At 36.0% G+C, this 57,671-nt stretch carries 50 protein-coding genes (1 of these 50 running past the window's edge); 7 read left to right on the forward strand and 43 right to left on the reverse strand.

Going from position 1 to position 57,671, the window contains the following annotated elements; all coding sequences use genetic code 11:
- Positions 1–36: 36 nt before the first annotated feature.
- The 19 genes from ROSEINA2194_RS10900 to ROSEINA2194_RS10985 all read right to left on the reverse strand — a co-directional run bounded on the left by ROSEINA2194_RS10900 (position 37) and on the right by ROSEINA2194_RS10985 (position 20,468).
- A complete protein-coding gene (locus tag ROSEINA2194_RS10900) occupies positions 37–1,812 on the reverse strand; it encodes a trypsin-like peptidase domain-containing protein (RefSeq protein WP_007886770.1) in 1,776 nt (591 codons plus the stop codon).
- Between the two features lie 198 nt (positions 1,813–2,010).
- Positions 2,011–2,730: a hypothetical protein gene (locus ROSEINA2194_RS22050; protein ID WP_252832598.1), complete on the reverse strand. Its 720-nt coding sequence runs from the start codon at positions 2,728–2,730 to the stop codon at positions 2,011–2,013.
- Complete coding sequence (locus tag ROSEINA2194_RS22055) at positions 2,663–3,544, reverse strand: hypothetical protein (RefSeq protein WP_007886776.1); 882 nt, start codon at positions 3,542–3,544, stop codon at positions 2,663–2,665. Before ROSEINA2194_RS22055 ends, ROSEINA2194_RS22050 begins: the two co-directional genes overlap by 68 nt.
- A 10-nt stretch (positions 3,545–3,554) precedes the next feature.
- Positions 3,555–4,532 (reverse strand): glycosyltransferase family 2 protein, encoded by a 978-nt coding sequence (locus ROSEINA2194_RS10910; protein ID WP_021922427.1) that lies wholly within the window; start codon positions 4,530–4,532, stop codon positions 3,555–3,557.
- Positions 4,525–5,559 (reverse strand): glycosyltransferase family 2 protein, encoded by a 1,035-nt coding sequence (locus tag ROSEINA2194_RS10915; protein ID WP_007886778.1) that lies wholly within the window; start codon positions 5,557–5,559, stop codon positions 4,525–4,527. The genes ROSEINA2194_RS10910 and ROSEINA2194_RS10915 overlap by 8 nt, the downstream gene beginning before the upstream one ends.
- Positions 5,560–6,684 (reverse strand): LCP family protein, encoded by a 1,125-nt coding sequence (locus ROSEINA2194_RS10920; RefSeq protein ID WP_007886779.1) that lies wholly within the window; start codon positions 6,682–6,684, stop codon positions 5,560–5,562.
- 13 nt (positions 6,685–6,697) lie between these two features.
- Positions 6,698–8,116, reverse strand: coding sequence for an undecaprenyl-phosphate glucose phosphotransferase (locus tag ROSEINA2194_RS10925; protein ID WP_007886780.1), 1,419 nt, complete (start codon positions 8,114–8,116; stop codon positions 6,698–6,700).
- Positions 8,117–8,275: 159 nt separating this feature from the next.
- The gene (locus tag ROSEINA2194_RS10930; protein WP_007886782.1) at positions 8,276–9,229 is read right to left on the reverse strand and encodes a glycosyltransferase family 2 protein; all 954 of its coding nucleotides are present in this window, start codon (positions 9,227–9,229) and stop codon (positions 8,276–8,278) included.
- 9 nt (positions 9,230–9,238) lie between these two features.
- Entirely contained in the window at positions 9,239–9,448 is a 210-nt protein-coding gene (locus ROSEINA2194_RS10935) for a hypothetical protein (protein WP_021922426.1), read from the reverse strand.
- Between the two features lie 67 nt (positions 9,449–9,515).
- Positions 9,516–11,033, reverse strand: a complete 1,518-nt coding sequence (locus ROSEINA2194_RS10940) for a glycosyltransferase family 2 protein (protein WP_021922425.1) — start codon at positions 11,031–11,033, stop codon at positions 9,516–9,518.
- A gap of 119 nt (positions 11,034–11,152) precedes the next feature.
- A complete protein-coding gene (locus ROSEINA2194_RS10945; protein ID WP_021922424.1) occupies positions 11,153–12,262 on the reverse strand; it encodes a DUF3048 domain-containing protein in 1,110 nt (369 codons plus the stop codon).
- A gap of 108 nt (positions 12,263–12,370) precedes the next feature.
- Positions 12,371–12,574 carry a 4Fe-4S dicluster domain-containing protein gene (locus ROSEINA2194_RS23570; protein ID WP_007886789.1) on the reverse strand — a complete coding sequence of 68 codons (204 nt, stop codon included), beginning with the start codon at positions 12,572–12,574 and terminating at the stop codon, positions 12,371–12,373.
- Positions 12,575–12,577: 3 nt separating this feature from the next.
- Positions 12,578–13,549, reverse strand: a complete 972-nt coding sequence (locus tag ROSEINA2194_RS10955) for a Coenzyme F420 hydrogenase/dehydrogenase, beta subunit C-terminal domain (protein WP_007886791.1) — start codon at positions 13,547–13,549, stop codon at positions 12,578–12,580.
- Positions 13,546–14,658, reverse strand: coding sequence for a phosphonopyruvate decarboxylase (aepY, locus tag ROSEINA2194_RS10960; protein WP_021922421.1), 1,113 nt, complete (start codon positions 14,656–14,658; stop codon positions 13,546–13,548). Before aepY ends, ROSEINA2194_RS10955 begins: the two co-directional genes overlap by 4 nt.
- 62 nt (positions 14,659–14,720) lie before the next feature.
- A complete protein-coding gene (gene aepX / locus ROSEINA2194_RS10965) occupies positions 14,721–16,016 on the reverse strand; it encodes a phosphoenolpyruvate mutase (RefSeq protein WP_021922420.1) in 1,296 nt (431 codons plus the stop codon).
- A gap of 14 nt (positions 16,017–16,030) precedes the next feature.
- Entirely contained in the window at positions 16,031–17,158 is a 1,128-nt protein-coding gene (locus ROSEINA2194_RS10970; protein ID WP_007886797.1) for a 2-aminoethylphosphonate aminotransferase, read from the reverse strand.
- Between the two features lie 30 nt (positions 17,159–17,188).
- Positions 17,189–17,494, reverse strand: coding sequence for a hypothetical protein (locus tag ROSEINA2194_RS21505; protein WP_007886799.1), 306 nt, complete (start codon positions 17,492–17,494; stop codon positions 17,189–17,191).
- Positions 17,495–17,508: 14 nt separating this feature from the next.
- Positions 17,509–19,605 carry a membrane protein insertase YidC gene (yidC, locus tag ROSEINA2194_RS10980; RefSeq protein WP_227970438.1) on the reverse strand — a complete coding sequence of 699 codons (2,097 nt, stop codon included), beginning with the start codon at positions 19,603–19,605 and terminating at the stop codon, positions 17,509–17,511.
- A gap of 149 nt (positions 19,606–19,754) precedes the next feature.
- On the reverse strand, positions 19,755–20,468 hold the full coding sequence (locus tag ROSEINA2194_RS10985; RefSeq protein WP_007886803.1) for an NERD domain-containing protein: 714 nt from the start codon (positions 20,466–20,468) through the stop codon (positions 19,755–19,757).
- 205 nt (positions 20,469–20,673) lie between these two features.
- Here ROSEINA2194_RS10985 and ROSEINA2194_RS22525 point away from each other — a divergent pair, with 205 nt between their 5' ends.
- Positions 20,674–20,808, forward strand: coding sequence for a hypothetical protein (locus ROSEINA2194_RS22525; protein WP_265336039.1), 135 nt, complete (start codon positions 20,674–20,676; stop codon positions 20,806–20,808).
- Here the strand turns inward: ROSEINA2194_RS22525 and ROSEINA2194_RS10990 are convergent.
- From ROSEINA2194_RS10990 to ROSEINA2194_RS11040, 11 genes are all read right to left on the reverse strand, one after another.
- On the reverse strand, positions 20,805–21,425 hold the full coding sequence (locus ROSEINA2194_RS10990; RefSeq protein WP_007886811.1) for a hypothetical protein: 621 nt from the start codon (positions 21,423–21,425) through the stop codon (positions 20,805–20,807). The two genes, ROSEINA2194_RS22525 and ROSEINA2194_RS10990, sit on opposite strands and share 4 nt — an antisense overlap.
- Positions 21,426–21,437: 12 nt before the next feature.
- A complete protein-coding gene (locus tag ROSEINA2194_RS10995; protein ID WP_007886813.1) occupies positions 21,438–21,719 on the reverse strand; it encodes a helix-turn-helix domain-containing protein in 282 nt (93 codons plus the stop codon).
- Positions 21,720–21,943: 224 nt separating this feature from the next.
- Positions 21,944–23,536 carry an AAA family ATPase gene (locus ROSEINA2194_RS11000; protein ID WP_007886815.1) on the reverse strand — a complete coding sequence of 531 codons (1,593 nt, stop codon included), beginning with the start codon at positions 23,534–23,536 and terminating at the stop codon, positions 21,944–21,946.
- 208 nt (positions 23,537–23,744) lie between these two features.
- A complete protein-coding gene (locus ROSEINA2194_RS11005; RefSeq protein ID WP_007886817.1) occupies positions 23,745–24,206 on the reverse strand; it encodes an amino acid permease in 462 nt (153 codons plus the stop codon).
- Positions 24,194–24,499: an APC family permease gene (locus ROSEINA2194_RS11010; protein WP_007886819.1), complete on the reverse strand. Its 306-nt coding sequence runs from the start codon at positions 24,497–24,499 to the stop codon at positions 24,194–24,196. Before ROSEINA2194_RS11010 ends, ROSEINA2194_RS11005 begins: the two co-directional genes overlap by 13 nt.
- A gap of 87 nt (positions 24,500–24,586) precedes the next feature.
- Positions 24,587–25,480, reverse strand: coding sequence for an NTP transferase domain-containing protein (locus ROSEINA2194_RS11015; RefSeq protein ID WP_044927708.1), 894 nt, complete (start codon positions 25,478–25,480; stop codon positions 24,587–24,589).
- Between the two features lie 158 nt (positions 25,481–25,638).
- A complete protein-coding gene (locus ROSEINA2194_RS11020) occupies positions 25,639–26,571 on the reverse strand; it encodes an SGNH/GDSL hydrolase family protein (protein ID WP_044927711.1) in 933 nt (310 codons plus the stop codon).
- Between the two features lie 76 nt (positions 26,572–26,647).
- A complete protein-coding gene (locus ROSEINA2194_RS11025; protein ID WP_044927714.1) occupies positions 26,648–28,135 on the reverse strand; it encodes an MBOAT family O-acyltransferase in 1,488 nt (495 codons plus the stop codon).
- A 24-nt stretch (positions 28,136–28,159) separates the two neighbouring features.
- The gene (locus ROSEINA2194_RS11030; protein ID WP_044927716.1) at positions 28,160–29,620 is read right to left on the reverse strand and encodes a sulfatase-like hydrolase/transferase; all 1,461 of its coding nucleotides are present in this window, start codon (positions 29,618–29,620) and stop codon (positions 28,160–28,162) included.
- Between the two features lie 30 nt (positions 29,621–29,650).
- Entirely contained in the window at positions 29,651–31,132 is a 1,482-nt protein-coding gene (locus ROSEINA2194_RS11035) for an alkaline phosphatase family protein (protein ID WP_007886830.1), read from the reverse strand.
- A gap of 35 nt (positions 31,133–31,167) precedes the next feature.
- Positions 31,168–32,763 carry an LTA synthase family protein gene (locus ROSEINA2194_RS11040; protein ID WP_172727100.1) on the reverse strand — a complete coding sequence of 532 codons (1,596 nt, stop codon included), beginning with the start codon at positions 32,761–32,763 and terminating at the stop codon, positions 31,168–31,170.
- 275 nt (positions 32,764–33,038) lie between these two features.
- Between ROSEINA2194_RS11040 and ROSEINA2194_RS11045 the strand changes: the two genes are divergently transcribed.
- The 5 genes from ROSEINA2194_RS11045 to ROSEINA2194_RS11065 are packed head-to-tail and all read left to right on the forward strand — an operon-like array spanning position 33,039 to position 40,544.
- Positions 33,039–34,778: a sulfatase-like hydrolase/transferase gene (locus tag ROSEINA2194_RS11045; RefSeq protein WP_007886832.1), complete on the forward strand. Its 1,740-nt coding sequence runs from the start codon at positions 33,039–33,041 to the stop codon at positions 34,776–34,778.
- 21 nt (positions 34,779–34,799) lie between these two features.
- A complete protein-coding gene (locus ROSEINA2194_RS11050) occupies positions 34,800–36,293 on the forward strand; it encodes an MBOAT family O-acyltransferase (protein ID WP_007886833.1) in 1,494 nt (497 codons plus the stop codon).
- Between the two features lie 11 nt (positions 36,294–36,304).
- Positions 36,305–37,237 carry an SGNH/GDSL hydrolase family protein gene (locus ROSEINA2194_RS11055; RefSeq protein ID WP_007886834.1) on the forward strand — a complete coding sequence of 311 codons (933 nt, stop codon included), beginning with the start codon at positions 36,305–36,307 and terminating at the stop codon, positions 37,235–37,237.
- Positions 37,238–37,268: 31 nt separating this feature from the next.
- Positions 37,269–38,993 carry a hypothetical protein gene (locus ROSEINA2194_RS11060; RefSeq protein WP_044927718.1) on the forward strand — a complete coding sequence of 575 codons (1,725 nt, stop codon included), beginning with the start codon at positions 37,269–37,271 and terminating at the stop codon, positions 38,991–38,993.
- A 21-nt stretch (positions 38,994–39,014) separates the two neighbouring features.
- Positions 39,015–40,544, forward strand: coding sequence for a glucosyltransferase domain-containing protein (locus tag ROSEINA2194_RS11065; RefSeq protein ID WP_007886837.1), 1,530 nt, complete (start codon positions 39,015–39,017; stop codon positions 40,542–40,544).
- Positions 40,545–40,637: 93 nt separating this feature from the next.
- Here ROSEINA2194_RS11065 and ROSEINA2194_RS11070 read toward each other — a convergent pair whose 3' ends face one another.
- Positions 40,638–41,591, reverse strand: coding sequence for a glycosyltransferase family 2 protein (locus tag ROSEINA2194_RS11070; protein ID WP_007886839.1), 954 nt, complete (start codon positions 41,589–41,591; stop codon positions 40,638–40,640).
- Positions 41,592–41,776: 185 nt separating this feature from the next.
- On the opposite strand from ROSEINA2194_RS11070, the gene ROSEINA2194_RS11075 reads away from it, so the two are divergent.
- Positions 41,777–42,931, forward strand: a complete 1,155-nt coding sequence (locus ROSEINA2194_RS11075) for a hypothetical protein (protein ID WP_044927720.1) — start codon at positions 41,777–41,779, stop codon at positions 42,929–42,931.
- 120 nt (positions 42,932–43,051) lie between these two features.
- Here ROSEINA2194_RS11075 and ROSEINA2194_RS11080 read toward each other — a convergent pair whose 3' ends face one another.
- From ROSEINA2194_RS11080 to ROSEINA2194_RS11135, 12 genes are all read right to left on the reverse strand, one after another.
- Positions 43,052–43,879, reverse strand: coding sequence for a LicD family protein (locus tag ROSEINA2194_RS11080; RefSeq protein WP_007886842.1), 828 nt, complete (start codon positions 43,877–43,879; stop codon positions 43,052–43,054).
- Positions 43,880–43,898: 19 nt separating this feature from the next.
- Positions 43,899–44,804, reverse strand: a complete 906-nt coding sequence (locus ROSEINA2194_RS11085; protein WP_007886843.1) for a glycosyltransferase — start codon at positions 44,802–44,804, stop codon at positions 43,899–43,901.
- Positions 44,801–45,757, reverse strand: a complete 957-nt coding sequence (locus ROSEINA2194_RS11090; protein ID WP_007886844.1) for a capsular polysaccharide synthesis protein — start codon at positions 45,755–45,757, stop codon at positions 44,801–44,803. The genes ROSEINA2194_RS11085 and ROSEINA2194_RS11090 overlap by 4 nt, the downstream gene beginning before the upstream one ends.
- 95 nt (positions 45,758–45,852) lie before the next feature.
- Positions 45,853–46,965 (reverse strand): hypothetical protein, encoded by a 1,113-nt coding sequence (locus ROSEINA2194_RS11095; protein WP_007886845.1) that lies wholly within the window; start codon positions 46,963–46,965, stop codon positions 45,853–45,855.
- A 127-nt stretch (positions 46,966–47,092) separates the two neighbouring features.
- The gene (locus ROSEINA2194_RS22530; protein ID WP_265336040.1) at positions 47,093–47,227 is read right to left on the reverse strand and encodes a hypothetical protein; all 135 of its coding nucleotides are present in this window, start codon (positions 47,225–47,227) and stop codon (positions 47,093–47,095) included.
- A gap of 135 nt (positions 47,228–47,362) precedes the next feature.
- On the reverse strand, positions 47,363–47,866 hold the full coding sequence (locus tag ROSEINA2194_RS11100; RefSeq protein WP_007886847.1) for a GtrA family protein: 504 nt from the start codon (positions 47,864–47,866) through the stop codon (positions 47,363–47,365).
- Positions 47,867–47,908: 42 nt separating this feature from the next.
- Positions 47,909–51,022: a hypothetical protein gene (locus tag ROSEINA2194_RS11105; RefSeq protein WP_172727101.1), complete on the reverse strand. Its 3,114-nt coding sequence runs from the start codon at positions 51,020–51,022 to the stop codon at positions 47,909–47,911.
- 8 nt (positions 51,023–51,030) lie between these two features.
- Positions 51,031–53,544: a reverse transcriptase domain-containing protein gene (locus ROSEINA2194_RS11110; RefSeq protein WP_007886851.1), complete on the reverse strand. Its 2,514-nt coding sequence runs from the start codon at positions 53,542–53,544 to the stop codon at positions 51,031–51,033.
- A 364-nt stretch (positions 53,545–53,908) separates the two neighbouring features.
- Complete coding sequence (locus ROSEINA2194_RS11115; RefSeq protein WP_172727102.1) at positions 53,909–55,603, reverse strand: hypothetical protein; 1,695 nt, start codon at positions 55,601–55,603, stop codon at positions 53,909–53,911.
- Between the two features lie 111 nt (positions 55,604–55,714).
- Entirely contained in the window at positions 55,715–56,308 is a 594-nt protein-coding gene (locus tag ROSEINA2194_RS11120) for a glycosyltransferase family 39 protein (protein ID WP_081453906.1), read from the reverse strand.
- Positions 56,296–56,574 (reverse strand): putative hexosyltransferase, encoded by a 279-nt coding sequence (locus ROSEINA2194_RS11125; protein ID WP_007886856.1) that lies wholly within the window; start codon positions 56,572–56,574, stop codon positions 56,296–56,298. The genes ROSEINA2194_RS11120 and ROSEINA2194_RS11125 overlap by 13 nt, the downstream gene beginning before the upstream one ends.
- A 265-nt stretch (positions 56,575–56,839) precedes the next feature.
- Positions 56,840–57,671: the 3' portion of a glycosyltransferase 87 family protein gene (locus ROSEINA2194_RS11135; protein WP_172727103.1), read on the reverse strand. 197 nt of this gene lie beyond the right edge of the window; 832 of the gene's 1,029 nt are visible here — the last part of the coding sequence; its start codon lies off the right edge, out of view; the stop codon is at positions 56,840–56,842.

A 57,671-nucleotide genomic window follows, 5' to 3' on the forward strand; every position in this document is an offset into this window, starting at 1 on the left:
ACAGAATCTGCGACACTACGTCCGTCAAACTCCGGTTTAATTCTTCTTGCCAAGAGTGACAGAGATTGTCTGCTCCTCATACTGTCCATTGGATGATCTTTCAATCACCACATCCACCGTAGTACCTGCTGCATAATACTGCATATTGGAAGAAAGCTCCTCCATGGAAGTGACATCTTTTCCATCAAATTTTGTGATAATATCGCCTTTCTGGATACCAGCCTGCTCTGCGGCAGCTCCTTCCATGACCTGTGCGACATAAACACCGGTTGGCATATTATATGTTTTTGCAACATCGCTTGTGACATCTACACCTGCGATACCGAGATATGCACTGTTGGATTCGTCTACTTTTTCTTTTGTGATAAGTTCTTCAATAATTGGTTTTGCTGTATCCACCGGGATTGCATATCCAATACCTTCAACAGAAGTGTCTGAATATTTTACAGAGTTAATTCCGATCACTTCCCCTGCTGTGTTTAATAATGCACCACCACTGTTACCAGGGTTAATTGCTGCATCTGTCTGGATCAGTTCTGCCGTATAATTGGTGCTGCTGGAAGAATCTGAAACAGAAACTTCACGGTTTAATGCACTGATCACACCGGTAGTTACAGACTGTCCGTAACCAAGGGCATTACCGATTGCAATACAGGATTCACCCACTTTTAATGTATCAGAAGAACCAAGTGTTGCAACCTTGATTGCACTCATAGTATCATCTTTAATACTGCTCAGGGCAACTTTTACAACGGCAAGATCTGTAGAAGGATCTGTACCTTTAATCTCTGCACTGACCGTATCATCATTTGCAAAAGTTACAGTAAGACTGTTTGCTCCCTCGACAACATGATTATTGGTTGCCACATAAAGATACTCCTTATCCTGACTTACAATAATACCTGATCCACAGCTTGTGCTCTCATAAGTCTTGGATTGTCCCCAGAAACTCTGATACTCTGTCTGACTTACATTTGTAATTGCTACGATAGAAGGCATTACTTCATCGACGATATCTGAAACATCTGTTGCTACATAGGAAGATGAGATTGCTGTCGGCTGTACGGTAGAATCATCTCCGGTAGTCAATGAAGCCTGTACATTTCCTGCATTGGTTGTTCCAAGAACTTTTCCGGATGCATAATTAACGCCTGTCATGACACCGCCTGCAACCAGTCCGAATACAAGTGCAAGCGCTGCACATTTTGCAAGCTGTTTTCCAAATCCACCCGGTTTTCTTTCCTTCTTTTTCTTCTCCGGTTTTGGATTGCTGCCATAAGCATAACTCTGATAACTGGTATTGCTTCCATATGTTCCATAGTTACCGTTCTGGTTTCCATAGCCTGTACTCTGCTGATTGTTCTGGGTGGTTCCGTATCCAGTGTTCTGCTGGTTGCTCTTTGTATTTTCGTATCCAGCGCTCTGCTGATTATTCTGGGTACTACCATATCCATAACTCTGATTGTTGCTCTGGGTGCTTCCATATCCAGTGCTCTGATTGTTGCTTTGAGCATTTCCATATCCTGTGCTCTGGCTGTTATTCTGTGTCGTTCCATAGCCGGAGCCATGACTGTTGCTCTGACTTCCATAAATAGAACCCTGTGTGGAGCCATATCCTCCTGCCTTGGATCCTGTACTGTCGTTCTGTGTATTGTTCTGATTTCCATGATTCTGCTGATTATTATATGAGTAGAAAGAATCAGAATACTGATTACTGCTATTATTATTGCTATTATTGCTATTATTGTTATTATAGTTGCTATTGCTGTTAGTGTTATTATTGTTATTATTGTTGTAATAATTGTTATCCATAACAATTTGCCCCTTTCTGTGCAGCTTCTTATTATCTGCTGCCTTTATCTTTATGACCTTAGTCTAGCGTCAAATTGTGTTCGAATTGTGATAAAAATATCAAGAAAAAATGTTTTTTGAAAATAAAAACTTCCCATCTCTCAAATTTTCCTAAACCAGAGAAACAGGAAGTTCAAATTTTTCATTTGTAAATGAATGTTACAGTTTTAATAACATGATGGAATACTGTGACAGGAAATTTGCAACACCAAGAACTACAACTCCTGCAATAAATAAATTTTTCTTTTTCTCACTATCCATGTGCATTACCATCCACAAAATAATAAATAAATACATGAGATCCGTCAGATAATAAACACGGGCACCCGATGCATAAATCGTTGGTGAGAAATGTAACACTGCCTCACTGGCAATTCCCCCAAGAAAAACCATGCTGATAAAAACAGAATGTCCTGTCACTTTCCACAATAAAACCATAGTAAAAAGAACTGCTGCTATCCACCAGAAAAAGGCAATCCGATTCTGTATGTTCATCGTCTGCCATGTTGGAAGCTCTGTGAGACGCTGCTCGATATCAATATATCCAATACCCATCTCCGAAAAAAAAGAAATGCCAGCATAAGGAAGAAGTGCCACCACACTAAAAACGACTGCTAAAATCTGATAAACTTTTGCTTTTTTTGACTTCATCAGTAAAAGGAACCCTGCTGTCCAGATTGCAATAAAAAATGCCTTTCCCTCATTTGCAAAGGAAGATAACATCCATTGAATGGTCATAAATAAATGCTTTCCTACAGACAACTCTTTGTACCCAGGCATCCAGGTTGTAATTTCTGATGCTACACGCATCTCATTTCCAGGTGCCATAAAAAGAATTACAAATGCAACAAATGTAATGGCTGTCTGAATCCATATCACCGCCGGTATCTTTTTTCTGTATCAAAAGACTTAAAATTGACAGTCCTTCAAATGCGATTAAAACTGCTCCCATCTGCTCAATCGACATCGCTGCAATGACACTGCATGGAATAGCATAGATCAATTGCCTGTTCGAAAACGCCCCTGTATCAAACACAAGATCCGCAAGAGGCATCATCGCCCAAACTCCTGCTGTGAATGTCCAGGTATAAAATATGGAACCATTCACCCAGACCGCAGAATATCCCAATGTCATGACACTCATCAACAGATATCCACTCGCAAGTAAAACCGGATACCGGATGCTTTTCCAGATATTGCGCCACACGTTTAATTCTCCTGAATTGTGTTGCTCTGTGCCAACATCCACACGCTCCTGATACTCATTCAGTAACGCAATATATCCCGTATAGCCAGCCGCCTTGCATCCCAATCTTAAAATTCCGATTGGAAGCAGCACCATCATAACCGCATCTGCGGCTCTCCAGAATCCAAGTCCGAGATTAAATGTGATATATACAATTGCTTCCGCGGCCATCCGCCCTACCCATGTCTGATAGCGCCAGGATAAGTACTCGAAAAATCCCATGGTGGTAGAATAATGGTAAAAATAGGTGTCATCGCCGTCGGAATAACCCATCTGATTTAAAATCACAAAAATAGCGATTGCCATGAACGCCCAAAATATCCATACTATTTTTTTTTGATTTGTCTTGCTCTTTTCTTTGTCTGCACTCATATCTATAATATTTATAAATCCCTTAATGTCTTTTTTCTCTTCTAAAAAATCCAGCAAAATTTCTTGAATTGCCAAAGTTCGTTTTTTACCAATTACGGTCTATGCTTATATCCTTGTCATCTAAAATCACCGACTCAATAATATACTTTGGTCTTTTTTTTGTTTCCAGATATGTTTTACCGATATACTCACCGATGATACCGATCGCAAATATCTGCAGACCGCCAAGCACCCAGATAGATACCATAATACTTGCCCAGCCGGGAACGACGTTTCCGTTAAAATAATCCACAAAAGACTTGATCAGCATTCCCAGACTGATCAGACAGATCAGCAGACCACCTATTGTGATCATTCGAATCGGTTTTACAGAAAGTGAAGTGATTCCTTCAAACGCAAATGTGATCATCTTTCCGAGCGGATACTTACTCTCCCCGGCAAAACGTTCTCCCCTCTCATACTCCACAGTAGTGCTCTGAAAACCGATCATTGGTACGATCCCGCGCAAAAACAGATTCACTTCATCAAAATTCAACAAATTTTCAGTCGCACGCCTGCTGAGCAGTCGATAATCTGCATGGTCATACACAATGTCAGCCCCAAGGAAACTCATCAGCTTATAAAAAAGATGCGCTGTTCCCCGCTTAAAACAGGTATCTTTTTTTCTGGAGGAACGCACTCCATAAACTACATCATTTCCTTCATAATAAGCATCGATCATACGGTCAACCGCATTAATATCATCCTGCAGATCTGCATCCATCGTAACGATCATATCTGCATACTTTACTGCCGTAGCCATACCCGCTAAAAGAGCATTCTGATGTCCCCTGTTTCTTGAAAGATTCACTCCGGCAAACACAGAGTTTTCCTCACATAATCCCTTTATCATACTCCATGTCTGATCTTTCGAACCATCGTTTACAAACATGATACGGCTGTTATCCGCTATTTTATTTTTCAAGACCAGAGACTGCAGCTTTTCTAATAATCTTTTTGATGTCTCCGGCAGAACTTCCTGCTCGTTATAACAAGGTATCACAATATATAATGTCTTACTCATGAACATCCTCTCTCATATCCCAGTATCCCGGATTCATCGTGTACTTTAAAATCTGTTTTCTGCTGAGCTTCTCATAATGCCTGCCCATCCAGAAACCTGCATACTTTCCAACACACTGCATACCAAAATGAAAAATAAGCCATGGCTTTCTTATTTTAAAAAGATATGCAATCGTACTCTTCACAAGCTTCATGCCCTCGGCTTCTGAACTCACCTGCTCGAAAATCTCCGAATGCTGTTTCTGTGAAACTGCAAGATCAAAATTCCTGTGAAACTGCTGTCTCATCGTATAATTGTGCGAATGTACTACTTTTGCATCTGCAGCATACGCAACACCATATCCATGTTCGATGGCATTTGCAGCAAAAAACATATCCTCATTAAAAATAACCGGTGACTCAAATCCACCCAACGCTTCAAATAAATCCCTGCGATATGCCGCACAGACGTCCGAGCAGAAAAACGTTTTGATTCCAAGTGTTGGAATATCCGCCTTTGTCTTAACACGGCTTTGTTCTGGATAATTAAACTGTCTCGTATACTGCTCGACAATATGGCAGTCATTTTTTGGAAGCTGTCTTGCGTAAGCTACTGCTACCAAACAATCGCCTTTTGCGCTTTTTTCAGTGCCTTCCACTTCCATTGCATTCTGCTGTACCCGCGCAGACACCTGATCTTCCTTTAAAAGCAATGACTCCACTAATTTTTCTACCAGAAACTCATCCGCCGGAACTGCATCCTGCGTCATAAAAACCATCACATCCGCATCCGAATGTTCTGCTCCAAACTGCCTTGTCCCACCATGGTCAAAATCTTTCTTCGCAATATGAAATACCTCATACTCACACGGAAGTTCTTTCAATACCTGTTCAATCGGATAAGCAGCTGTTGCCTGTTTCCAGAGTTCCTCTTCCGTATTTAAAATAATTACCCTATGAACGACAAAGGTCTGCCCCTGCAATTTGTGCAGGAGCAGACATAATGTTTCATCCGGTTTATAAGTTGGAATGATAATATCTACTGTCATTTATCTGTATCCACTTCCCTCATTCATACCTGTGTCATTGATAATCTTCTTACTGTTTGCAAGAACGGTATCCGATGGTGTGTATTCCTCATCACCGAACAGGAACTGGTGTAATTCGATTACGTTTGATTCCAATGTACAAGGTACAACCACACTTCCTTTGGATCCGAGAGTTGTTGATCCATGGTTAAACGGAAATCCTGATGTCTCGCCAAGTTTGTAATTAAATACCTGTGCTGCTAATGCAACTAAATCTGCATTCGAAAAGCTTGTCTGAATATCCCCAAATACAGCATCGATCAGCTTATTAATCGTAACAAGATCAGATTTCTGTGCCTTTGCAACCATTGCCGCAAGAACCGTTCTCTGACGTTCTGCACGCTTATAATCATCGCCTGCAGTATAACGGATTCGTGCATAAGAACATGCCTGTACACCATCCAATGTCACGTTTGTTCCACCACCGGAAAGATACTTGGAATTCTTCTTGGTAAGTTTATTGATCTCATCCATATATCCCTGCATAAGAACTGCTTCTTCATCTGTGACTTCATCCAGTGTAATACCACCGAGCAGATCCACACACTCAACAACGGCATTAAAATCTACCGTCACATAATCTGTTATGGACAGATCAAGGTTCTTATTCAACATATTAATGGCCGCCTCCGGACCACCTTTTGCATAAGCGGCATTACATTTCTTAAAGCTTCCATCTCCTGTATCCAGATAAGAATCTCGGAATACAGAACATAATTTGACTTCTTTAGTATCATTATTGATATTGGCGATCATAATGACATCGCTGCGTCCCTTTGACAAATTACCGTTAGAGCGGTTGTCCAGACCAAATAAGGCAATGGTAGTATAACTCTTCATAATCTCCTTGGATTCTTCTGAAATACCTTCATTCACCTCGATGTTTTCAAGTGGAACTTCCTGACGTTCGATTTTTCCCAATTTACTGATTAAAAACAATGCAATAGCTAAAATTAAAACAACTAATATCTCAACGACCAGTAATATGATCTTTCTTTGTCTTTTTTTCCTTCTTATTGCTTCTTTCTGTTTCTTTGTTAAAGCTTTATGATTTTTTTGTCGATTGTGATTTGGTTCACTACTCATTAATTATTTTCTCCTAATACGCATTTTTATTGATAAATCCCTTGAAAACTGTAAGGAATAAAATTTTAATATCCAATCCTAATGTCCAGTTTTCAATATAATATAAATCATGTTCAATCCTCTTTCGAATGGAAGTATCTCCACGATATCCATTCACCTGTGCCCAGCCGGTCATTCCCGGACGCACCTGATGCTTGATCATATATCTTGGAATTTCTTCCCGGAACTTCTCCACATACTGCGGCCGCTCCGGTCTTGGTCCTACAAGACTCATATCTCCTTTTAACACATTAAAAAGCTGTGGGAACTCATCCAGGCTTGTTTTACGCAAAAAACCTCCTACTTTTGTTACACGCGGATCATTTTTCTGCGTCCAGCCTTTTTTCTCCTCTTCCTCTGTCTGCACATACATTGTTCGGAACTTATACATCATAAATTTTTCATTATGAAGTCCAACCCGTTCCTGTTTAAATATCAACGGACCGGAAGATGTTATTTTCACGAGAATCGCAGAAAGCAACATGACTGGTGAAAAAATCACAATACATATTATGGATCCTACGATATCCATCAGTCTTTTTATCATTGCATTAAACGTATTCGACAACGGAACATATCGTATATTGATAACAGGCAGACCTAACAAATCTTCCGTATATGGTCTCGTCGGTATAATATTGCCATAATCCGGAATAAACTTGGTATGCACTCCTGACTTTTCACACTGTGATACTATTTTCTCTAATTTGTAGTATTCTTCCAACCCAAGCGTGATTGCAATCTCGTCCAATTTATTTTCCGGCAAAATGAAAGTCAGATTCTCAATACTTCCTATTACTTTCACACCTTTATAAACTGTTCCGCGTGCAATATTATCATCCAGAATTCCGCGTATATTATAACCCCATTGAGGATTCTGCTTGATCCGGTCTATATACTGTTCTGCTGCCTTAGAATATCCCACAAGCAGGATATGTTTCTGATTATATCCCCTTCTTCTTATGCTACGTAAAAAACCGCGGACTACAAGTCTTTCTACTTCTTCAAGTACAATGTTAAATATATAAAAATATGCAAACATGGAACGCGAGAAGTTCTTTGCCTCTTCTGTATAAGACAATACAAGGAAAAATCCTGCAAACACAATTAAAATTCCAACTGTATTTGCCATAATAATATTGGATAATTCAAGCCGCCTGCCCTGTACTCTCTTCGGCGTATATAAATTAAACGCATAATATAACAGCAAATAAAGTGGAACAATAAAAATCAGAGCTTTCATATAAAATTCAAATGAAAGAACTCCAACATGATTGCTTGCAAAAATCCCTGAAAGTTTCAACCACCAGGCAAGTGCATAAGAAACAATGACAACCAATCCATCCAAAACAACATGCAATCTATTAAAATGCTGCTGATTATCTTTTATCATAATGCTATCCTTTTCTTAGCTATCATAAATTCAATGATACAATAATTTCCAACAAATCACAACTTAATTTTCTTAAATCTGGCATTGTAAATTCTTAATAATTTCTTTACTTTCTAAAACATTATCCCTTCATTGTTATGATAACACCGTTACTTCACCTTATACCCAAAGGATCAAAAGCATATTTTTCCAAATTTCAAATTGTATTTTTACATAATTTTTTATATGCTTTATGGAAAACATTACCTTTTTGCAATTGTTGCAATTACAGACTCCTTCAACAATTCCCTTCCAATATTGCCTTCCATATCCTTTTATTATAAAAAATAGCATTTTTATCAATATTCCAATGAAAACAAATGGGAAATTCAAAAGTATTTGCAAAAATGGCATATTTTTATATATTACAAAAATAGTATTTCTTGCTGCAAGAAATACCTTCTTTTCATTATAACGTGCGCCTGTTGTAGCACTTCCAACATGGTAAACCTTAGCTTCCGGAATATACCAATTTTCAAATCCATGAATTCTTGCACGATAACCGAGATCCACATCCTCCAGATAGGCAAAATGATGTTCATCCAATCCACCAATTTGGTTCAAAATATCCATTCGATAAATAGCAGCTCCTGCACAGCAGGAAAACACACGTTTCTTCTTCTCATAATCAATGCAGCGTTTCCCCTTACCTCTGGCAACTGCCCATCCCATAGCCGTATACAAATCTCCTGCATTATCCAGAATCTTATGATTTTGAAAATCAATCATCTGTGCTCCACATGAAAAAATCTTTTCCGATCTTTCAATTGCTTTCAACAAGGTTTCTACAAAATACCTGTCCGTTTCCGTATCATTGTTCAGCAAAATAATATAGGGTGTATTCGTCATCTGAATTCCAAGATTCACAGCTCCACAAAATCCTAGATTTGTTTCCAATGAAACCATTTCCATATCCAGAGTATCTGATATAATCTCTTTGCTTCCATCTGTAGAACCATTATCAATAATTAGCACTTTAAAATCTGTATATGTCTGATTTTCCAATGTTTTCAAACAATTTTCAAGCAATCTTCTCCCATTATAATTTGGGATTACAATTGTCACTTTCTGCATAAATTTTTCCTAATTTCTTTTTATTTTTCCTTTATTATGTATGTACATCCAGGCAGAAGCATATTCCTGTCTTTCTTTCTCTGACCACGAAACATAGGTTGCAAAATCAACCTTTGCCAATGTCATATCCTGTACACCACATTTATAGCATTCCACATTTTTACGTCTTGAAACCATGCGCATCCAGCCACAGTCCGGACATATATATACCCTCATCATAAGCATTAAACCTCTTTTTTCATTATACGCTAAAAATATTATAGCATAACCAAAAAGAGCCCGATACTTATTTTGTATGACAAATGCCGACACCTTTCGTCATCTTCATTTCGACCCGTGGTTCATACATGACACGATACCCGAGTCTCTTGGCTGTGTTGCATACTACTTCATAAAAATATGGCTGTGTTATCTGCTCTGCATAATTTTCTATTTTTTCAATTACTTCTCTTTTGACCAACATACATCTTCCCGAAACAGCATCGCAATCCATCTGAATGTTTGCTCTATGCATATAACCTCCATATCCCGCCCGCAAACCCTGAAATTTATTTACCAATGCTTTTCCATTTGCTGTTTCTTCTACAAAATACGGCGCTTCTTCAATCCGATGTTTTACATTATAAATCTTACCCCCAACAACACCCACACCTTTTCTGTCAATATCTGCCATCAAAATCTCTTTCCAGTCATAACGCAATGGCTTCAGTGACGAATCCCAAAACAAAATATATGCCTCTGATTCTTGGTCCTCTTGTACACTTTCATCCAACCTGCCACTAATATCTATTAGAGTGATTTTCCTTTTGTTTCTCTGTTCATAGTTAACACTGTAAAAACCAAAATACGGTGTGCATTGTACCGTTCCGTATTCTCCAATTCTTTGTAAATGCTGCTCAATGGCTCTTCGACCTGCCTGAAGTGCATAGTCCTTGCTTCCACCCCCTCCAGAAGTAGATGCATTATGAACCCTCCAATGATATAGCACTTTAGGAATATGAACCACATTTTCCGCTTTTTCTGTGCATCTTAAGATAAAATCGTAATCCTGTGCTCCATTAAATTCACCCTGTATCCCACCGACCTCTTCCAGAAGTACTCTGCTTACCATCAAAAAATGAGTAATATAATTGTTTGCGCATAACAGATCCAGATTATAATCTGGTTTAAAATGAGGTTCGTAATAACATGTTTTTTCTTCATTCATTTTATCTTCATCTGAATAAAACATAACTGCCCGAGTGCTATCAATACCCATTTTTTGTTCCATTGCCATCATCTCGTAAAGTGCATCAGGCGTAATTGTGTCATCATGATCCAAAAACGCTATATAATCCCCTTTTGCCATGAAAAGAGCCCTGTTTGTATTCTCTGCTATACCATAATTTTCTCGCAGCTTTTCATATAATATTTTCTGTTTTCCGCCATCCCTGTTGTCTTTCTGCTGATATTCACTGACAATCTGATAAATCTTTTTTCTTTCTTCCTCTACAGATGTTGCATCTACCAGACAAAGTTGCCAGTTATCATAGGAAGACGCCATCACTGATTCAATTAGTTCTCTCAAAAACTTTTCCGGTGTATGATAAAGGGGTGTTATAATACTGACAAGTGGTCGTTTTTCCCATTTCATACTCTCCATCCGCTGTTCTTCTAACTGCCCGTCGGAAACGCAATTTTGCTCATAAAACCCTTGATAATCAAATTTTCTTTCTCTCTTTTTTTCAATAATCCGAACCCCTAATGTTTTCAGCCCAAATTGTTTTATATAATTAATGCCATATTTTAACGTTGAAGAAGTCATCTTCCTGCTACCTCGTTGCTTATTTTTCACCTGACCAAACATACTGCTATTATAACAGAAAAGCAGAGGAAACACTACCTATATTCGTGTCACCTCTGCCATCGTTTGTGTTAATAATATTATTCTACCACGAGTTCACTCCATGCATCATCCGGAACTAATGCAATGTATGTTTTACCAATATTAATCTTAATTTCATTGCCGGATGCATCATAATATTTTGTGTTATCTGTCAATCCGCCTTTTGACCATGTAATCTCTTCTGCTTTACCATTTGTAATATAATAACCTGTTCCCTTATTATTCTCGATTTTATAGTACATGTAACCGTTTGGATCATATACACCGTCACCCCAGCTGTGTAATTCAAATGGTGTACACTGTAAAATCACATTTTTAAAACTCAATTGAGCATTGCCATTCTGTGGATCCACATGCTCTTTCTTGTACTCAAAGTACTTATACACTTTCTCCGACTCGTCATATGTCAAATAAGAGCCATTATGAGGAAATGGAATATCTACTGTAACTGCAGATGTTCCATCCGCAATATCAGTGTCTTCTTTGGCGAATTTAAAGTGATTTTCTGTATAATATTTATTATACTCTTTGCTTGCACCTGTGCTTGCAAATTTTTTGTCCAGATCACCTGAAACAATGTACTCTGTATATTCTCTGGATTTTCCATTATTGACACGGGAAAATCCGCCATTAAAATCATCCACACTTGGAAGTGCAATATATTCGTCAATATAGAATGGTCCACCATCATGACATAATACAGCATTCCATTCTGCTGCCAGAATGCAGTTTGTTACCCTTGCGCTGCGAATACTTCCAAACTGCTCTAATGTCTCCCAGTCTTTCACTAAAGCCATGAATCTTGTAATACGGCCATTCTCAGTACTGTTCATCATCTCATAAACAACATCTGCCTGTGTCAGACCATAGTGCGGTAATGCAATTGATTCATTATCTACCATAACAGCAATCGGTCTTTGATTTGCAAGTGACTCATCAATTAATTCTCCTGTCAGCTCATTACGGACTTTACCATCCGGAAGATCTTCTTCCTCCTCATTGTCTACAACATCACCAACGACTGCCTCTTCGCTGGATTCTTCATAAATCGGTTCTGTGATATTAGCATCTGCCTCTTTCTTACCACATCCTACCGAAGTTACTGCAAGCGTCAGCATCATTCCTAGTAAAAGTGCTCTTTTCTTCAATTGTAAATACCTCTCATATCTTATATTTTTCATAACTACCCTATATATAGTTAATCTGATAATATTGTAGCACATGATTTATGAATGGAAAAGCTACTTAAGAATATATTAAAAATTATCTTTTTTAAACGGACAAATTTGTTCGCATTTATAGCATCTTATACATTTACCAGAATTTACCAGTGGATATAAAAACCCCTTTTCATCCGGGCACATCGAAATTGCACACACCGGACATATCGTGGCACATGCACTACAGCCACAGCAGGTATCCTTTTTTGTGCATAAATCCGGCAGCCTTTTTTCTTCCATATATTACCTCCACCTTCTGAGCCGATTCCAAAATTCTTTCGGTATCATATCCTTTATTTTTCTTTTCAAACTTCTTTTGACAACTGACAAAAACGGTTCTTTATAATGATTTTTTACAAATTTTCCAAATGAAACCTCGTTATATTCTTTCCATACATTTTCTGTATTATCTGGTTTTTTAAATGGTCCTTTAAGTGGTTCCTGCATATACTTTTCTAAAGCGCACTCCTTAAAATCACACCCCTGCAGGGAATCCAAAAACCATTTTTCTCCTTTTTGTGTATTAATAAGAACAAGTGAAACTCCCCTATTATCATCAAATTCCGGGTTAGCAGTCTCTACTCCCCATGCATCAGCTATTGAAATATCAGATATACGCTGCAGATTCTTATATGGGCATACATAGCATGCCTCACGTAAAAAAGTGTGTTCATAAAACATCTTCATATAAACCTGACTGTCATGCTCTTTTCCATTAATTGTAACTGTTTCCCAATGATCAGACCATCCGAAGCGTTCTTTATTACGAAAATCTATTTTTTCTATTTTTCCATGATATTTTTGTTCCACATACGCCTTATAATCATTCCAGACTCTTGGACTTGGAACACCATGACACACGATATCCATACAAACGAGATGTTCCTCACATCCTTTTGGACACAAAGCCTTTATTCCATCCACCTGACATGGAGTTCCTGTAAACAGAACCAACCTGCCGGCTTTCAAATCTTCACAGGCAAGCCGATATGCATTGTGCATGTCACTCTGCACATACTTTGATCCTCTAAGTTCATCTCTCTCTGTCGCATTTACAGCGCGTTTGTGTACAACATTAAAATTTTTGTCCATTCCTGCGCCGTAAATCACCCCCCCCTGTGCTAACACCTGGTCAGATATTGCTGCAAAAATGCCACCGGACCTGGATAGCATACGACTATTCAGGTCCTTCTGTTTTACGATATATGATTTCAATTCAATCTCTCCATGAATCTTTCTTTATTCTCAATCGCAGTCGTAGTCGGTCTGCCAAGGTCTGCACGGGAACCAAGTGCACATTTCACCTCGATAAACCGGAGACTCTTTGCTTCTTTCGCTGCTTTTAATTCCTTATCTAAATCAGCGAAATTATCAACACATACAGCATAAGGATATCCACAGCCTTCTGCAATTGTGACAAGATCTATGTTTCCTGCAACAGTCGGCATTCCGCCTACAGTCTCATGTGCTGTATTATTCAACACAATGTGTACCATATTATCCGGTTTTCTGCTTGCCAATACTGCCATAGAACCCATATGCATCAGACATGCACCATCTCCGTCTACGCACCATATTTTTTCATTCTTTTTGCTCATAGCGATACCAAGTGCAATCGAGCTGCTATGTCCCATAGAACCGACCGTAAGAAAATCACATTCATGTCCCTGTCCATTTCTTTCACGGATTTCAAACAATTCCCTGCTTGCTTTTCCTGTTGTACTGACAATCGGGTCATTTTCAGTTACTGCAACGATATGTTCAAGAACTTCCTCTCGTTTCATTTGATATTCGTTGGAATAAACGACTTTATTACCATATTCCAAAGCACCTTTTCTCACTACAAAAGCAACGCTTTTTCCATTTGTAAGAACATTACGGAATTCCTTCATCTTTGCATATAATTCGGCTTCCGTTGTCTCTTTTCCTATTACAAAAGTTGCAATATCCATATCTTCCAAAAGCTTCAGTGTTACTTCACCCTGATAGATATGCTGTGGCTCATCATGAATACCAGGCTCTCCCCGCCAGCCAACCACAAAAATACAAGGGATTGCATAAACCTTATCATTCAATAAAGATGCAACCGGATTAATGATATTTCCGATACCGCTGTTCTGCATATATACAACAGGTACATTTCCCGTTGCAAGATAATGTCCAGCTGCAAGTGCAGTACAATTTCCTTCGTTGGCTGCTATCACATGATGTTCAGAAATTCCGTACTTATCGATCAGAAAATTGCATAATGCCTGTAATTGTGAATCCGGAACTCCCGTATAAAAATCAGAATCTAATACATCGAATAATGTTTCTACTCTCATCTCTTTTATCCTCATCAAAAATTATTATACCACTACATCAATATTCGTAATCCAATTTTAAATTACAATTCATCTATCAACGTAATAATATCTTTAAATGGCATAAGTTTTGAATCCACTTCCAGAGCCCTATGATTTTTCAAAATTTCTTTTGCTGTATTTTCCATTGCCGGAAATGCACTTCTGGTTAACTGATTTGCATAAATAACAATATTTACACCATGAGCCGCCAGTTCTGCCTCCGTAATATAATTATAAGATGTTGGAACAACAACAATCGGTATATCAGAATATTTTGCCCGAAACTTGTCACAAAATTCGATTATCTCATCAGCTGTTTTCTTTCTGCTGTGGATCATAATGCCATCAGCACCTGCTTCCACATATGCAAAAGCTCTGGTTAACGCATCCTCCATGCCACGCTCTAAAATCAAGCTTTCAATTCTGGCTATGATCATAAATTCTTCTGTACGAAGAACATTTTTACCAGCTCTGATTTTTGCGCAGAAATTTTCGATAGAATCCTGTGTCTGTTCTACTTCCGTGCCAAACAGAGAATTCTTTTTCAAGCCTGTTTTGTCTTCAATAATAACTGCTGAAACACCCATACGTTCTAATGTCCGGACATTATAAACAAAATGTTCGATCAATCCACCTGTATCTCCATCCAAAATGATTGGTTTCGTGGTAACATCTAAAACATCATCGATCGTTCTCAGACGTGAAGACATATCAACAAGCTCAATGTCTGGTTTGCCCTTTGCAGTAGAATCACAAAGGCTGGAAATCCACATTGCATCAAACTGGTCCAATCCTCCGTCATGTTCCACTACCGTCTTTTCTGCAATAAGACCTGTTAATCCGGAGTGAACTTCTATCGTTTTAACAATTGGTACTGTTTTTATCAACTGTCTTAATCTTTTCCTGCGATATTCCGGCATTGCCAGTTTTTCCTTAAACTGATCATCGATTTTCTTTACTTTTTCATTATATGTATATGGAACCTCTATTAACTCTCCACCATATTCTTTCAACAAAGCAATTACATTTTCACGAATCGTCTTTTCCGGTCCATCGCACCAATTATCACCATGAATGACATAATCCGGTTTTAATTCTTTGATGACATTATCATACATAATCCTATCCTGTACAATCACTTCATCAATTTCCGGAATATTTCTCACCATTGCCATACGTTCTTCAAAACTTACTGTCGGAAAACGGTTATAACGGACCATCTCTGCATCACATAATACACCTGCTACGACTTTCCCGTATTCTTTTGCTTTTTTAACTACATTCATATGTCCTTCATGGATCACATCTGTAGCAAAACACATATATACTGTTTTCATATTGTATCCTTTCACTATCTGTATTGTACCGGAACTCGAATATTATTTTCTATAAGCGCTTCCCTTAACACTTTAAAAAACTCTTCAATATCTTCCACATCGATGGCTCCTAACGCACACAATCGAAATGTATCAGTAGTTGTCACTTTTCCCGGATAAATCGTAAATCCACGCTCATAGCAATAGTCATGAACTTTTTGGAAGCTCCAATTCGGATCATCAGGATATACTGCCGACGCAACCAGACCAATTTGAATTTCAGGACGTATCAGTTCTTTAAATCCAAGCTCTTTCAGTCCCTCATGAATGGCATTCATCACTCTGGAATGACGTTCCCACTTTGCCTCTTCTCCCTCAGCAAAATACTCTTTTAATGCCTGTCGGGTAGCATATACCGTCTGTACCGGTGGTGTAAAATGCATCTGACCCGTTTTTTCAAAATATTCATACTGTAGATATAAATTACAATAATAGGAACGTTTTGGATAATCCTTGGATTTCTTTATGATTTCTTCGTTACCAACTACAAAAGATAATCCTGTCATAGACATCAATCCCTTTTGTGCAGATGCCATACAAAAATCGATATTGTCCTTTTCAATATCGATTGGAACCATTGCATATGTCGAAGTCGTATCAACAATAAAAATCGCATCGTGTGCATGCGCAATTGCTCCTATCTCACGAATCGGATTTCCCACACCCGTACCGGTTTCATTATGTGTTGTATATACTACAGCAATATCCGGATTTTCCTTCATCGTTTTCTCAACCACTTTAAGATCCGGTTGTTCATCGATTGGAAACTGCAGATTGATATGATCTAATCCGTAATATTCGCAGATTTCAACTGCTCTGCTGCTATATGCGCCATTATTTATAACAAGAATCTTCTTTCCTTCTGGAAGAAGTGAATTTACACATACATCCAGATTCAATGTGCCGGAACCACAAAACAGAACTGAAGTATACTTCTGAGGATCTCCGTGTACGATCCTCACAAGGTCTTTCCTCATCTGTCTCATCATTTCAGCAAATTCATCTTCCCTTGGGCAGATATCAGGCACAACCTGTGCCATTTTTACCGTGTCCGTTGTTGTTGACGGTCCCGGATTCAATAAAATATTCCTCTTGATATTCATTTGTATTCCTCTCTCTGAATGATACGATTCCTATTTGTCTTCGTTAAATTCCTCAGCCGCTGCTGCTGCTGCATTTCTTTCCTGCTCTGTTGACTCATGCTTCTTAACAGATGTTTTGTCCTTAGAGAAAAACTTCTTGATTTTTCTCCAGTATACACCAACTGCAACACCACCCGCAATAAAAACACCTGCAATAATCTGAACTACATAAGTTAAGGTTGCCGGATCAACATATGCCCATGCATGCGTTGGCATTGCCAAAATAAGAAAGAAAGTAAAATAAGTCACCCAAAAAATTCTTCCGTTCTTTGTAATCTGTTTCATTAAATTTTTCATCAATCTTTTCTCCTTTAATCTTCTGAATGAATTTGTTTTAAACGTAATTTTATATAATTGGCTCCAACTTTTGCGCTGGTTCCCAAATGATATACATATTGTTTCACAAAAGCATCAATCTTATCGTGGTATAAATCTCTCTGTTCGATCAATCTCGTTGCCTCATCTGCTACACGGTCTAACTGATCCAGATTCAGGCTGCATCCGATGCTGTCTCTCATGAAAATATTAATTGGCACAACCCCAATTTTCTCATATTCAGGATTCATGATCTTCATCGGCGTATTAATATACAATACCGGTCTCAATGTTGTAAACGCATATTCATATGCAATACCACTCCAGTCTGTAATGATCAGATCTGCATTAAATACTGTATCGTTAGAAGAAAAATCTGTCTGAATTTCAATATTCTTATCTTCTGCAAACTTATCTTTTAATAATTGCATCTTCTCTGGCATATGTCTTACATGCTGTGGATGCGGACGCACGATCACCTTATATCCTGTAGCCCGCAATTTCTGTAAAATATCCTCGAGACAGGAATCCACAATATTATCTTCCTGCCATGATGGAGCGATCAGGATCGTTTTCTGTTCATTGATCACTTTTTCTTTTGACTCATAATCTTTTCGCATATCATCGAGCAGGCAGTAACCCCAGTTTAACAATACTTTATGCGGAAGATCATAGGTTTCTTCCATCTTCTCGACCTCATCTTTATGATGTGGACCTACGCAGAAAATAGTGTCAAAATGATCGATACTTCCCTTTCGATACGTCATATTCATACTGTCAATGCTATGTGGCACATGAATATACTCCATGTCCTTTCTTACATAGCTTCTCTTGATATGATAAGTTTCAAGATCAGGCATTGTCATAACAACAATATCACAATCCAGTTTCATCATCAGAGTGATCAGTTTGATCTCTCCGATATAATATGCTTTAAACCTCTCATGCCTGATCTGGAAAACCTGATCTTCCGGATCACTTGTAACATAATGGATCACAATATCCGAGTTTTCCAATAACTCTTCGATCATTCCACGATAATATTTATAAAATCCTGAGGATTCAGAATAAAACATTAACTGTTTATTTTCATTGTCTTTGGCAAAAAACCTCTTATAGTCCTCTTTTTCCTTAGCCTTATAAGGAGCCATCTTTTTCTTATAGGCATCCTCTACCGCTTTCTGTTCTGCCAGCAGACGTTTACTTTCCTCCAACGCCTCGTAATCAATATATTTTTTCGGGTTATAAACTGCATTCAAAATGTAAATCAACGCTGTGGAGAACAAGTTACTGAAAATCCAATACAAACCAACTCCACCCGGAACCAGGAATGTAAAATATGTTGAGAATGCAACTGTAAAAATTGTTACTCCCCATTGTCCCAAAGCACCCTGCTCTTTCTGCAACACGTTCGCCTGATTCTGGCATGCACAAAGTAAAACAGTAGAAAGACAGCTGAACAGTGGAATAAGAAGGATCCATGCCAATACAGTAATGTGTGGAACTACAGACAGATCCAGACCAAGAAAATGTGTGTTAATCGTAGCTGCCTGTGCTGCGATCGCCTCAATATCAATGCCGGTCCCTGTCAATGCATTCTGGAAAAAGCTTAAGTTATCCGGATTCTGCAATGCTGCCATTGCCTGAAGCTGTGCGCCACTCCCCAATTGATCTACCCCCATCAGAGAACAGGTAGCTGCCACGATCTGATCACAGACAGATGTCTTGATATGCATCAAATGCTGCATTGGATTATAAATGACATTAATCAGGCCAAGAACCAATGGAATCTGTAATAACATTGGCACCATACCAAGCATTGGACTATAATGTGCCTTCTTGAATAACTCCATCTGTTCATCCGCAATGCGATCTTTATCGCCTGCATGCTTATATTTAATCTCATTTATCTGTGGCTGGATCTGTATCATTCGAATACTGTTTTTCTGTACCATAATAGATACCGGCAGCATGACGATTTTGCTGACCAATGTAAACAGAATGATTGATAAACCATAGTTTTTCACTAACTGATAGCATCCCCACATGACATATCCAAGTGGAATACCAAACACCGTGTTAATAAAACTCATCATTTCCTCCTAATGTGACCGTATCTCAAAATATTAAGACACCTATTTTATTCTTACATACCAAAATAGAATTTTATCAAATAAAAGGAAACTTGTAAACCTATAAACAATGATTTCTTCTTAAGATTTGCTTAAAATCTCACTGAAATCTATTCCGATAGTTTTAAATATATTCTGTATTTCAACTCCACATCCCGTATCTGTGGAATGATATTATCATACACCTCTTCTTCCTTGAACTTTCTTATCAGATCATCGCTATGTTCATACGCCACACGATCACTGTCAATTGTACTCTCATAATACCGGATCCTGTCTGCCAGTTTATCCATTGTCACAACCTCATGCCCTGATTCTATATCTAAATGGATCTGCTCATCTGTAAGTCCAATAATATTGACAATTGCAATCGCCGGCACATCCCGTCTGATAGCTTCTCCTGCCAACATCTGTATATACTCACAATAACTCTGGTTTCTCTTATCCGCATTGTCCACTTTGTGCTTATGCGTTTCCTGTTTATCTGTGTTCTCTGCATAATACCAGTTTTTTGCGTCTGAGCTTCCGTATAATTCGACATGCTCCGGAAACTTCACTGTCTTGATCACATAGATTGCCTGATCACCAATCACAATATGGTCCACATGCATTACTTCATACATCCCCGCATCATGATTAAACGTCTCTGTCTCATAATAACCATTATTTATTGTACAAAACTTTGGAAAGTTTTTGATCAGATACTGTTTTGCCTGCTGTATTGCCGCTTCATGCTCCTGCTCTCTCTCCATTTCTTCTCTGGAGATATGAATGTCCACATTCTCCCAATCAATTTCGCTGCGACGTAATCCTGGTCTTACCATAACTCACATTTTCCTTTCATTTCTTTCAATCTCTTTTAACAGTTTCCCTAATCCCCAAAGCATCCTGTTAAATTAATTAATTTTATTCCCATTCATGCAAAAAGACCATTCGATATCGCGTAAATTTAAATTTACGTCACATCGAATGGTCTCTTTGCCTTCTGGAATTTACCATAATCTCAAAATTAACTGGAGGTACAAAACCATGAAAAAGAAAATTTTTGCTATCACATTATGTGCACTTATTGCAGCCGCTTCTATTGTTGGAAGTACAGGAGTTGTGGATAACTCTTATGTTGTTGCCCAATATATCTTTGGTGATAAAGCAGGTGGTTATTAAATATCCATTTTATAATGAATCTTGCACCAATCAATTACTGGCTGAACATGATCTACTTGTTTCATAGCTTCAAAAATAGCAATTGCTTGGTGCAAACACTTCCTTGCATCTTCAATTTTTCCTATCTCCGCTAATGCAACGCCTTTATTTACAACTAAAATAGGAAAGAACGCTAAATTGCCATATTGAATGCAAAAATCGACTCCCAATTCTGCCATCTTTAATGCTTCCACATGAAATTCTTTATTTCCAAACCAATTACTTAAATTATATAAAATCATAGGATATTTTGCTGTTTTCATTTTTCCATCCATAATTTTATTTTCCATATGAACCTTTAACCACATATCCAATTCAATTGCATTCATTATGTCATTTTCCCTGTTTGCATATAAAATTGCTATGCTATTAATAATCATAATTTCATCAAAAGTCAAAAGATTATTTCTCAATGGATTTTTACCATCGAAATCCGGCAATGTTATATGTATTGCTTTCATATACATTTCCATCGCCTTTTTATCATCCTTCTCTTTCTGTCTAGCAAGTTCTCCCTTTGCAAAATACAAGCATTGATGTTCCAATTCTGTTGTATTCACCGCTAGTTTTTCAACCACTTCTATCTGCTTTTAAATTTTCGCAACATCATCATCAGTTATATTTCTAACCAGCTCTTGTATTGCAGAATACAATTCCATTTCTTCCCTGCTCACAAAAGAATTAAACAAATTATTCTCCGTACCCAATCGTTCAAACAGTTTCTCCAAAATAAGTCGTCCCGGTTTTTGTGCTCCATTTTCAATTCTCGACAAAGACGCAGGTGTACAGATTCCGTAACTAACTTCTTCCTGTGTATATCCCCTTCTCAACCTTGTTTCTCGCAAAAAATCTCCTACAACGTATACTGCCATATTGTATCTCACCCGTTTCTCTTTTTTGTATTTGATACTTATAATATAACGAGTTTTCAGTTAAACTTCAACTTTTTATTAATAATTCTTTCAATTCAACAATTTTAAGTATATTTTTCTCAAAACGCAAGACTTTATACATTGTATTCTTTAATTCTAAGAATTGTCAATACGAGCTTTTTAAAACAATAATCACGATATTTTCAATCAGCATTTTACATATATCATGATTCTTTCTCATACTTTTCAATCAAACATTGATGTTCTTTGCAATTTTTATCATAACTGATTCCTACAAGCAGAATATCCCCCGTATAATTTTCAATGGCTGTTGGATACTTTTTATTCTTAATCTGCTGCATTGCAGTCTGTGCATTCTGATTCCATTTCAGTTCCACAATTAACGCAGGATAATCCGCTTTATATTCAGGTTTTGGTATATAAACAAAGTCAGCGAATCCACGGCCTGTCGGCAATTCCCGAATTGGTTTGAAATAATATTGCATTGCACTAAGATATGCTATTGTCAATACACTACTTAACGAATTTTCATTATGATACTGAATAACAGAAATATACTCATTATGAATTTTCTCTATCTGAGTTCCAACCATCACACCATCCATATCTAACGTCGCATCCAGAAGTCTTTCTGACTCCTGCTGAAACATCAACATTTCATTCCAAGACCGGCTTTCAACTGCCACTGTAAGTTCCTGCCGAATCTCTTCATTCGGAATAAACGCTGTTTTTGTATACTGATCATAACCAAGATATCCCAGATGAATCATATAAGTAAGCACATCATCCTTGCTGTGAATATTTACAGTATCATTTTTGAAAGTTGCAGTATCAACCTTCACATTTGCACCAGAAAGCATTTCAATAATAGCTGTTTTCAAACCATCATAATTCATATTAATCAAAGGAGTAACTGCTTCATAAGATGCCGTTTCGGACCAATAACTTTTAAATTCTCCTTTTAGCATCACACCTACAACCGCTCTCGGATTATAAATCTGATAATCCTTCAAAAGATAACCATCATACCAGCGTTTGACTTTATCAAAATCCTGATGATATTCCTTCGAAAGTTTCTCTACTTCATCCTCCGTAAAACCAATATAAGGAGCCAGATTGCTCGCACTCAACATTGTAAACTCATCAAAATTATTCAATGCAGACTGTGTTTTTTCTTTTTTTACAGGAAGAATACCTGTAAGATAAGCAAGCTGAATGTATTTAGTTGGTTCAGTTCCTTTAAACATTCCCCTCAGGAAATTGATATACGCCTCCTGAACCTTTCCATTTGTTGCCGCGTCTCGAATCAGAACATCCCATTCATCAATAATGATAATAAACTTTTGTCCGGTTTTTTCTCTTACAATGGAAAGTGCATCCGGTAAACGTGATACTTCCCATGTAAAAATATCTGGATATATTTCCCGTAATTCGCTCAAAACTGAATCTGTAATAAGCGTTACAACATTATCAACGTCCTCACAATTCGCCAAGAACCACTGGATATCAATATGAATCACATCATACTTATTGAGATGCTCCCTGAAATCTGCTTCCTTACTAATTTGCAATCCAGAAAACATCTTCTCAGAATCCGCACCCTTACTGTAGTATGCTGCCAACATATTCGCTGCATACGACTTTCCGAATCTGCGTGGTCTGCTATTACAAATATAAGCATCTGTCGTATCAAGAACACTGTTCGTGTACTCAATCAAACCAGTCTTATCCACATATATCTTAGAATTCAACGCAACCTGAAATGCACTATTATCCGGGTTTACGAATCTACCCATGTCTTCCTGTCTCCTTTCTGTTTCTTCTAAATAAAGAATAACAGTAATTTTGCTAACTGTAAATGTAAAAGTGGTCGTATAATAATTATTATACGACCACTTTCAACAATGCTATACAGGAGCAAACATTTTCTTTAAACTTTTTATCTTAATGATACATAATAGTTGTTAACTCACTTTTTCATCTGCTTTACATAAAATACAACACCTATGGTTGCTTCGGCCAATTTTCTAATGCCGCTGCAGTAATTGTATTATTTGCTGTATAGACAAAGCAGCCAAATATAATCGCAACGATCATAATGCCACTCACTTTTTTGTAAGAGAATTTAAACTCTTCTGCCGCCTGCGGTATAGTATCAAATCCTACATATGCCCAAGGTGCAATGGCAAAAGTCGCCAGTATAGCTGATACCGCACCAACTGTTCCACTGTTGGCAAATTCATCAATAGAAGTATAGGTTCCGTTCGTCCAGGCTGCAACTGCTTCTGATTTATGGAATCCCCACCACGGAGCCATATTGGCAAATGATGTCTTACTGCTGACTAAGGCTGCTATCGTCAATGTCACAACAGAAATGCCTAGCAATGCTGCGAGAATCGTCTGTACAATCCCCGCCTTCTTCACGCCAAGAATATTCAATATTCCAAATAAAATCAATATTCCCATAGCAAGCAACATTTCTCCAAGCCAGACATCTTACCGGCCACCTGATAATGCAACCCCCATTTTAAAATATCTGCTGATCCATCTAAGCCATCGACAATTAGACCAATTGCAGTCGAATTCATTGGAACATTTGTCAAATAAGCCACTACCAGAAACCATCCACGAACATATGCCGTATTTCTGCCAAAGCACATCTTGATAAAAGTAAATTCGCCGCCGGTCTTTGGATACTTTGGCACCATATACGCATAACTAAACGCAATAATGATCATTACCAATGCACCAAGTGCCATTGCCCATACATGTGTAGGACTTAACTGTCTCTGAAGTTGTCCCTGATTATCATTTTTTTATAATTACTCATATTTCTCTCTTTTTTATCAACCTGTGACATAACGATTATCAATCGCCTTTAATTCGTTAAATGTATCAATCTCTGTAATATCCTCTGCAATACATTCACGAACATGCACTTGGTAATTTTCCTTTTTATAAACAAGCGGCACCTGCTCCCAATAGCGCTCTTTTCCACCCTGCGATAAATAAACCTCATTTAAGTCATTGGCAAGCTTGATTCCATCTGCTTCACTCCAGTAGGAAATTCCAACCATCTGATGACAGTCGGTACCACCTATTTTTTCTTCTGTGATCACACCATTATGATCGGTTGCAAAACACCAGTCATCCGTGGACTCCACCGGAATACTCAAGAAATTTGTTTCATATTCATACTTACGAATCAGTTTTTTATTACGGAGCAGTAAATCTGCTTCCAAAACATACGCATTCTGCAGAAGATATCTGACACATACAGCGGAGGAAATATTATTTGCTTCATTATAAATCGGATTCTCAACAAATCTGATGTTCGGATATTTATAAAGAAGCTGATCAAACTGTTCTCCCAGATATCCACGCACAATAACAATCTCAGGAATTCCAGCTTCTACCGCTGCATCAAGAAGTGTATCAATAATGCGTGTTCCGTTGACTCTGACAAGCGGTTTAGGCGTATTCAAAGTGATCGGCACCATCCGGCTTCCAAAGCCTGCTGCTACAAATATTGCTCTCTTCACACGATAAGGTTCCAATGCATCCAGACCGGCCTGTGTAATCTGTCCATTTTTGCAATAGTTTTTTTCTGTCAATTCTTTGACTGTCTTATTCACGGCTTCAGCTGAAATTTTTAACCGCTCTGCCATATCTCTCTGAGATACAACCTCTTTTGTCTCTGTCAGAAGTACCAACATATCAAATTCTCTTTTTGTGATCATACTTTTTCTCCTAAATACATAAATCTTGTTGAAGTATAGTACTAGCATTCATTGTTGTCAATGTTACATATATAATCGGAACACTTTTCGATAATTTATCTAATTCTCCTGCTTGCATAAATATTCATCTAGTGTATCATTTTTTCTATAATTGAATTTTATTTCAATACATTTTCCTTTAAATACTCCGCAATATATCTGGATACTTTCTTTCCTCCACTCTCATTCAAATGTGTTCCTGCATCCAGACTGTCTTCCTCAAAATTCAAACCAATAACATCTGTCACCTTCATACAATTAATCAATTCAACCTCATGTGTATCTGCCCAATCCATAACTGTATTTGTCATCTCCACCGTTTTCTCATTGCATGGAAACGGTGCACGCACCAATACCAATTCTGTACCATGCTCCTTACACAGTTCATTCATCATATCCAGATATCTGAAATTTTCTTCATAAACAGGTCGTCTTTTTTCTGAAAATATCTCATCCCAGGATGCATACCCACAAGGCTGTGCGCCTGCCCAATGTTTGAATCCTCTCCCTTCTTCTGTAAAATACGGATTCATTACACTCTCTTTCCAGCCCTCAAAAGACGAATAATCCAATTCCTCCCATCTGGAATGATATTTACCTAAAGGGAATAAATAATCCAACTGCAAATCTTCCGGCACGCAATCTTTTATTGCATCCACTTTTATGTCAGAATATCGCAGATCATTTAATGAAGAATCTCTCACGCCCTCGCTCGTAAATCCTGTGTCATCCTCATCATAAAACATACCAAATATCTCTAACACAACAACATCAATATCGCTGTTATCCAACGCATCCTTGACATAATAATATGTATAATTCATTGTCTGCTGCTGCCTGCCACGATTATAGGTTTTCAAATTATAATCGTCAAATATTTCAGGATCAAAGGTACAGTAACTTTGGCTTGTTCCAAAAAACACTACATCCCAATGTTCTTCTTCATAAAAGTCTGGTATTCTTGGAAGCAAAGCTTTCGAAATATAAAATATTCCGCTTCCCAAAATCCCTAAAAAAAATATAATCTTTAATATACGTCCTGCAACTTTCATCTCGTTCCTCATATACTAATTATCAGTTTTTTCTTTCGATTTGTTGATATTGCAATTCCTCTATAATCTCTCTGTCTCAAAACTGAAAATATATAAAATTTGTTTCTGAATATCCACTTCCCCAGATTCCAAAAATCAAAATCCCCAGAATTCCGACAATAATAATAGTCCATCTTATTATAATATTTAAATTTAAAATCACATTTCGAACTTTTACTCCACGATATTTACATACATCTGCCAATAACAATAATAAAAGCGAAATAACAAGAACTATAAAATTTGGCTTACTAAGTCCCAGATCATAAAGTGCACCATTAGCCAGAAGTACCGGATCATTCATATGGAAAATGCTCTCTATAATATCAAACGCATGCTGTATTGTATCTGCACGAAAAAAAATCCAAGTAAGATCCACTAATATAAAGGTCACAAACATATAAACTATCATTAATGGCAAGAAATTTTTCTTCAGGTGTAAATTTTCTTTGATTTTATTTCTAAGAGGTGTAAAAATTGCTCCTATTACCTGATAAACACCATTCAGACCTCCCCATACAACATATGACCAATTTGCTCCATGCCAAAGACCGCTTACCAGAAACACGATCATAATATTTATATATTTTCTGATTTTTCCTTTTCTGTTTCCTCCTAATGGAATATAAAGATAATCTTTAAACCAGGAAGAGAGTGAAATATGCCATCTTCTCCAAAATTCTGCAACAGACTGAGACAGATATGGACTATTAAAGTTCTCCATCAATTCAAATCCCATAACCTCTGCAGCTCCAATTGCGATTGTGGAATATCCCGCGAAATCACAGTATATCTGAAATGCAAACAATACACTGGCTAAAAGTAAATACCTGCCATCATAAATGTCAACATTCGCATATACATTATCTACAAAGATTGCAATTCGGTCTGCAATCACCAATTTCAAAAAATATCCCCAAATCATTAGTAACAGTCCATCACACATTCTCCCATAATGATATGATTTCGGATTTCGCAGCTGATTCAATAAATTCTTTGAGCGTTCAATTGGTCCTGCTACAAGTTGTGGAAAAAAAGATACAAATAACGCGTATCGAAAGAAATTCTTTTCCGCCTCAATCTCTCTACGATACACGTCCACAGTGTATCCTAAAGCCTGAAATGTATAAAAAGAAATCCCTACTGGAAGTAATACATCTAACGATGTATTTACTGTCGGCAAACTCGTGTGATCCAATACTGCATTTATACTTTCGATTGTGAAATTAAAATATTTAAAGAAAAATAAAATTGCAAGATTAGCTACAATACATCCTACAACTACCCATTTTTTTGCCTCTATTTTTTCAGGGCGATTATCATTCAACCACTGAATCACTATACCACTTATGTAAGTAATTGCTGTAGACAATAACAACAATAATGCATACTTTGCATTCCACCCCATGTAAAAATAATAACTTGCAGTCAAAAGCCACAGATAACTTACTCTTTTGGGTAATAGGAAATAAACTACGACAACTATTGGGAAAAATACAAAAAAACTATATGAATTAAAAAGCATACCTTCTCCTACGTTATATATCTTTTATTTATATTGATACAAATACTTTTCTGGATTATCTAACATCTCATAATTTGTCATAAAAATCTCATTTAAAACTATTCTAAGTGTATTAATCCCACTTTTACCTTCAATATCCATCTCTTTTCCCTGATAATAAACACAGTTTAATATATTCTGCATATAAGGCGTTTCTATAGTTGCGTCATACTCAGGCGTTCCGTAGCACTCCATCATATGATAAGGATAACGAACTCCATGATCAGATTGTATAATAATAATAGCATTTCTATCATTTTGTAAAATGCCATCCACTGCATTCTCCATACAGGCATTTACATACTTTAATTGATTTAAATAAAGACTCTTGTCTGCCCAATTGGATGTATTTCTATAATCAACTGCTCCCCCTTCCTCATTGATTACAAATGGAGGATGAGGACATGACACATACCCTATTGTTAAGGTGGGGTTCTCCTTATCAACCATTTTATAGCATGTCTGCATCGTATTTAATATATTTTTTAAATCTGATACATAATATTGTGTATCTGTACTGGTTTCAATTTGTTCTGCTTTATAATCTTTTATTAATTGAAAAATACTTTTTTGCAAAATATAGGTTGAAATTGTATCCACTACATCTGATGTTGCAATAACATTGCACCCATCTTCATCCAAAAACTGGGTATGATTTATCAAATTAATCGTATATCCATTCGTTTTAAAAATTTGATATAACTTAGGATTTTTCATATATTTTAAATTATTTGCTTCCAGTTCGTCTGGAGAAGCAACATACTCCAAATTTAATAAATTCGGTATATTTACTGTCGTAGAACATGACTCATAATTATGACTTGTTGTTGAAATATTAAACCCATTTTCCTCAATATGTTTTAAAAAGACTCTATTATCATAATTATAATACCGTTCCAGCCCCTCTACCCCAGCATATTCATCACATATAAAAAAATATACATTTGGCTTTTCTTCAGACACATATTCTATATTCTCTGAATTTTCCACTTTTTGATAATTTAGTTTTGAGCATATTGTTGGAAGCGCCACAAAAAAATTCATTGCAATTAGTACCAGAAAATATATTCCAATCAACATACAAATATTTTGTTCAGATCTGATTTTTTTCTTAACCAGAATCATAAACATAAATATTATAAAAAATAAAATTACAATTATCTTTTTTCTTCCAATCACATGATCTACTTTGCTTAAAAATACATTAAAATTAGTTAAGATAAAAAGTATTACATCACTGGCTAACACTGCCTTACCAGTATTCTTCATGAAAATAATACAAATTACAAACACTACTATCGCTAATGCCAAAAATTTTTCGAATGCAGGTAATGCATCAATAAGTTTTGCCTCATCGGCATTCTGGAAATACATAAATAAACATGGATACAAAATAACAAACGCTATTGTACTTATTGTAAAAAATTTTTTTATACTTCTTCTCATTTACTTTTACCTGTTTTGTTGCATATATCACTAAAATCCTGTACTTGCCTTAAAACCTTCCGGTGCCGGCAGCATCTCATAATCCGTTCCAAAGTAAGTATTCAGTACCGTTCTCCATGTATTAATACTTGTCATACCTTCTATATCGAGCTTTTCACCCTTATAATAGAAACAGTTTAAAATATTCTGCATATATAAAGTCTCTACTGACGCATCATAGGCTTTGGCACCATAATGATCAACCTGCCAGTGCGGATATCTTGCTCCATGGTCAGACATTAGTATAATGAATGAATCCGGATCGTTTTTCTGAATATCCTCTACAATTCTTTCCATACATTTTGTAATATATTTGTATTGGTTAAGATATATGCTTTTATCTTTCCAATTTGTTTCATCCTCTTTCGCTATCCGATTACCATCTGCGTCAAATGTAAAATATTCATGTGGACATTCTGCATAAGCAAAAGTAAATGTTGGTTTACTATCACTCGTATAATCTGTAATATTTTCCATAATAGTCAACACATCACTCAGATTCGTATAATAATCATTGGAGTTTCCGCTTAATTTTTGTTTTCCCCAACTCACAAAAGAATCAACTTCACTCCAGATACCATTGTCAAGAACATAAGTAGATAAATTTTCTTTCTTCTGTTTATAATTTAAAACATTACAATTGGTATCTGAAAATGTATTCAAATGATTGACCATATTAATCTGATATCCATTATTGGCAAAGAGCTGATATAGATACGCATTCTCCGATCGCGCCATATTATCAATAGAGTAAATATCATCACTTGCTACATATGAGAGATTCAGAATATTGGGTACAATTGTAGATGTCCAAATAGACTCTGTGTTATGACTTCCATATGAAATATTAAATCCCCTCTGTGTAAGAAAATCTGAAAATTCCTGATTATCGTAATCATAATAGTGTTCAATATTCTCAAAACCCGCATATTCATCAAATAAAAAGAAATATACATTCGGCTTGTCTCCGGTAAATCTTTTTTCGGCAATATCATTTTCTTCCTGTGAGACAGCTGTCTTATTATTATTGGTTAATATCTGTGGAATTGAACTTATCAGGTTGAAAACTATGAGAACGAAAAACACAATTCCGAGAATTGTACAAATATTTTCCGGCTCATTTATTTTTCTTTTTATAACAGAGAATACTATCGTTAATATAACTGCAACAATCACAAAAAAATATGCTTTTCTCATACCCGGGATTATTTTTTTGATTGCTCCAAGAATCGTATTAAAATTCATAAAAAGAAGTAATGCTATCTCACTTGTTAAAAAAGCCTTTCTTATGTTTCTAAATAGTACACTAAATGCAACTAATAAAACTACTGCTAAAATCAAATTTTTCCCGATCGATGGTAAAATTTCTATAAAATGTCCCTCCGACATGTTATGAAAATACATAAACATGCTCGGATATAAAATAATTGCGATCATCGAAATAAAGCATTTGACATTGTTTTTAATTTTCATCTCTTTATCCTCTGTTTTATCAAAAGTTTGCCATCCTAATAATAAGAATCTACCATTGGGAAAATTTCATGTAATTCATTATCATATTGATACTGGATTGCACCAAGATTTCCATCATATTCATATTTATAATAAATATTTGCTCCTCCCTGCATTCCATCGTATCTTTTCACATCCGGATATTCCGTATCATATGTTCTATCATAGAAAACACGATGTCGCACCTCATCCTGCTTAAACTCATGAAAACTCTGTCCAAAAACAGAATAATCTTCTCCTAATAACTCTACAATCGTTGGCATAAGTTCCTCATATGTAATAGGCGCATTATTTTCCTGCATTACATCATGCGTCTCATGAGGCTCTTTCATAAAGAAAATAGGTTGGGCATTTCTACCTGTTCCATGATCCGTCATAATAATAATTGTAGAATCATCATAGGAGCCTGATTCCTTAATCTGGTTAATATACTCTGCCGCTAACAAAAAAATACCTTTTATAGTATCATCTCTATCTGGATCCTGTGCATATTGACAATTTGCATCATTAATAAATTCATGTCCACCATTTAAGTGATTCACAACAAAATAATTGCTGGAATCATCAATCGTCAGACCTTTTTCCATCATTGTATTGTAAAAATTCGGATTTGAATACTGCATCGTATTATTCGGATACGATACAATACTTGCATATTGTTCATTCTGTACATCAAATTTTGGTTTAAAATATTCTGGCATATATCGGTATAATGACATTTTCAGCATAGTTTTATACAAAAGTGGCTTATCAATTTCTCTTGCATCATCTTTTTCTATAATATTGTCTACTTTTCCTTCCGCAATTTCAAGACTATTACCTCCCGTCATAACTTCTGACAAATACGAAAACACATTCATCTTATAATTATGACTATGTAAAATATTAAAATATGCATTCGTTTTCTCATTGTCCCAACTTTGTTTAAAATAATCATTTACAGATAAACTTAGATCCAATGGATTTCCTGTCAAGATATGAATAAAGGATGGATATGTTCCATAATAATTACAATCTGCATTGTTATAGTATGTGAAATCTTCTAACCCTTTTGTAATATCCGGATAAGTTGCTCTTGCTTCCTCAAACCATTCATTTGGCAAATTATCAAAAAGAAGTACAATAATATTCTCATTGGAAGAGATTGTAAACTGCTGCTCCATGTTTAAACAAAGTTCATTTTCAGCATAATGAAAAGCTCCATCATCTGTTGTCAGAAATAAGGAGCCGTATGCAACCAGCTGGACTAATAAAAGCACTGTTGTTGTAAGCTGTATTACCTTACTCCATTTCTTTTTGCAAACAAATGTGATGACAAATGTAATTGCAATTGCAGCTCCCCAAAAAACAGCATTCTTTATTACTCTGTCGGCATCTGGAATATACCCCTCTGCTGTCACACCAATCTGGTCAATCCCTTTATTTAAAAACATAACCTGAATATATCCGGCAATGGATAATCCCCAGACAACTGCTAATATAATCTTCCGAATTATTTCTGGGAAAAATACCAAAACGAATGCAATTATGATGGAAATGGTAAATCCAACCACAAAAAATAACCAACCGAATTCCCCATATACAACTCCCAACTCTGTATAATTACCAAAAAAGACTTCGGACGGACCAAAAATTCCAATCATAAAGATAAATAGAAAGACAGATTCCCAACATAAAAAAATTTTTCAAATATTCTTTTTTTTCATTTTTGCACCTCATATAAAGTTAATAACTCATATCATTTTACATGATAACCCTGTGTATTTCAAGAATTTTCAACTGAATACTATCCCTTCCCTGTGTTCTATGCTATAATTGCATTCGTAATTTTTCAATCGAAATACATTTAATAAGAAAGAGGAAATTTATGTTAAAAAAAGCTGTTACACCTGGTTCTTTTCTTAAAAACTATTTATTTACACTTTTGATCGTATTTCTGCCATTGTTCATGTTTGGCGTTTTCGGACCGTCTGAGATTTTTTTCGGCAACTACAGTGAATTTGGTTTTATCTATAGGGAATTTGGATGGAAATTTCTGGGAATTTCTGTAGTCCTTGCGCTTTTTATCGCCCTAATCTTACAGATTGTTCCAAAATTTCCGCGAACACTGATTCTCTCCGTTTTATGGGGTTTTACCATTGCCGGGTATATTCAGACCATGTTTCTGAATAAAAATCTCGACCAGATTGGGGTATCTGCTGAAGGATATACAGCCAATGCTACACGGGTCATCCTGAATGCTTTATTCTGGCTTGTTATCCTGGCTGCATCTGTGCTTATCTGTGTTTTCAAAAAAGACCTTTGTACCCGACTGCTGACCGTAACCAGTAGTATTCTCCTTGGTATCCAGATTGTAGGATTTGTGTCTTTATTTCTTACAGCAGATGCTTCTGCAATGGCTTACAATGACACCGATGGAGAACTCTCCCTAAGCGGTGCCGGACAATATACACTCTCCTCTAATGAAAATATTATCCTGTTTGTTCTGGATAATTTTTCCAACACCTTCTGGGATGAAGCGCTCGCTTCCTACCCAGACATGACAGATTCTCTTTCTGATTTTACATACTATAATAATGCTGACTGTGCCTACTGGGGAACTTATCCATCACTTGCACATATGCTTACCGGTAATCCTCTGGATACCGGTCTTTCTGTAAACGACTGGTTAAACCAATGCTGGAATAACGATTCCACAAACACATACTATAAACTTCTCGAAAAACACAATTACAAAGTAAATCTGTACACTCCTGTGACCAGTCTTCTTACCGGGACCGATACTCTGGAATTACTTCAGGGGAAAATAGATAATGTAGGAACTGAATCTTCTTCAAGAGAGATTGACTATGAAAAACTCAATAAAACGATGCTGCAAATGTCCTGCTATCGTTTTTTACCTGAATATTTCAAACCTCAATTTGATGTAAATAATTCTCAATATACAAGCATTGTATCTTACCCAGACAATGAAATGATGTATTCCAACTATAGTTTTTATGAAAAACTGCAAGATACCGGATTAAGCCTTGATTCAGCATCCAACTATTTTACGATCCAGCATCTGAATGGCACGCATGAATTCGTCAACGACGAAAACTGCGCTTATGATCCTGATAATGCAACCTGCGCAACAACTGTAAAAGGTATTTTTACAATGCTTGATGCCTACTTACAGCAGCTTAAAGACCTTGGTATTTATGATAACTCAACGATTATCATTACCGCCGATCATGGTTCCGAAGCACGTTCACAGATGATTTTCTTTATGAAAGGAAAAAATGAAACGCACGACTCTATGCAGACAACGAATGCTCCAATCAGCCTGAATGATCTTGTTCCTACCATTGTGGAAGCTATAGGTGAAGATTATACTCCATACGGTCAGAGTGTCCACGATTTTTCTGCTGACGAGTCCAGGGAACGCAGCGTTTACATCCGCGTAAGAGACGATGCATATCCTGCCGTCAAACGCTTCGATGGCGTGACCGAAGGCGGCATGAATGCTTATCATGTATATACTTATTATGGCACACTGAAAGACCTTGTCTTTCTTTATGACAATGGATATTATACACCTGTACAGGTAATTGATTCCTATTTCTAATGATTACTTAAGGAGATTTTTATGTCATTTAACTCATCTGACTTTTTAATTTTTTTCCCGATTGTGGTATTGATATACTTTCTGATTCCACAAAAGCTAAAAAACTACTGGCTTCTGATTGCCAGCTACTATTTCTATATGTGTTGGAATGCCAAATATGCTCTGATCATTCTTTTTTCTACCATAGTGACATACCTTAGCGGTCTTGCACTGGATACGCTCCAGCAAAGATCTGCTGATCCGCTTATCATGCGGAAGAAAAAAATAGTTGTAGCTATTAGTGTTTTATTAAACCTGTCCCTGCTTTTTTATTTTAAATATATTAATTTTGCAATCGGAATTTTAGGGGATGCACTGTCCGTCTTCCATATACAGCTCAATCTTCCATCTGTCGATATTCTTCTTCCTGTCGGCATCTCTTTCTATACCTTTCAGGCACTGGGATATACGATCGATGTATACCGTGGAGATACCTGTGCTGAAAAGAATTTTTTTCAGTATGCACTTTTTGTATCATTCTTTCCGCAGCTGGTCGCCGGTCCGATTGAGCGTTCCAGTCACCTGCTGCAACAGCTTGCCACACCACATAAGTTTAATTCCGAGGAAGCCAAAAGCGGTCTTTTACTGATGCTCTGGGGATTTTTCTTAAAAATTGTACTGGCTGACCGTATTGCAATCTTCGTTGACTGGGTTTACGGTGATTATCACACCTTTGGTGGATGGTATCTGATCGTAGCCACTGCACTTTTTGCCATTCAGATCTACTGTGATTTTGCCGGATACTCTATTATCGCTATGGGGGCTGCCCAGATTCTCGGTATCCGGTTAATGGAAAACTTCCAGTCTCCTTATCTGGCAGTTTCTGTTGCTGACTTCTGGAGAAGATGGCATATTTCCCTGACTTCCTGGTTCAGGGACTACCTCTATATTCCGCTCGGTGGAAGCAGATGCAGTAAATGGCGTAAATATAGGAACAAAATGATTGTTTTCCTCGTAAGCGGTCTCTGGCATGGTGCAAAAATCTCTTTTGTCGTGTGGGGTGGTCTGAACGGACTTTACCAGATCATCGGTGAGATTCTGCAGCCTTTGCGTGATAAACTTGTGAAACTTTTTCACTTAAACCGAAATTCCATCGGACATAAAGCCGTTCATATTATAGTGACTTTTGTCCTGATTGATTTCACCTGGATATTTTTCCGCGCCAACAGTTTTTCAGAAGCACTCACGATTCTCTCACAGATTATCCATATACATAATCCATGGATTCTCTTTGATGGATCACTTTATAACTGTGGACTGAATTCCAAAAACTTCTGCTTTATGCTTTTATGTATTTTGTTACTTTTTGTAACGGATTATTTAAAGCAGAAGAAAATATGTATCCGTGAAATTATCGCCAGACAGGATGCCTGGTGTCAGGTTCTGATCATAGCATTTTCCGTTGTTTTCCTTCTGATATTCGGAATTTACGGAACTTCCTATGATGCATCCAAATTTATTTATTTTCAATTTTAGAGGTAAAAATAATGAAAAAAATAGTATGCTGCATCAGTTGTGCTGCCATCATTGGTATCTCCGTATTCTATGCCGGACGCCTTTTACAACCTAATTTTACAGTGGATGCTTTCCATGCAATAGAATCTTTTCATTCCATGCCTGAAAATTCATTTGATGTCATCGCCTGTGGTTCCAGCCATGTATATAAAGGATTAAATGTAAATGAAATGACAGAAAGATATGGATTCAGTGCTTATAATTATGGCTGTAACTGGCAATTTCTTAATACCACCACTTTGTTCTTTGAGGACGCCCTAAGAACACAATCTCCTAAAGTGATATTAATTGAAACCTTTAACGTAGACAAAGTTCATGAAGACACGGATCTCAATGGTGAAATTTATTACACAAAAGGCATTTCCGATTTTAAAGGAAAAAGAGAATATTTAGCCCAATGCTTTGGTAAGAATAAGGATCGTTACTTATCTTACTATATCCCATTACTTGCCTTTCACGAAAACTGGACAAACGTTAATTATTACAGTTTTGATTCCGGAACTTCCGTCGAAGAGTATCAGGCATCGCATGGATTTTCAGGCAGCGACCATATTGTTCCAACAGTGATCTCCGATCCCGCAACGTTCGAGCAGAAAGAGCTGCCTGATAGTTCTGTCAGATTATTAGATAAAATTGTAAACATCTGCAATGAAAATAATATTCGTCTTATCTTTTATACTGTTCCTTATGAGGGGGAATATAATTATTCAGATGCCATGGCCGAATATGCTGCTGCCAACAACTGCACTTACCTTAACCTGTTTGAACACATGGATGATGTCGGGCTCAACGGTGATACAGATTTTATGGATATCGAACACCTGAATATAAGCGGAGCAACCAAAGTTGCCGACTATCTTGGAGAATATATTGTTTCTCATAATCTGCTCTCTGAAACAAACTAAAAGTGATATGCTGCACGAAAGGAGTTTTCTAATGGCAAAGAAAAACGTTTTCCTACATTTTCTTTCAAACTATATTGTTGTATTGCTTCTATTTTTCACGCTCTTCGTTATGGGGCCATCTGAAATATTTTTTGGCAATTATAAAGAATTTGGATTTGTCTATCAGGAATTTGGATGGAAATTTTTCATTTTTGCATTCTTAATATCATTTATTTTTACGCTTGTTATTTCATTCTTTCCAGACAAGCTCGGAAAATATATTCTTTCTGTTTTCTGGGGAATCGGAATTGCAGGATATATCCAGACAATGTTTTTAAACCGCCATCTGGAACAAATGGGTGTCCGTGCAGAAGCATACACCGCATCACCTTCAAAAATAATTGTAAATTCCATTATTTGGACAACTATCATTTTGGGAGCTTTGCTGTTTGCAAAATTTCAACAGAATATCTTCAAAAAAGTAATGTTAACATCCTCTCTCATTATTCTGGGGATGCAATGTGTTGGATACATTTCACTTTTCCCCTCCGCAGATAAATCCGCCTTTACATACTACAGTGACAAGGACGAACTTATTCTGGATGGAAGTAAGCAATTTACCGTATCCTCAAATGATAACATTATCTTATTTATTCTGGATAATTTTTCCAGCACTTACCTTGCATCTGCCGTTGAAAAATATCCGGATTTAAAGGATTTTCTGCATGATTTCACTTATTACAATAATGCCGACTGCAATTACCATGGAACTTATCCATCGCTACCGCATTTACTAACAGGAAACGATTTAGATCCTTCGTTATCTGTTGATGACTGGTTAGAAGAATGTTGGACAAATACTACTACAAATGATTATTTTTCTATTTTATCTGATGCCAATTACAAAGTAAATTTATATACTCCAACGACATCTATTCTGACAGGTAATCATTCTCTGCCGCTTCTTGACGGAAAAATTAGTAATATAACTACAAAACAAAGTTCTATTTGCATTGATTACCATAAACTGTATAAGACAATGTTCTATATGTCCTGCTATCGCTTTATGCCAGAATATTTCAAATCCTTTTTTGACGTATCAAATGAAACATATACCACTATTGTATCTTATCCGCAAAACAATATTTTACATACGAACTATGATTTTTATAATCATCTCATAGAAAATGGTCTGACAACTGATTCATCTGGTAATTATTTCATAATTCAGCACTTAAATGGTACACATGAATTCACAACCGATGAAAATTGTCAGTTTGATGATCAGAATGCAACTTGCCAATCAACCGTTAAAGGAATTTTCACTATGCTTGAAGCTTATTTGAACGAATTAAAAACACTAGGCGTTTATGATGATTCAACTATTATTATCACCTCTGATCATGGTGACGTTGAATATCCACAAATAATCTTTTTCATCAAGGAAAAACAGGAATCCCACGAATCACTTAATGGTACCAATGCTCCTATTACTTTAGACGAACTTGTTCCAACCATCGTTCAATCGCTTGATAAAGATTACAGTGAATTCGGATATAGTATACATGATTTTTATCCCGATCAGCAACGGGAACGTCTGCTTTATATCCGGGATTATGACGCTTCTTATCCAGATGTTCCACGCTACGATGGAATCTCTTCCGGTGGATCAAACGTATACCACTTATACAACTATACAGGTAATATTGATGATCAGATTAATGCCTTGCAAAATTATCAATACACAACCATACCAATGGTTGACTCTTATTTTTAAACACAGAAAAGGATACCTTTTATGAATGAAACAACTTTAAAAATTTTTAATCGAACACTCCATATAAAAAAGCAATGGAAAATTACATTTCTCGCCACATGGATTGGTGGAATGCTGGCTCATGCCTATCGTTTTTTCAACTTTCTGCCATCCTGGGATTCTATGTATAACTTTGCCGGAACCGGTGCTACTTACTCTTCCGGAAGATGTTTTCTTGAATTTTTCAGTAAAATCTCTTCCAAATATGATATGCCCTGGGTGAATGGTGCATTGTCCCTGCTCTATATCAGCCTTGCAAGCATACTGCTTGTTGAACTTTTCGAGTTACAGGAATGCGCATCCTGCGTATTGCTTGCCCTGCTCATTGTTTCTTTCCCTACCGTCACAGCATCCTTTGCATTTATGTTCACTGCTGACGGTTACATGATGGCATTTTTAATGGCTGTGCTAGGCATTTATCTGACCTGGAGATATAGATACGGTATCTTTCCGGGTATTATCTGCATTGGATTAAGCATTGGAACTTATCAGGCATACATCAGTGTCATGCTCTGCATTCTGCTTGTTATGTTTGCCCGTGATCTGCTTATAAAACAGAAAGATTTCAAATCTTTCTGTTGCAGCAACTGGAAATATATCCCACTTCTGCTTGGAGGCTTTATTTTCTATAAGATTGCATCCACACTCATTAATGCTTACTATCACATTACATTGACAGACTATCAGGGAATCGGTCAGATTCATATTCTGTCACTTTGGGAATACAAACAGGCTTTCCGAAATGTATATAATGAATTGTCCCACCTGTTTTCTTTCAACGAAGCTCTTAATGTATACTGGTACGGATATGCTAACCGCCTTGTAATCGTCCTTATTCTGCTCTGCACGGTCTGTCTTGTACTCAAAAATAAACTGTACAGACGGCCACTTGCTTTTATTGCCGGAATACTCTGCACCATCTGCCTGCCACTTGCCGTGTGTTTTCTATTCTTTGTATCATCCGACGTCTGGTATCACACACTGATGGAGATGGGAGCCTGCTTTATTTACCTGCTATTGCTCTGTTATCTGGAACATGGCTGTGAAAAAACATATTTTGAAAAAATCATAAAATCTATCGGAATTGTTGTACTTTGTTATCTTTCCTTCTACAACATCCGAAATGCCAATATCTGCTATAATGAGATGAACCTGAGCTACGAAAAAAGCTATAGCATTGCCAGCAATGTATTAGACCGCATAGAAGATCTGGACGAGTTTCCTGAGATATCCAAGGTTGCCATCATTGGAACCTACCACACCTATTCTTCTAATATTGGCGGAACTGTACCTTATATTATTGGTGTAGATCAGGATAACTTCCTAAATCTTGATTTTCACTATTTTGCTATGTGGAATTACTGTTTTGGTATTCAGCTTGACCAAGCCAGCAGTGAAGAGATTGCTGCCATCAAACAGACCGAAGAGTACCAGAAGCTTGATTCCTATCCATCAAAAAACTGTATTGCAGTAATTCATGACATTATTGTGATAAAGCTGCCAGAAGAATAGAAAAAAGTGCTGCAACTTTGAAAAATTCAGAGCTGCAGCACTTTTTCTATTCTTCTTTCTCTTGTTTTGGTAAACATTTATCCATGTTCAGACTCACTTATTTTTTTCCGTTTCTTCGTCATTGCTTTTCTGAATAATATAATGCGGTCTTTTCTTCACTTCCATATAGGTCTTAGACAGATATTGTCCCATGATTCCCATACAGAACAATTGAATTCCACCAACAAACGTAATGATACATACCAGGGATGGCCATCCACTGACCGGATCTCCAAAAATAAGCTTTCGAACAATGATAAATATGATTGCAACAAAAGAAATAAACGTCATCAAAATTCCAAGGTAAGAAGAAATCATCAGCGGAACATTTGAAAAATTGACAATGCCATCCAGAGAATACGCCAAAAGCTTCCAGAAACTCCACTTTGTCTCTCCTGCTGTTCTTTCTATATTCTCATATTCCAGCCATTTTGTCCGATAACCAACCCACCCAAAAATTCCTTTGGAAAAGCGATTATACTCTGATAATGCAAGAACACTGTTCACCATATCTCTCGTCATCATACGAAAATCTCTGGCTCCATCTACGATATCCGCATCGGATATCCTGCGTATCAGTTTATAAAAGCATCTGGCGCAAAAAGAACGTACCATCGGTTCCCCTTTACGACTTACACGTCTTGTTGCCACACTGTCATATTCTCCTGACTCAAGTGTACTTATCATCTCTGGAAGAAGTGCCGGTGGATCCTGCATATCTGCATCCATGATCACAACATAATCTCCTCTGGCATTATTAAGTCCTGCATAAATTGCCGCCTCTTTTCCAAAATTTCTGGAAAATGAATAATACTTCACATGTCTATCTTTCTGTGCCAGTCCACACACTTTCTGTTCTGTATAATCCTTAGATCCATCATCCACGAACAATATCTCATAATCACATTGCCCATTCGTCATCACATCCGTAACCGTAGCATATATTGTCTCTACTGTCTTCTCTTCGTTGTAACATGGAATAATTATGCTGAGCAATTTTCTGTCCATTCTTCCGCTACCTCTTTCCTGTCTCCGCCACGCTCAAAAGGATACATCCCGACATCTCTGCTGATCATGTACTCACATCCGTTCCGGCTTTGCATGTATCTGTAAGTTATGTTATAATGTATATATTAATGTGCATATGTAACAGGTACTGCATAGCAGACATTTTCGTTCAGGAGACTACACTTATGAATATATTAATAGAAAAATTAAAACAGCGCAATGCATTTTCAACAACCTTTTTATATATCATCTATTTTCTGCTTGGAATGTATTACCCCCTTTTCAGTTTCATGCGTCAGACCGTACCGCAGTATTGGGGACAGGTTACACTTTTTTATCATATACTGCTGATATTGCTTCTGGCAAAAGTACTCCTTCAGAAAAACTCTGTTTTTGACTGGATTTTTTTGGCTGGATTGTTTTATCTCTGTTATAAAAGCTACCAGTATAATTATGATTTCTATAATATTTTCGGTACCATGATGTTCCTCTGCTGTGCCAAAAATATAGAAATAAAAAAAATTGTAAAATTAGATTTATATATCCGTATTGTACGCAGTGTCTTGTTTCTCACCTTACCTTTTATGGGCTTAATGATCAATAAAATAAATGTATGGATTGGTGGAAGAACCCGCACCTTCTTCGGATGGACTCACGCTAATATGATGGGGCTTGATTTTTTACTTTTGGCAATGGACATTATGTATCTCCGAAAAGAATGTAAGAAATGGTACGACTGTATCCTATATGCTGTTTTTATCATCTTTCTGGACAAAACAGCCAATAGCAGAACCGCTGAGGCCATTATTGCCATGTTAATTGTCATCCACTTATTGTCGATTATCATGCAAAGAAACTGGTTCCATAAAATGATGGTGCTATTTACATCTGGAGCATTCCTTCTATGTGTTGGTATTCCATTTATCGGAAGTTATTTATATATCCACAAACCGGAATTATTTTTACAACATGACGGAACCATGCTCTCAAGAATTCAATTGACTACTACCTTCTATCTAAGAAATGGTGGCTTTGGTTTCTATGGATTTCCTATAGAAGATCAAGATTGCCTTGACATGATGTTCTCTTATATTGGACTTCATTGGGGAACCGCAGCGTTCATCATTATTTCAGCAGCTATTATATATGCCATTTATAAGGCATCCAGAGAACAGCATACCAGCTTCCTGATCTTGCTTTTCTTCTTCCTTGTATATGGCTGGGCAGAAGTTGCACCTATCTATCCTGTATATTCTTATCTGTCGCTCTTATTAGGCTATTACATTATGAACCGCAAGCCATTTTATTGTAAGCGTCCATATACCTGCGCTAATTTCTAAATAACACATGCATCGTCTTTGCCAGATGCATGCGTTTTACTACATTTATTTATACCATACTCCTAACACCAAGCATCCACCTTCATATCAGATGGGTGCTGAATTATTTTTCGATTACCCTTATTCATCTTTTCTATATGCCTTAAAATAATGATGACCTATACGATCTTTTTCCGGTGGTAACTGCATATAATCACCATATGTATGACGCAAAACCTCATCATAATCTTTTGGTACACGGAATTGATATTTTTCAAATGGAACCATTATTGTTTCATCAAACCATTTACGTAAAAATATCTCTTTCTTTCCCCCTGAAAGCCATACGATACATCCAATATAGTTACTATCCTCATACTCCTTCAATTCAACAAGTTGATTAAGTTTTTTTTGAAAATAATCTTTCCCTATCAATTTAGATCCTATAAATATAGGATATTTTATAATTTTTCTAAATAATGATGTTGTGGTTTCAATGGCAAAATGTTCCCGTGTTGACTGGTAACAAAGCGAAGACAGTCTGTCCCCTTTCATACCGTAAGTAACCGCTTCTTTTTCAGTTGTTCCAAGTCCATCATATGGATATATGTCTATAAACACTCCCATACCATATGGTTTTTCATTCTCCATTTTTATTATATATCGGTCATCACTAATTCTCGTAATCATATATGGATATTCCTTACACTCCTCCAGATTAAATATACGTAAATCAGGATATTCTTCCCTATGTATCTTCATGTATTCTAAAAACCGATCATAATCCCTGCGCGGCATCATGATATCCACATCATCATCCCATGGAATATACCCATGATGCCGAATGGCTCCTATAAGAGTTCCATATATTAAAGAATATCTAAAATTCTGTTCTTCACATATTGTTGCAACTGTATGTAATATTTCAAGTGATACTAATTGTATTTCCCTTATCGTTAACTCTGTCATTTTTTCTTCTCCACACTTATCAACGGTTTCCTAACAAAATGGTCATTCTCAATTTTACAGCCATATTTTTATTCATATATCTTGTTTTAAAAGATGCTGCCAATCCTAATCGAGTAAATAAATTTCTTCTATATCCAGAAATTTTTTCTAACCATCTTTTTTCTTCTTTTCCTATCCTTGAACCATAAATTTTTAAAATCTGCTCGGCCTGACTATCTATTCCATTTTTTTCTCTGGTAACAATATCTCTGCATCTCGATGTTATCTTATTTAAAAATCCATAAGAAACACCAACAACATTGTTTTCGTGTTGGCGGTACAACATATAGGAATCCTCATCATACCGTATACTTCCTTTTACTGCCACACACACAAGTGCAATATAAAAATCATGCATAACCAGTCGTTCCGGAATACTATAATTCTGTATCATCTGAGCCAGAGCACAATTAAATATCATCGTACACCCAAGCAGCCCTCCTGCACAAGCCAATGTATAAATATCTGTCTTCGGATCACATTTATAAACATCTCTTCCTAAAGATTTGAGCTTATCGTCCACAAGCTCTGCATTGGAACAATACAGACTTGGCGTTTTAATATCCTTTATCTGCATTATCCCTGTCCACAATTTATCCGGCATCCAATAATCATCCTGATCCGCAAATGCATAATAATCATAATTTTCACAATGCTTTATTAAATCCATAAAACTTAATGCAGGTTTTAGATTTCTTCCTTCATACCAATGAAGCTTTTTTTCTATTTCATACTGCATCAAAATTTTCTTTGTCGCATCAGTCGACCCATCATCTCGAACCCATAAATCCAGTTCAAAGTTTCCTCTCTGGTTTAATATTGATTCAATCTGTTCTTTCATATAGTTTTCCCCATTATAGGTGGACATTAAAACCGCAACTCTCACTCCTGCTCTCCAAATAAGACCTGATAAAATGTATTTTTAATAGTTGTATCCGACTCTTCAAATTTATATGTTAATTTATGAAAGCTTGTCATTTCTTTTACCGCATTCGCAATTGTCTCGTCATACTCCTCGAACAGTCTCAACAACAAGATATGTGGTGTTGCATTGCTGAATGGTACAACTTTATTCCACTCATCTGGATATGCCTCTATTACCATTTGGAAAAACATATGAAATAAATAATAATGAACTAATTTCGTATTTTCCTTCCAATATTCATACAATAGAGCCCTCTCTAACACAAGCATTTGATTATTGGAACATGATGTAATAAACCAACTTGAAACCGCAGTACATTGACCATCCAACCCCGGTTTAAGATTCTGAAACATAAAAAGATCTGAATCAAATAAATAGTCTGGATATATTGGCGATGAACACCATACAGTTGCATCGATCCATGTTCCTCCATACTTAATTAATAATTCCAGGCGCAATAAATCTGACAGATGTGTTTTAGAAAAACATCCCTTTTCATATTTTTCCAAAATGTATGCTGGAAATTGGACATATTCCTTATAATTCTCTTCTGTGATTAAAATTATCCTCTTATCACGCAGATTACTTTTCAAGGATTCAAAACAATACTGCACCATTTTAGGTGCATGCTCCATGCCCTGAAACCAACATACCCAAACAATATCCGAATGTTCATGTAATATATTTTTTGTATCTTCTTTCTGTTGGTATTCACTAATAAACCTTTTATATTTCTTTTTTAATTTACAATATATCCGATTATCAACTGCCAATCGGACAATCTCAAGTGATTTTCTTGACAGACCTAATATTGCCGTTTCCAATAATGAAAACAGTATTACATGCGCCATGCAATACTGTTTCAATATCTCTATACCATTTACTTTTTTAAAAATTTTTTTAAATTCTTTCATATTATCCCTTTATTATCATAAAATTATATACACTTTCCACATATATTCTGTTTCTGTCATACTAATGATCCGGCAAAAATTTTCCATGCCTATTTTTAATCATATAGGAATTCATTTATTCTATCATTTAAATACATATGATAATAATACAATTTAGAATATTCCATATGCTTCCTAAATTCACGATTATAATAATAATGCGACATATGATATGATAATTCAACCAAATAATTTACGCTGTATTTTTTAGCTTCCGCTCTAAGTTTTCTTTTAGTATCCCATATTCCACCAATCACCCCACAACAAACCCCACATACATCCAATACTCTAGCAACCTCACTCGATACATTCATAAGTGATGTTGCCAATGTTGTTATCAATGGAAACATTACTGTTTTTGCACCATAAAATCCCTCAATCTTAATATCTCGCATTCGTTTCATATATTCATCTCGACATTTTTGAAAATCCTTAATTCTTTCATTAAATATGTCTGTAATTATTTTTTCATCATTAACATTCATAATTGTATCACTAAATTTTTGCATTTCATCAAAAAAAAGATGGCGTTCATCCTTCGATTTTTCTCTGAATGCAAGCAACTCTTTAGCCGATAAGCTTTCTATACCACGCGGTATAAAATTTGCAAAAGTTAATGCCCCCAATTTGGTTATGTTATCACCTTGATCATGATCAAGCAATTTTCCATTCGACTCCATAAAGTTCGAACATAACCACGAAAAATCATAATCTGACGCGAGTGTAATATTATTTTTTTTTGCAATATAATTTGATAAATAAATCATATATATATTTGCAAATTCTCTGGGCACATAATAAAATCCCTCATCATCCCGCTTATTACCTGCTATCAGTAATTCTCTCAATTGAACATCTGCTTTTCCTTCATGTAGTTTGACATAATTATTATCCATATAATCTGCCTCGGACAATGCGCATGCCCATTTTGATTTATCCATAACTTTTATAAAATCTTCAAATATTTCAGTTGCATACTTTTCTGGAGCAATATTCGCAATAACACTCTTGTCCTCTATAAGCGTTCTAATTTCATCTCTGTCATTTGGAATATATCCTTCAGGCACAATCCGATATACCTTGTCCCACAGCAGGCATGCATTCCAAAGCCATTCTTTATTAGCAAATTCTATTGTCGGGTAATATAATGTTGCATTATAATTCATCATTTTTCTCCTTAGCAAAGTTTGTCCTAAACTCAATAAAAAGTTTTAATCCTACAATTTTTTCTGAATAGTAATAGCGCCAACATTTCCATCAATGTATGTAACTCCATCCAAACCTGTAATGTTCACTTTATCTGGTGGATAACGTCTTATGAATCCATACTCCTGCACACCCTGGAACTGCAACCATCACTTCTTCTGTAATCTCCGACAAATCAACAGAATATTCTTCCGGTAATGGATTTTCCACATTCACCAATATCAAATTTTTCTGTTTATTGCGATCATATAATGTTTTACAAAATATTATTATATTCAATAAAATTAAAATGCACAACAAACTTATAATTTTTTTGCTTATTTTTTCATATATGCTTCAAACAATATATTCCTCATCTGATTATTTTTCCGTCTTCCGAAATGCCCAAAACTTATTCATAATAAAATTCAAAGGTACACTAACCAGCAAGTTAATAATCGGAGCAATTATTTTCGGAATACCAAAAACTTCTACCCATAATAATGACAAAATACTGTTCAGGAACAATCCAGTAAAAGCATATGATATATAAGTCTTTATCAAAGCGTGAACAATATTTCGTTCCTCATTATCTGCCTTTTCAAATACAAACTTATTATTCCAATAAAAAGACCACAAAACACTTAAAATAAATGCAATCACCTGTGCTGCGAGATAATCAACACTTGGTATCAGATTATTTTTTTGAAATAATATAAGTGTCACAACATAAATAACATACGATATAACTGTATTACTTAATCCTACAATTCCAAACTTAACAAATTGCATCAATGCTACCCATTGTGTTTCATTTATCTTCAATCGTAACAGTTTACATAAAATAAAATCTATCATTTTTTCAATAATTTCCCATAAATTCATAGCATTCTCTTTATCCTTTTCTTGTTCATTTCAATCTTTCTTCTAACTTACAATTTCGTTAAATATACTTTGCATTATCTCCCGAAACTCCTCATCCACCGGATCTTTAACCACTGACATTGCCGCATCAAAATTCGCTCTGGCCTGTTCCATGCCCTTTGCAATAGGAAATCTATCGGCATACCTGTTTAATATTTCTGCACTCTCATATAACATTTCCGCCATGTTCTGATCCGTATAGCCTTTTTCTATCCAATCTGCCAAACGCTCTTTTAATTTTTCCAGCTGATCTGCTTTTCCATAAGCTTTTGACAGCTTTTCCAGAACCAGTGCATTACTATCTTTCTGCAAATAATCCTCCAGCACTTCTATTCGTATGGTCGGTGGTAACGTACTGAAAAGGTATAATTCCGTATTGGTTCTCTCACTATTTCTGTTAATCCCATTTTTTCGAAAATACTGTTTCAGCCCTTCTACACCCAGCAACTCGCCCGCTTCCTGCTTCTTTGCGATTTTTTTCTTTGTCTCCTTTTTCAGCAAATACAAGCATATTGCTTTTTCCGGACTGTCTAACATTTTCTTAGGGAACACATTTGCCTTAGTCATATTGAATTCCCGGATCACAGCAAATTTCTCGTTATTTCCATCTTTGTATTCTCCCCAGACTGCTTTCACGTTCTCTTTTATCTGCTTCATTTTACAGGTGATCGCATATTGAAAAGAAACTTTTGCTTCATCGTACCCTTGTTCGATCAGAAACTGACTGATATATTTTTTTGCTTCCTCTGTTCCATAGTATGCATGCACTGTAATATCACACTGATTCTTTTTCATTACATCTGCAAGATCCATCCTGCATTCTGTTCCATTTTTAACGTACCTGTAAGACTGAATGCGGGTTTTAGCGTTATCTACTGCAACCGGATCTGCTCCATTCAGATCCAGATATGCGCTCAGCATCACCGTCGTTGCAGATCCTCTTTCGAAATTATCACTCAGAAATACGATATGTCGGATTGTTTTTTCTCCCAGCATGTACTTTTGTTGTCCTGCATCATATGTGATATGTGGTTCATACAATTCAAACTGATCTCTTCCCGCCTTTTTCTTCAGATATTTTAAAAATATACTTCCAAGTGTACTGTCTGCACTAAAGGAATCTTTTGGAACATACAATGTCTCTGCATCCTTCATCTGAAAATACTCATCATTTCTAATGTCGTGGAAATCAAGAAGCTGATGTTTCTTAAATATTTTCAAATAATCTTTGACATTTCCTGTATGAATTCCACTGTATATCATGTTATGTATCAGCCGATAACATATCTGTTCCTCAAAGCAGTTCTCCGGAAATATGTTTTCTGTAATACTTTCGGAAAGTCCGTCTTTATGAAGCATGATTCCATCTTTTATCCAATCATAGCTTCCTTCATCTACTTCTTTTACCGTATCATAATGCAGACAATTCTCCATTACCATCTGCAGCCCATAGATTGCTTTTAAAATCTTCTGATCTTCCAGATATACATTTCCATCCTCATCAACAATCACATAACATGACTGTCCTGTTTTCAGTTCATCCAATCCTGCATGCTGTACTGCTATTTCCGTTTCATTTACCGTACGGACAGGGTTTTCTTCCAGTAATATGATTCCCTTTGTTTTTGAATTTACTGCTGCCTCCTGTACAAGCACCTTTTTCCCTTGTATGTCATCATTCAATAAGTATAATAACTTGGATAATTCCAGATAAAATGGCAGATATTTCTGGGCACAGACAGTGTGCTTCTCTATTGACACTTCATCCTTATTTCCATCGTTTTTCCTTCTGACACAGTACCGCAGTTCCATATACATGCTATTCAATAATTCCCGCATAGCAGATGCTCTATCGTGAACAGACAAAAGCCAATTCTGTAATAATTGATTCTGATAAAAGTCTTCTTCGTTATATTCAAGACCGAATACTTTATCTTTTGTCTTATCGTCTATCTTAAGCAGTTGGACTATTGTTCCCACTGTAAGTCTGTTTAATATCCAGCTTGCACTTCTTTTGACCGAAAGATTTACATATCTTTCTAACAGAGCATCAGCTGTATCGACCGGAACCTCCCGCATGACATCTATCGCAAACCTGTCTTTGTTCGAGAAAGGATTCACTGATAAAAATTTTCCTTCCTGTTCCAGCAGATGATATTTTCCAAAAATATTTTTATATCCGGAATAAAAAAGCTTTAACAACTCCATTCTTTTCTCCGGCTGCTTTTGCATCACATCTTCAAAAGAAGCCCGTGCTGCACCTTCCGGTATATCAAGTTCCACATAATACCCTATCCGCCGCTCTTTATTCTTAAAGGAATTTTCATACTGTATATTCTCTGCACCTTTAAAATATTCAGGATCATTATGCCGGATCAATATCTTCCTTCTACTGGAATCTATAAAAATTATCACTCCGTTTTTTCGATAGTTATGTAAATCCTGCGTATCAAGCAGTTCACTCTGATTCTGCATATATTCAATAAATTTCAAATTACAGGCATTGACAATATCCGTCAGTATCTGCCTCTTCTGCTCCTCCTCATCAAAGAAATGCACTGCCAGATAAAGCACCTTGATATGTCCGGAATCAATATTGCTCATCTCTTCCACAAACTGTTCATCCTTGATAACCGAAACAAGCATATTTTCAATCGGAAAATATAGCTGTCCTTCAACTCTCAGATCAAAAATAAACTGTATCGTACCCAGATCCGTCCTTAAAGCACTCACCCTCTCAATGGCCTCATCCGTATTACTGAAGTCATTATCTCCCGTCAGACAATTGTGTCCTCTAAGGTACGACAAGAACATGATAACTGAAAACGCGGCTTCACTCACCTCTCGTTCCTTCGGTTCGCTGCAAATACCCTGTATATTATCGAATAACTGCCTGATATCCATCATGATTTCTTCTGGTATCTCGATCTCCTGACTGGCATATAGCAGCTGAATCTGTTTTAATATTTCATAATACAGATCTGCTATTTCTAATCTCTTCTCTGACAGCAATGCTATATCCAGCTCTTTCAAATACTGAACCGCATCTTTTATGTCCTTTTCCCTACATGTGCCCAGACGAAGACTCGCTGTTACACTCTTTATATTCTTCCCCATGTCTTTCCTCATCTACCATACTTCATCATAATCGCTTCTACAACAATACGGTCTTCTTCTGATAATGCTCCAAATTCAAAATCCTCATTCAGATAATACACAAACAGAACTTCTACTACCCTGTCCGATAATCTTCCTTCATTGATCAGATAATACATGGTGGCTATCAGATTGCTGAAATTCACCGTGTCAACCGGTATATTCTGAAACCACTGATTTTGCAGTGCATGCCATACCAGTTCTTCTCTCTCAAGAACAAATTCATAGAACTTCCGAAAGCCACGTCCCCTTCCAATCTCACTCTCCATAATCTGTCCACCAAAACTGTAAAAACACCTGTATTGTGCTTCCTCAAAGCTGTGACAACTATATATATAACTCAGATTATCTATCTGAAATGTGTCGCTTTCCAGGAAATGATTTATCCTGTCATTGCGTTCGTACTCCAATAATAAACCACTGTACTCGTTCTGAACCAGTTCGTAATTAAATTGATTCCTATGAAGCAGACTATTGCGATAGTCCTGATCGATATCTGCGATTTTCTGTGGGAAACGTGTCTTATTCCGGTTCAACGGCAAACTTGCCCTTGCAAATCCCGCAATCAATGCCTGATGCAGTTTGTAAGCTGTCTTCTCATCCCTTGAAAAAACCACAATATCATCTACATATCGTAAAATACGGTATTCACCTTTCTCTATATCTGTACACACCTTTTCTACAATATTATCCAGATACAATTCTGCCAATACTCTCGCATATGCAGGTCCCTGTGGGACACCTACCCTGCTTCCGCCTTGTATTTTCTTCATCAGTTCATCATTATAATAAGCCAGATATTCAAAATATCTTTTTGCCTTTTCGTTCAATTTTCCTTCCAGATGCCGGTATACATTCAACAGATCCACGTGATCATAACAGTGTTTCAGATCAATATAGCTCACATAATTCTGATCCATAAAAGGGATTTCCAGATAACACTTTATTTCTCTAATGTACCTGCTCCAAGACGAAAACCAGCTATGAAACAAATAATTATCTGACATATATGAGATCTGATAACTGTATGATTTCCAACCGTGTTTCCATTCCTTGCACATATCCAGCATAACAGCAGTTGTAATAATACGGTCACTTCTGCCAAGCGATACTAATAATCTTGTCTTATCCTCTTCCTTTCGAAGATAAGTTTTATATCCCATAGGCTTCCACTGTTCAAATGGCATCTCCCCTGCACGAAGTTTTTGCAGAAAATTATTGTACTGATATAATTCATAATTACTTACACGCATCAGTCCATTCATGATCTCTACCGGTATTACTTCATCATTGTCAACCACATACCTTTTCTCTTTTCGGATTATCTTCTTCAGATCAGAATAGCTGTCTCTCCAATCTCCGATATGACTTTTCTCTGTCTCTATCCTCTTTGGTTTTTCCATTCCTGCACGCCTGAGCAGATACTCATACCCTGTTTCTTCCTGTTCTAAGGTATCTTCCATCTCCAGATTATAAATCTGATATAAATAATCAAACGTTGCCGGATAATAATCTTTTCTATGCTTTCGTATATTTTCCCGGGTAGTCGATTCATCATAGCCCGGATATCTGTTCAGAATTGTGAGCAATATTTCCCCATCTGAATCGAGGCGTCCAAGCGTTCCCAACAGTACAAACCAGTCCTGCTCCTGCTGCTGTCCTCTCCTCATCCGTTCAAAAATCATTCTGAAAACCAATATCTCAGAAAGATAAGAAATCACCTGTTCCGGTGACATGCAAAACCCTTCTGACACCTCATATTGAACATACAGCTTCTGATTCTGCCTGGGTTCGTCCATATGCAGCTTGTGGCATAACTCTTCGGCATTCTCCAATCTTACCTTCTGCATAATCAGATACTGGTCACAATAAAACTCTTCAGATTCTATATCATATCTGGTTTCAAATCCGCCTTCAAACAGATACGATCTGCTTCCATTCTGATGCCATGATAATGGGAATTTGACCTGTTTGCCAACTATATTTGTAGAACTTGCTCTTGCAGCCGGGAATCGGTCTAATCCCCACTTTTCATTGTCCACTCCATCTTTTAATTCCGGAATCTGGTTCAAAATTGTATTTACAATATCATATCCTAATTCTTTTGTGATCATCTCTTCGAATAGAATCCAGATGTGTATGCCTCGTCTGCCGGAAAATTCCTGTAAATAATGAATATCATTTTTCGTCAGGAAATCTATCAATGGAGTTATACATATACTGTATAACTCCTGAATATCCGGATTTTCTTTCTCGTTACAGTCAAAATCAAAACAAATCCAACGTATCCGGTTCGTTCTGTATTTCTGCTGATAACAGCCCAATGATCCTTTTTGCGATAACATATTTTGTAACAGAAATGGTGTGACCGGGATATATTCTGCATAATAATTTCCATCTCTACCCTGCACAGCAACTGCTGTTGTGTTCACAACAAAGAGCTCGTATTCTTTCTGCGCTAACTGTTCTATTATTTTATTCAATCTGTTCTTCTCCCAAGTACGTAAGCGCTCAATATTACAACGCTAGATTTTAATTAACGCTTGCACCTTTTGCTAGATGCAAGCGTTTTACTACATTTTAGTTTTTGCAAACAGTTTGAACTTCTTCACTCCACGGAGTCAAAGCCTCAAGCTGTTTATAGTGGCTCAGTTGTCAAGACAAAAATCTAAGATTTTTGTCTTGACAACTGAGCCACTATAACTCTCAAGAACTTTGATTCTTCGTTTCATATTGGGAGTCATCAAGAATTGATTTTTTAGGCAATTCATACTATATTAGATTAAATTTCTATTTTGTAGAATCTAATTCTACAAAATAGAAATTATCCTTACAAAGTCAAATTTACTATTTCAACTCACCTATAGTTAATGTTGGATAACCACTTATTTCTGTTTTCCAATATCGTAGCGTGATTCTCCTCATCCATTCGTCATATTCTTTTTCTGTTACTGCTCCGTCATTATCTTGTTCGTCTTCTAAATAGTTACTAGAATACTTATTTACAATATCAATATAACTATTTAGTCTATTTATAACCTCTGAGGACAACATGTATTTTTGTGTACAATAAGTAACTGAATTATCTCCGTATGAATTAATGATTTCAGTATGAATTCCATCGATTTGCGAAATAACATTCTTTGTATATCCTGCTCCATACGATATTGCCCCTGCTGCATCAATGCCTAAACATTCATTTATACTTATGCAATTTACTATTTTTCCTTCAAAATTATCAGCAATACCGCCAGCTCTTAGTCCGTTTATAACAGAAGATGTAGTATAGCAATTAATTATCATTGCTTCGCTACTTGCTGCATGCGATGAAATAACCCCAACACAGCTGCCTGATACATAGCTATTTATTACCCCTAAATTGCAAACTATACCTCCCAATTGACCAAACAATCCAACATTTTCTCCTTCATGAATACATGTCATATTTTTTATCACATGTCCATTTCCATCATATATTCCTCTAAAGTAAAATCCACTATCATATTTTCCTATTGGATTCCAATTATCAATTGAAGACAAATCTATATCTTTTGTTTGAATAAAATAAACGTTAGAATAATCATTACCATTTTCTACAGATCTTTGCAAAAATAATAAATCCTCGACACTGTCTATTTCATATGGTGACTCTTTGGTTCCTTTCCCTCTATACGAATATTCTTCGGAAAAATCATTATCTGTCTTATAATACAATAACAAACTATTATTCTTTGTAGATTTTATCCTACCATAAAATGTATAACCATGCTGAGTTGCAAAATTCAGTAAAAATTGTTTCATTTTTCTCGTAGCTGAAATTTCGCCTGCTCTGAACAGCTTTTCATGTGAGTTATATGCATATTCTGATGTTTCGTATATAATAATTGCCTTAGGTGGTTTATTTTTTAATATTTTGATATCGTTATCTATTGATTTATCTGATGCGACATCAAACCATTGTACTTTTGCACGCACCCCTGGATCCATTCGATTACATATATAATAAAAACTCGGAATTTGAGGAAAACAATAAATTGAGTCCTTTTCATCCGTGTTCTGCGTCACAATATGATATACTGTTTCATATGCATTTAGTGTTTCATATGACAATCCAATTCCTTCAAATACTTCAATATCATTTGAAAGATATACACTTTCTTGCAACGATGATTCATCCATCCCCCACCAATTATATGTATAATTCATTTTTTTTGCTGCACATTGTAATGTCAACAAAAAACATACCAATATAACTGCTAACTTTAAAACATTAGAAAATCTAAACTCTAAGTTATTGAGTAATATTGCTATTGCAAATGCAACACCTAGTGTTCCTTGGCCTTCTGACAATCCTCCAGACATACCACATCCCCAAGAAATTGCAAAATATGCACCTGTAATAGTAATATATAACAATTTATAATTAGATATCTCCTTATTGTTAACCGCATCAATAATTACATTTATAACATAGTAAATAAATATAGGAATAATAATTAAAAAGATACTATACGGACTTAAATATGTATGTCCATCTAACAATTTCGATATCCTGTCTACCTTTGCAAAAACTATAAAACTTATAATACATAGAATTCCAAACAAATATATTTTCGCTTTTTTCGTAACCATTGTTTATTAATTGCATTCTTTTCATCCTTCTTTTTTTATAATTGCAGATACAATGATACATGCTAGACATATAATTGAAAATTTACTTGTATTTATAAAGGATGACATATTATTTATTATCCAATTGAATAAAATATGGAGTATTCCTCCTTTTGCTGCAACAGCTTCACCCCCTGTTTGATTAAAAAAGGGAATCAGACTCCCATTTATTAACATAAAAATTATGGTAATAAAAATTGGCACAATTGAACCTGTAATAAAATATATTAATTTCTCTTTAACGCTTCTACGTAAAACCAAACTTACAGAACAAATTAATATTATACTATATATCCAAAATAATAAGCCCATATTTTGTTTTGTAAGTATAAATAATGATGTTGCTATTCCTGCTAGAATAAAATACTTCTTTCTGTCATCATTTTTTATTGCTTTTATCAAAAAATAAGTAGCTGCACATGAAAAAATATCCACCATTCTTACATAATCATAAAACACTTGTACAACTTCTGATTGCATATACATAACTGAAGTGATAGTTGCGATTACAGCTATTTCTTCATTAAAGAGTTCTTTTAAAGAAAGATATACAAATGTACCAATTAAACAAAAAATATTATGCCTACTATTCTAAGAATTATTACTTTATATCCAAAAATTTTTGTTATTAAAGCGATAAAATAAATGTATAACGGTGTAAATAAATAATCAAAATCTTTATATACAACTTCTCCTCTATTAATGCATTTTGCATAATAACTATACCACCCCTCTGCAAATGGCATAGTTTGATTATAAAGTATTCCTGCATAACATGCACAAACACTAAGTATGATAAGTAAATATCTTAATTCATATATCTTTTTACCAATTTTTCTCATTTTTGTATTTGTCCTAACTTTCTCCCCGAATTATTTTTCACCATAATTTGTTTAAAAAAACTAAAAATCGTATAGCAAATTAATATTAAAATTATAATTTGAAATCTTATATATTTTAATAATATATTTGTTTCAGATGACATATTCCCCAATGGTAATAAGCATACTAATAAAGAAAGTGCAATAACAATACTCGTATTTTCCCTATTAATAACCTTATCCTCATCATGAATTAATACACACAGTGGCAACAGCATAAAAATAATCATATATATCTCTTGATTTGAAAATACAACCATAGCCAAACAACATGCCATAATTTTTTGCCAATTTTTTTCAATATAAAACCGCACCCAAGCAAAACTAATGCAGAAACAATATTAAGTTTTTGTCCTACTGTGATAATTAATTCTACATCTAATTCCTTTTTCCAAATTAACTGGAATGGAATTATAATAGTATTAAATATTTTATCAAACGAAAATCCGTTGTAAGATAACTCTGTAATATTTTGAAATTTAAATAATGTATTAAAAAAAATAGGAAGACCAGACAACTTTTCTTGAAATGCAAAAAATGGAACAATAAACATTATTATTCCATAGATGACTGTTCTTATTGCACGTTTATACTCTTTATTATAAAGAAGTAAAAATCCTAAAAATGCCGGATAAATTTTTAATCCAGCTGCAAATGCCAAACTCATCAAAGCAATTTCACGCATATATTTATTTTTAGAATTTTGAAAAAACACAAACATCATACTACAAATAAAAGAATATATTACAATATTTCCTCTCTCATAAGCATATAACATTCCATAATTAAAGATAATACCAAAACACATTATATATGAAGTTTTTTTATTTTCATAATAATTATTAACTATAATCCATATTAGCATTACAGAAATAATAATATAACAAATAAACAAAAACATTGGTGTCTGGGAAACACGTAAATCAATTGATGTACCTCTCGCTCCTATTCCACTTTCAAATGTATCTGCCCATTGCTCGCTTACGCTTTTAGGGATCATGTGAAAAAGAAAATAGAAAATACAATTTGCCAATGGCGGATACAAGGTGTTCCATACC

Source organism: Roseburia inulinivorans DSM 16841, from assembly GCF_000174195.1.
In the GTDB taxonomy this organism is placed as follows: domain Bacteria; phylum Bacillota; class Clostridia; order Lachnospirales; family Lachnospiraceae; genus Roseburia; species Roseburia inulinivorans.

Coding starts and splice junctions, on each gene's coding strand:
- ROSEINA2194_RS21505 (WP_007886799.1), bottom strand. CDS start 17,494: ATGAAAAATTTAATGAAACAGATTACAAAGAACGGAAGAATTTTTTGG.
- ROSEINA2194_RS11075 (WP_044927720.1), top strand. CDS start 41,777: ATGAATATATTAATAGAAAAATTAAAACAGCGCAATGCATTTTCAACA.
- ROSEINA2194_RS11015 (WP_044927708.1), bottom strand. CDS start 25,480: ATGATCACAAAAAGAGAATTTGATATGTTGGTACTTCTGACAGAGACA.
- ROSEINA2194_RS11095 (WP_007886845.1), bottom strand. CDS start 46,965: ATGATGAATTATAATGCAACATTATATTACCCGACAATAGAATTTGCT.
- aepY (WP_021922421.1), bottom strand. CDS start 14,658: ATGAGAGTAGAAACATTATTCGATGTATTAGATTCTGATTTTTATACG.
- ROSEINA2194_RS23570 (WP_007886789.1), bottom strand. CDS start 12,574: ATGGAAGAAAAAAGGCTGCCGGATTTATGCACAAAAAAGGATACCTGC.
- yidC (WP_227970438.1), bottom strand. CDS start 19,605: ATGAGTTTTATTAACACGGTGTTTGGTATTCCACTTGGATATGTCATG.
- ROSEINA2194_RS11100 (WP_007886847.1), bottom strand. CDS start 47,866: ATGAATTTATGGGAAATTATTGAAAAAATGATAGATTTTATTTTATGT.
- ROSEINA2194_RS11125 (WP_007886856.1), bottom strand. CDS start 56,574: ATGAGAAAAATTGGTAAAAAGATATATGAATTAAGATATTTACTTATC.
- ROSEINA2194_RS11005 (WP_007886817.1), bottom strand. CDS start 24,206: ATGGGAATATTGATTTTATTTGGAATATTGAATATTCTTGGCGTGAAG.
- ROSEINA2194_RS11090 (WP_007886844.1), bottom strand. CDS start 45,757: ATGAAAGAATTTAAAAAAATTTTTAAAAAAGTAAATGGTATAGAGATA.
- ROSEINA2194_RS11025 (WP_044927714.1), bottom strand. CDS start 28,135: ATGCTTTTTAATTCATATAGTTTTTTTGTATTTTTCCCAATAGTTGTC.
- ROSEINA2194_RS11105 (WP_172727101.1), bottom strand. CDS start 51,022: ATGGGGAAGAATATAAAGAGTGTAACAGCGAGTCTTCGTCTGGGCACA.
- ROSEINA2194_RS11080 (WP_007886842.1), bottom strand. CDS start 43,879: ATGACAGAGTTAACGATAAGGGAAATACAATTAGTATCACTTGAAATA.
- ROSEINA2194_RS10910 (WP_021922427.1), bottom strand. CDS start 4,532: ATGAGTAAGACATTATATATTGTGATACCTTGTTATAACGAGCAGGAA.
- ROSEINA2194_RS11060 (WP_044927718.1), top strand. CDS start 37,269: ATGGCAAAGAAAAACGTTTTCCTACATTTTCTTTCAAACTATATTGTT.
- ROSEINA2194_RS11000 (WP_007886815.1), bottom strand. CDS start 23,536: ATGGGTAGATTCGTAAACCCGGATAATAGTGCATTTCAGGTTGCGTTG.
- ROSEINA2194_RS10925 (WP_007886780.1), bottom strand. CDS start 8,116: ATGATAAAAGATAATCAGCAGCATTTTAATAGATTGCATGTTGTTTTG.
- ROSEINA2194_RS10940 (WP_021922425.1), bottom strand. CDS start 11,033: ATGACTTCTTCAACGTTAAAATATGGCATTAATTATATAAAACAATTT.
- ROSEINA2194_RS11030 (WP_044927716.1), bottom strand. CDS start 29,620: ATGAGAAGAAGTATAAAAAAATTTTTTACAATAAGTACAATAGCGTTT.
- ROSEINA2194_RS10935 (WP_021922426.1), bottom strand. CDS start 9,448: ATGATGAGGGTATATATATGTCCGGACTGTGGCTGGATGCGCATGGTT.
- ROSEINA2194_RS11035 (WP_007886830.1), bottom strand. CDS start 31,132: ATGAAAATTAAAAACAATGTCAAATGCTTTATTTCGATGATCGCAATT.
- ROSEINA2194_RS11070 (WP_007886839.1), bottom strand. CDS start 41,591: ATGGACAGAAAATTGCTCAGCATAATTATTCCATGTTACAACGAAGAG.
- aepX (WP_021922420.1), bottom strand. CDS start 16,016: ATGAAAACAGTATATATGTGTTTTGCTACAGATGTGATCCATGAAGGA.
- ROSEINA2194_RS10970 (WP_007886797.1), bottom strand. CDS start 17,158: ATGAATATCAAGAGGAATATTTTATTGAATCCGGGACCGTCAACAACA.
- ROSEINA2194_RS22525 (WP_265336039.1), top strand. CDS start 20,674: ATGAAAAAGAAAATTTTTGCTATCACATTATGTGCACTTATTGCAGCC.
- ROSEINA2194_RS11020 (WP_044927711.1), bottom strand. CDS start 26,571: ATGAAAGTTGCAGGACGTATATTAAAGATTATATTTTTTTTAGGGATT.
- ROSEINA2194_RS11055 (WP_007886834.1), top strand. CDS start 36,305: ATGAAAAAAATAGTATGCTGCATCAGTTGTGCTGCCATCATTGGTATC.
- ROSEINA2194_RS10915 (WP_007886778.1), bottom strand. CDS start 5,559: ATGACAGTAGATATTATCATTCCAACTTATAAACCGGATGAAACATTA.
- ROSEINA2194_RS10930 (WP_007886782.1), bottom strand. CDS start 9,229: ATGCAGAAAGTGACAATTGTAATCCCAAATTATAATGGGAGAAGATTG.
- ROSEINA2194_RS11065 (WP_007886837.1), top strand. CDS start 39,015: ATGAATGAAACAACTTTAAAAATTTTTAATCGAACACTCCATATAAAA.
- ROSEINA2194_RS10995 (WP_007886813.1), bottom strand. CDS start 21,719: ATGGCAGTATACGTTGTAGGAGATTTTTTGCGAGAAACAAGGTTGAGA.
- ROSEINA2194_RS11045 (WP_007886832.1), top strand. CDS start 33,039: ATGTTAAAAAAAGCTGTTACACCTGGTTCTTTTCTTAAAAACTATTTA.
- ROSEINA2194_RS10900 (WP_007886770.1), bottom strand. CDS start 1,812: ATGGATAACAATTATTACAACAATAATAACAATAATAACACTAACAGC.
- ROSEINA2194_RS11050 (WP_007886833.1), top strand. CDS start 34,800: ATGTCATTTAACTCATCTGACTTTTTAATTTTTTTCCCGATTGTGGTA.
- ROSEINA2194_RS10920 (WP_007886779.1), bottom strand. CDS start 6,684: ATGAGTAGTGAACCAAATCACAATCGACAAAAAAATCATAAAGCTTTA.
- ROSEINA2194_RS10985 (WP_007886803.1), bottom strand. CDS start 20,468: ATGGTAAGACCAGGATTACGTCGCAGCGAAATTGATTGGGAGAATGTG.
- ROSEINA2194_RS11010 (WP_007886819.1), bottom strand. CDS start 24,499: ATGGCACTTGGTGCATTGGTAATGATCATTATTGCGTTTAGTTATGCG.